This window comes from Flavobacterium sp. (genome assembly GCF_031409475.1).
Classification (GTDB): domain Bacteria; phylum Bacteroidota; class Bacteroidia; order Flavobacteriales; family Flavobacteriaceae; genus Flavobacterium.
The window spans coordinates 1-57,671 of sequence record NZ_JANNXH010000045.1 but is presented as its reverse complement, the minus strand read 5'-3'; the positions used below and the strand labels follow the sequence as shown (position 1 = coordinate 57,671).

The 57,671-nt window shown below is 34.2% G+C and carries 45 protein-coding genes, 1 pseudogene and 2 riboswitches (1 of these 48 running past the window's edge); of the genes and pseudogenes, 34 read left to right on the top strand and 12 right to left on the bottom strand.

Features of this window, described 5'->3' with window-relative positions:
* The 6 genes from RMO53_RS08825 to RMO53_RS08800 all read right to left on the bottom strand — a co-directional run.
* Window positions 1-672: the 5' end (the start) of a TonB-dependent receptor plug domain-containing protein gene (locus RMO53_RS08825; protein ID WP_310379770.1), read on the bottom strand. 1,449 nt of this gene lie to the left of the window's left edge; only the first 672 of its 2,121 coding nucleotides appear in the window; the start codon lies at window positions 670-672; its stop codon lies beyond the left edge, outside the window.
* 39 nt (window positions 673-711) lie between these two features.
* Window positions 712-1,563: a thymidylate synthase gene (locus RMO53_RS08820; RefSeq protein ID WP_310379767.1), complete on the bottom strand. Its 852-nt coding sequence runs from the start codon at window positions 1,561-1,563 to the stop codon at window positions 712-714.
* 21 nt (window positions 1,564-1,584) lie between these two features.
* Window positions 1,585-2,868 (bottom strand): amidohydrolase family protein, encoded by a 1,284-nt coding sequence (locus RMO53_RS08815; RefSeq protein WP_310379765.1) that lies wholly within the window; start codon window positions 2,866-2,868, stop codon window positions 1,585-1,587.
* 36 nt (window positions 2,869-2,904) lie between these two features.
* Window positions 2,905-3,537, bottom strand: coding sequence for a bifunctional nuclease family protein (locus RMO53_RS08810; protein ID WP_310379763.1), 633 nt, complete (start codon window positions 3,535-3,537; stop codon window positions 2,905-2,907).
* A 157-nt stretch (window positions 3,538-3,694) separates the two neighbouring features.
* Entirely contained in the window at window positions 3,695-4,672 is a 978-nt protein-coding gene (locus RMO53_RS08805; protein ID WP_310379761.1) for an electron transfer flavoprotein subunit alpha/FixB family protein, read from the bottom strand.
* 80 nt (window positions 4,673-4,752) lie between these two features.
* Window positions 4,753-5,499: an electron transfer flavoprotein subunit beta/FixA family protein gene (locus RMO53_RS08800; RefSeq protein ID WP_310379759.1), complete on the bottom strand. Its 747-nt coding sequence runs from the start codon at window positions 5,497-5,499 to the stop codon at window positions 4,753-4,755.
* 203 nt (window positions 5,500-5,702) lie between these two features.
* Between RMO53_RS08800 and RMO53_RS08795 the strand changes: the two genes are divergently transcribed.
* The 10 genes from RMO53_RS08795 to RMO53_RS08750 all read left to right on the top strand — a co-directional run bounded on the left by RMO53_RS08795 (window position 5,703) and on the right by RMO53_RS08750 (window position 22,502).
* Entirely contained in the window at window positions 5,703-6,401 is a 699-nt protein-coding gene (locus RMO53_RS08795) for a LytTR family DNA-binding domain-containing protein (protein ID WP_310379757.1), read from the top strand.
* On the top strand, window positions 6,401-9,223 hold the full coding sequence (locus tag RMO53_RS08790) for a histidine kinase (RefSeq protein WP_310379755.1): 2,823 nt from the start codon (window positions 6,401-6,403) through the stop codon (window positions 9,221-9,223). Before RMO53_RS08795 ends, RMO53_RS08790 begins: the two co-directional genes overlap by 1 nt.
* 194 nt (window positions 9,224-9,417) lie before the next feature.
* Window positions 9,418-12,933, top strand: coding sequence for a T9SS type A sorting domain-containing protein (locus RMO53_RS08785; protein ID WP_310379753.1), 3,516 nt, complete (start codon window positions 9,418-9,420; stop codon window positions 12,931-12,933).
* Window positions 12,934-13,157: 224 nt separating this feature from the next.
* Window positions 13,158-13,940 (top strand): prolipoprotein diacylglyceryl transferase, encoded by a 783-nt coding sequence (locus RMO53_RS08780; RefSeq protein ID WP_310379750.1) that lies wholly within the window; start codon window positions 13,158-13,160, stop codon window positions 13,938-13,940.
* A gap of 7 nt (window positions 13,941-13,947) precedes the next feature.
* Window positions 13,948-14,568 carry a hypothetical protein gene (locus tag RMO53_RS08775; protein WP_310379748.1) on the top strand — a complete coding sequence of 207 codons (621 nt, stop codon included), beginning with the start codon at window positions 13,948-13,950 and terminating at the stop codon, window positions 14,566-14,568.
* Window positions 14,569-14,670: 102 nt separating this feature from the next.
* Window positions 14,671-15,480 (top strand): CPBP family intramembrane glutamic endopeptidase, encoded by an 810-nt coding sequence (locus RMO53_RS08770; protein WP_310379746.1) that lies wholly within the window; start codon window positions 14,671-14,673, stop codon window positions 15,478-15,480.
* 165 nt (window positions 15,481-15,645) lie between these two features.
* Window positions 15,646-16,623: a pyruvate dehydrogenase complex E1 component subunit beta gene (locus tag RMO53_RS08765; RefSeq protein WP_310379744.1), complete on the top strand. Its 978-nt coding sequence runs from the start codon at window positions 15,646-15,648 to the stop codon at window positions 16,621-16,623.
* Between the two features lie 147 nt (window positions 16,624-16,770).
* The gene (locus RMO53_RS08760) at window positions 16,771-19,257 is read left to right on the top strand and encodes a DUF5686 family protein (protein WP_310379742.1); all 2,487 of its coding nucleotides are present in this window, start codon (window positions 16,771-16,773) and stop codon (window positions 19,255-19,257) included.
* Between the two features lie 70 nt (window positions 19,258-19,327).
* On the top strand, window positions 19,328-19,930 hold the full coding sequence (locus tag RMO53_RS08755; protein ID WP_310379741.1) for a DNA-3-methyladenine glycosylase 2 family protein: 603 nt from the start codon (window positions 19,328-19,330) through the stop codon (window positions 19,928-19,930).
* A 103-nt stretch (window positions 19,931-20,033) separates the two neighbouring features.
* A complete protein-coding gene (locus RMO53_RS08750; protein ID WP_310379740.1) occupies window positions 20,034-22,502 on the top strand; it encodes a sodium-translocating pyrophosphatase in 2,469 nt (822 codons plus the stop codon).
* Window positions 22,503-22,609: 107 nt separating this feature from the next.
* On the opposite strand, the gene RMO53_RS08745 is transcribed toward RMO53_RS08750, so the two are convergent.
* From RMO53_RS08745 to RMO53_RS08735, 3 genes are read right to left on the bottom strand one after another with little or no spacing between them, the layout of a single operon-like run.
* Entirely contained in the window at window positions 22,610-23,200 is a 591-nt protein-coding gene (locus RMO53_RS08745) for a carboxymuconolactone decarboxylase family protein (protein ID WP_310379738.1), read from the bottom strand.
* Window positions 23,201-23,234: 34 nt separating this feature from the next.
* Entirely contained in the window at window positions 23,235-23,849 is a 615-nt protein-coding gene (locus RMO53_RS08740) for a deoxynucleoside kinase (RefSeq protein WP_310379736.1), read from the bottom strand.
* Window positions 23,849-24,640, bottom strand: coding sequence for a hypothetical protein (locus RMO53_RS08735; RefSeq protein ID WP_310379735.1), 792 nt, complete (start codon window positions 24,638-24,640; stop codon window positions 23,849-23,851). The genes RMO53_RS08740 and RMO53_RS08735 overlap by 1 nt, the downstream gene beginning before the upstream one ends.
* 129 nt (window positions 24,641-24,769) lie before the next feature.
* On the opposite strand from RMO53_RS08735, the gene RMO53_RS08730 reads away from it, so the two are divergent.
* Entirely contained in the window at window positions 24,770-25,675 is a 906-nt protein-coding gene (locus RMO53_RS08730) for a GLPGLI family protein (protein ID WP_310379734.1), read from the top strand.
* 40 nt (window positions 25,676-25,715) lie between these two features.
* Entirely contained in the window at window positions 25,716-28,394 is a 2,679-nt protein-coding gene (locus RMO53_RS08725) for a TonB-dependent receptor (RefSeq protein ID WP_310379732.1), read from the top strand.
* A 19-nt stretch (window positions 28,395-28,413) separates the two neighbouring features.
* Here RMO53_RS08725 and RMO53_RS08720 read toward each other — a convergent pair whose 3' ends face one another.
* Together RMO53_RS08720 and metK are read right to left on the bottom strand one after the other, a co-directional pair.
* Window positions 28,414-30,192 carry a DUF4153 domain-containing protein gene (locus RMO53_RS08720; RefSeq protein WP_310379730.1) on the bottom strand — a complete coding sequence of 593 codons (1,779 nt, stop codon included), beginning with the start codon at window positions 30,190-30,192 and terminating at the stop codon, window positions 28,414-28,416.
* Window positions 30,193-30,341: 149 nt separating this feature from the next.
* The gene (gene metK / locus RMO53_RS08715; protein ID WP_310379729.1) at window positions 30,342-31,592 is read right to left on the bottom strand and encodes a methionine adenosyltransferase; all 1,251 of its coding nucleotides are present in this window, start codon (window positions 31,590-31,592) and stop codon (window positions 30,342-30,344) included.
* Window positions 31,593-32,583: 991 nt separating this feature from the next.
* A riboswitch (SAM riboswitch) is annotated at window positions 32,584-32,688 on the top strand.
* 80 nt (window positions 32,689-32,768) lie between these two features.
* Here metK and thrA point away from each other — a divergent pair.
* From thrA to RMO53_RS08680, 7 genes and pseudogenes are all read left to right on the top strand, one after another.
* Window positions 32,769-36,161 (top strand): bifunctional aspartate kinase/homoserine dehydrogenase I, encoded by a 3,393-nt coding sequence (gene thrA, locus RMO53_RS08710; protein ID WP_310379727.1) that lies wholly within the window; start codon window positions 32,769-32,771, stop codon window positions 36,159-36,161.
* A gap of 116 nt (window positions 36,162-36,277) precedes the next feature.
* Complete coding sequence (locus tag RMO53_RS08705) at window positions 36,278-36,712, top strand: OsmC family protein (RefSeq protein WP_310379725.1); 435 nt, start codon at window positions 36,278-36,280, stop codon at window positions 36,710-36,712.
* 179 nt (window positions 36,713-36,891) lie between these two features.
* Window positions 36,892-38,064, top strand: coding sequence for an aminotransferase class I/II-fold pyridoxal phosphate-dependent enzyme (locus RMO53_RS08700; RefSeq protein ID WP_310379723.1), 1,173 nt, complete (start codon window positions 36,892-36,894; stop codon window positions 38,062-38,064).
* A 105-nt stretch (window positions 38,065-38,169) separates the two neighbouring features.
* Window positions 38,170-38,256, top strand: a pseudogene (locus RMO53_RS08695) (transcriptional regulator); the annotation flags it as partial.
* A gap of 103 nt (window positions 38,257-38,359) precedes the next feature.
* Window positions 38,360-38,572, top strand: coding sequence for a hypothetical protein (locus RMO53_RS08690; protein WP_310379721.1), 213 nt, complete (start codon window positions 38,360-38,362; stop codon window positions 38,570-38,572).
* On the top strand, window positions 38,562-38,981 hold the full coding sequence (locus RMO53_RS08685) for a putative toxin-antitoxin system toxin component, PIN family (protein WP_310379720.1): 420 nt from the start codon (window positions 38,562-38,564) through the stop codon (window positions 38,979-38,981). The genes RMO53_RS08690 and RMO53_RS08685 overlap by 11 nt, the downstream gene beginning before the upstream one ends.
* A gap of 13 nt (window positions 38,982-38,994) precedes the next feature.
* Complete coding sequence (locus RMO53_RS08680) at window positions 38,995-39,405, top strand: Rrf2 family transcriptional regulator (RefSeq protein WP_310379718.1); 411 nt, start codon at window positions 38,995-38,997, stop codon at window positions 39,403-39,405.
* Window positions 39,406-39,510: 105 nt separating this feature from the next.
* Here RMO53_RS08680 and RMO53_RS08675 read toward each other — a convergent pair whose 3' ends face one another.
* Window positions 39,511-40,293, bottom strand: a complete 783-nt coding sequence (locus RMO53_RS08675) for a sulfite exporter TauE/SafE family protein (protein ID WP_310379716.1) — start codon at window positions 40,291-40,293, stop codon at window positions 39,511-39,513.
* A gap of 198 nt (window positions 40,294-40,491) precedes the next feature.
* On the opposite strand from RMO53_RS08675, the gene RMO53_RS08670 reads away from it, so the two are divergent.
* From RMO53_RS08670 to RMO53_RS08600, 15 genes are all read left to right on the top strand, one after another.
* Entirely contained in the window at window positions 40,492-41,193 is a 702-nt protein-coding gene (locus tag RMO53_RS08670) for a phosphoadenylyl-sulfate reductase (protein ID WP_310379714.1), read from the top strand.
* A gap of 121 nt (window positions 41,194-41,314) precedes the next feature.
* The gene (cysD, locus tag RMO53_RS08665) at window positions 41,315-42,214 is read left to right on the top strand and encodes a sulfate adenylyltransferase subunit CysD (protein ID WP_310379712.1); all 900 of its coding nucleotides are present in this window, start codon (window positions 41,315-41,317) and stop codon (window positions 42,212-42,214) included.
* A 3-nt stretch (window positions 42,215-42,217) separates the two neighbouring features.
* Window positions 42,218-42,955, top strand: a complete 738-nt coding sequence (locus RMO53_RS08660) for a DUF2490 domain-containing protein (protein ID WP_310379710.1) — start codon at window positions 42,218-42,220, stop codon at window positions 42,953-42,955.
* Window positions 42,956-43,037: 82 nt separating this feature from the next.
* Window positions 43,038-44,282, top strand: coding sequence for a GTP-binding protein (locus tag RMO53_RS08655; protein WP_310379708.1), 1,245 nt, complete (start codon window positions 43,038-43,040; stop codon window positions 44,280-44,282).
* A gap of 134 nt (window positions 44,283-44,416) precedes the next feature.
* Window positions 44,417-46,507: a HEPN domain-containing protein gene (locus tag RMO53_RS08650; RefSeq protein WP_310379707.1), complete on the top strand. Its 2,091-nt coding sequence runs from the start codon at window positions 44,417-44,419 to the stop codon at window positions 46,505-46,507.
* Window positions 46,500-47,270: a uroporphyrinogen-III C-methyltransferase gene (gene cobA, locus RMO53_RS08645; protein WP_310379705.1), complete on the top strand. Its 771-nt coding sequence runs from the start codon at window positions 46,500-46,502 to the stop codon at window positions 47,268-47,270. Before RMO53_RS08650 ends, cobA begins: the two co-directional genes overlap by 8 nt.
* Complete coding sequence (locus RMO53_RS08640; protein WP_310379703.1) at window positions 47,270-47,848, top strand: bifunctional precorrin-2 dehydrogenase/sirohydrochlorin ferrochelatase; 579 nt, start codon at window positions 47,270-47,272, stop codon at window positions 47,846-47,848. Before cobA ends, RMO53_RS08640 begins: the two co-directional genes overlap by 1 nt.
* 134 nt (window positions 47,849-47,982) lie before the next feature.
* Window positions 47,983-49,035 carry an NAD(P)/FAD-dependent oxidoreductase gene (locus tag RMO53_RS08635; protein ID WP_310379701.1) on the top strand — a complete coding sequence of 351 codons (1,053 nt, stop codon included), beginning with the start codon at window positions 47,983-47,985 and terminating at the stop codon, window positions 49,033-49,035.
* A 166-nt stretch (window positions 49,036-49,201) separates the two neighbouring features.
* Window positions 49,202-49,308, top strand: a riboswitch (SAM riboswitch).
* Window positions 49,309-49,585: 277 nt separating this feature from the next.
* Window positions 49,586-50,587 carry a homocysteine S-methyltransferase family protein gene (locus RMO53_RS08630; protein WP_310379699.1) on the top strand — a complete coding sequence of 334 codons (1,002 nt, stop codon included), beginning with the start codon at window positions 49,586-49,588 and terminating at the stop codon, window positions 50,585-50,587.
* A 120-nt stretch (window positions 50,588-50,707) separates the two neighbouring features.
* Complete coding sequence (locus RMO53_RS08625; RefSeq protein ID WP_310379697.1) at window positions 50,708-51,097, top strand: hypothetical protein; 390 nt, start codon at window positions 50,708-50,710, stop codon at window positions 51,095-51,097.
* A gap of 87 nt (window positions 51,098-51,184) precedes the next feature.
* Window positions 51,185-51,718, top strand: coding sequence for a hypothetical protein (locus RMO53_RS08620; RefSeq protein ID WP_310379696.1), 534 nt, complete (start codon window positions 51,185-51,187; stop codon window positions 51,716-51,718).
* Window positions 51,719-52,122: 404 nt separating this feature from the next.
* Entirely contained in the window at window positions 52,123-52,530 is a 408-nt protein-coding gene (locus RMO53_RS08615; RefSeq protein WP_310379694.1) for a GNAT family N-acetyltransferase, read from the top strand.
* 84 nt (window positions 52,531-52,614) lie between these two features.
* Window positions 52,615-55,296 carry a methionine synthase gene (gene metH, locus RMO53_RS08610; protein WP_409024828.1) on the top strand — a complete coding sequence of 894 codons (2,682 nt, stop codon included), beginning with the start codon at window positions 52,615-52,617 and terminating at the stop codon, window positions 55,294-55,296.
* Between the two features lie 98 nt (window positions 55,297-55,394).
* On the top strand, window positions 55,395-56,351 hold the full coding sequence (gene metF / locus RMO53_RS08605) for a methylenetetrahydrofolate reductase [NAD(P)H] (RefSeq protein ID WP_310379692.1): 957 nt from the start codon (window positions 55,395-55,397) through the stop codon (window positions 56,349-56,351).
* 105 nt (window positions 56,352-56,456) lie between these two features.
* Window positions 56,457-57,671: pyridoxal-dependent decarboxylase (locus RMO53_RS08600; protein ID WP_310379689.1), on the top strand; the 1,215-nt coding region annotated here is incomplete at its 3' end.

Below are 57,671 nucleotides of genomic sequence, written 5' to 3'. Positions count from 1 at the left end.
CCAATCTCTGTATCCATCGCTATGTAATTTGCTAAATCCAATAGTTTGCTGGGTATTACCTTCGCCTATTCTTGCATAAACACTAGTGTTTTGTAATCCAAAAGAACCAAAAGAATAATCAATTCCAACTCCCGCAGCTTGATTTTGTAAATGCGTTTTTAATAGTACAACACCACCACTTCCAGCGCCATATAAACTGCCGCTTGGGCCTTTTAAAACTTCAATAGCTTGTATGTTAAAAAAAGATAGTTGATTAAGATAAGTAGCGCCACCGGGTTCTGTAAATGGAATATCGTTGAGATACACTTTAACATTTCGTACTCCAAACGGAGAACGTAAAGTACTACCACGAATATTAAGACGATAGCTTCCTGGACTTCGCTCTTCCATACGAATACCGGGTTGTGTGTTTACTACGGCGACGATGGAAGTATTAGAAAAACGGAGCAATTGTTTTTGTGAAATTACGCTTACTGCTGTAGGAACATCTAGCAACTTTCGGTTTTGTTCAAATGCTTTTACGAGTATTTCATTCAGTTTAGTGGCGCTAGTGTCCGTTTGGGCAAAAGATTTTCCTCCAAAGCAAATTAGTAAAACAAGAAAAAAAAATGAATTTTTGAACCTGTATCCAATTGAGTTTAAAAATAAAAATAATTTTTGTTCATGAATCATAAACCGATTTTATGAAGAAGTTATTAATTTTTTATAAAACTAAACTGCAACACTTCCTTTAATCAAAGCATGAGGTTCATAGCCTTCGAGTGTGAAATCGTCAAAAGTAAAGTCGAAAATATTTTTTATAGCTGGATTCAAAATCATTTTTGGTAATGGTTTTGGCTCACGAGACAATTGCAATTCAAGTTGTTCAAAATGGTTGTTGTAAATGTGCGCATCGCCAAAAGTATGAATAAATTCTCCTGATTCTAAACCACAAACTTGTGCAATCATCATTGTCAACAAGGCATAAGATGCAATATTAAACGGAACACCTAGAAATATGTCGGCACTTCGCTGGTATAACTGGCAGGACAATTTACCTTTTTCTTCTCCTTTGGAGAGGTCGGGTGAGGATACATAAAACTGAAAAAACGCATGACAAGGTGGCAATGCAGCTTTATTGTTGGCTACATTTTCGTCAAAGGATTTCGATGTATCAGGCAAAACACTAGGATTCCAAGCAGAAACTAGCATTCTACGGCTATTTGGATTGGTTTTGAGCTCTTTAATAAGTTCAGTAATTTGGTCAATTTCTTCGCTATTCCAATTGCGCCATTGATGACCATAAACTGGGCCTAAATCACCGTTTTTATCTGCCCATGCATCCCAAATTTTAACACCGTTTTCTTGAAGATAAGCTATGTTTGTGTCTCCTTTTAGGAACCAAAGCAATTCATAAATAATAGATTTTAGATGTAATTTTTTAGTAGTTACCATAGGAAAACCTTCGGCTAAATCAAAACGCATTTGGTAACCAAATACACTTTTGGTTCCAGTTCCCGTTCGGTCGCCTTTTTGATTTCCGTTTTCTAAAACGTGTTGTACTAAATCTAAGTATTGTTTCATTCGTGGATTTAAATATTATTTTTAATTTTTATAGATTTTGCCATCTTTCATTACAAAAACAACTTTTTCTAATGTTTTAATAACTTGTAATGGGTTGTCATCTACAGCAATAATATCAGCGAAGAAAGATTCCTTAATTTGCCCTACTTCTTTATCTATTCCTAACAACATTGCATTTGTAATTGTTGCAGATTGAATCGCCTCAAGAGCAGACATTCCACCATCAACCATATAGCCAAATTCTTTTGCATTTATTCCATGAGGGAAAACTCCTGCGTCAGTTCCAAAAGCGATTTTAACTCCTTTTTTGTATGCTTTTGCAAAAGTAGCTTTAATTTGAGGGCCAACTTCTTTTGCTTTTGGGACTACAATATCTGGATAAAAACCATTAATTTCTGCGTTTTTTTCTACTTCTTTCCCTGCGGTTAATGTTGGAACTAAATAAGCATCATATTTTTTCATTAATTCCATCGTTTCCTCACTCATAAATGTGCCGTGTTCTATAGTTTTTATACCGCCTAAAATCGCTCTTTGCATTCCTTCATCACCATGTGCATGAGCTGCTGTTAGCATGTTATAATCTTTTGCTGTTGTAGTAATTGCTTTAATTTCATCACTTGAAAATTGAGGGTTTTTACCGCTTTTTGCTACACTTAACACACCGCCAGTTGCAGTGATTTTAATAACATCGGCGCCTTCTTTATAGCGTTCTCTTACTGCTTTTGCTGCTTCATCTGGAGAGTTTATTACACCTTCGTGTGGTCCAGGATCGCCCACTAATTTTCGATTACTACCATTGGTAGGATCAGCATGACCACCAGTTGTAGCAATTGCTTTTCCAGCAGTATAAATTCTTGGACCTTTGACTAGTCCACGATTTATTGCATTTCGTAATGAAATATTTACACCCGTTCCGCCTAAATCACGAACAGTTGTAAATCCTGCCAACAAAGTTACTTCGGCATAACGAGTAGATTCAAAGGCAATGTCAGCTTCGTTGTCAACATATTTAGAAACATAATAATGGGGGTTTCTTTCGCCTTCAATATGAACGTGTAAGTCGATAAGTCCTGGCAAAATAAATTTATTTTTTAAATTTATTTCAATGTCTTGAGGATTTTGTTTTGGAACAAATCCATCGATAATTTTTGAAATTTTATTTTTAGTAACAATTATGGTCTGGTTAGTAGCTATTTTGCCCGATTTAGAATCTAGAATTTTTCCGCAGTGTAAATAATAATCTTGTGAAAAAGTGACTTGTGTGAAGTATATTGATAGTATTAATAAGGTAAATTTTGTTTTCATAGAAATCATATAAAATAAATGGTTGTTGGGTAAAAATTATAAAAACTCTCTTTTTGAAATTTCATCTCTAATTTTAGCAGCTTTTTCGTAATCTTCCTCTGTAACCGCTTGGTCTAACATATCATTTAATTCTTGTAAACTATGTTTGGCATATATTTTTCCGGACTGATTGCTTTCTTCTTGATGTCCAAAATTTTCTGGGTTCGAAAGCACATCATCTATTTCTTGTGAATCTTTGTTGGTTTCTTGGGTGTTCGCTTTAAGGTAGATTCCTGCTTTATCTAAAATATTTTTGTAAGTAAAAATGGGTGCGTTAAATCTCAAGGCTAATGCAATTGCATCCGAAGTTCGAGCATCAATTATTTCTTCAATTTTATCTCTTTCGCAAATAATACTCGAATAAAAAACGCCATCAACTAGTTTGTGTATGATGACTTGTTTGACAACAATATCAAAGCGTTCTGCAAAATTTTTGAATAGATCATGAGTCAATGGGCGAGGAGGTTTTATTTCTTTTTCTAAAGCTATAGCAATAGATTGTGCTTCAAAAGCTCCAATGACTATAGGTAATTTTCTTTCGCCATCTACTTCATTCAAAATCAAAGCATAAGCACCGTTTTGGGTCTGACTGTAGGATATTCCTTTTATGGATAATTTTACTAAACTCATTTTAAGATTTTAGATTGCTGAACTAAATTGTATCAAGCACTATTTTTCTAATTACTTGCAAAGTAACAAAAACTTTTCGCTTGTGGAAACCTTAAACAAAAAAAATGAGCTAGATAATTAGGAATTAAATAGCTCACGGTATTGATGCAAAATTGTTTTATGAATTTTGTGCTTTGAAGGTTTTAAACTTTTCGATTAATTTTGGAACAATATCAAAAGCATCACCTACAACACCATAATCTGCAACTTTGAAGAATGGTGCTTCTGGATCGGTATTGATTACCACTTTTACTTTAGAGGAATTGATACCTGCAATGTGCTGTATTGCTCCGGATATTCCAATGGCAATATATAAATTAGTAGCAACTGGTTTCCCGGTTTGCCCTACGTGTTCTCCGTGTGGTCTCCATCCTAAGTCAGAAACTGGTTTAGAACATGCAGTTGCTGCGCCAAGAACGCCAGCTAATTCTTCAATCATTGCCCAGTTTTCAGGACCTTTTAATCCACGACCAGCGGAGACTACAATGTCAGCATCGGCGATGGTAACTTTTCCTGTAACTTTTTCTACAGCCACTACTTTTACTCCAAAATCATTTTCTCCAATTGTTGGACTAAAATCTTCTGTAGAGACGTGATTAATCGCGTCTTTACTTTCGAAAATTCCGTAAGAATTTTTAGCAAGACCTAATACTTTTATGTTAGTTGTGATTTCGGTAATATTGAATGCTTTGTTCGAAAAAGCATTTCGTTTTACTTGAAAAGGTGAAGTACTTATTGGTAATCCCACAACATTAGACGCAAATCCAGCTTCTAATGCTACTGCTACTAATGAGGAAAGGTAAATACTATCGGTTGTTGAAGAGAGTAAAACTAGTTTGGCATTTTCTTTTTGTGCAGCTTGTTTGATAACGTCAGCATAAGCTTTTGCTGAAAAACTTGATAATTTGTCGTTGTTTACTTTCAAGACTTTATCTACACCATATTTTGATAATTCCGAAACATCACCAGTGTTCACAGTTACTGCTGTAACGGTTGTTCCTAATGATTGTGCTACTTTTTTTGCATAGGAAGCCAATTCGAAAGCGACTTTCTTGAATTTTCCTTCAGTAGATTCTGCGTATATTAATATTGACATAGTAATTTTGGATTTAAATATTAAATAATTGAAAAATTTAAAGATTTCAAAAATTCGTAATTCGTAATTTTAATTCGTAATTAAATAACTTTCGCTTCGTTGTGTAATAAATTAATTAATTCGTCGAGATTATCAGCGCTAACTAATTTCACTGCCGATTTTGGAGCAGGTTTTTCAAATTTTACTGCTTTTGTATTAATTGATGCGGCAATAGGTTCAAGCACCGTTAATACTTTTGTTCTTGCAGTCATGATTCCTCTCATGTTTGGTATACGCAAATCTTTTTCTTCTACCAGTCCTTTTTGACCACCAATAATAATAGGTAATGTTGTAGTAACGGTTTCTTTTCCTCCATCGATTTCACGAACTGCTGTAACGGATGAACCATCAATTGTAAGGCTTGTACAAGAGTTAAGGAAGTTATAACCCAGAATTCCAGCAATCATTCCTGGAACCATTCCACCATTATAATCTAATGATTCTTTTCCGGCAATGATAACATTATAAGCACCGTTTTTGATTACCTCTGCGAGTTGTTTTGCGACAAAAAATCCGTCTGTAGGATTTATGTTTACACGAATGGCTTCGTTTGCACCAATGGCTAATGCTTTTCGCAAAGTGGGTTCGGTTTCTGGTCCGCCAACATTGACAACGGTTACTGTTGCGCCTTGTTGTTCTTGAAACCAAATGGCACGTGTAAGTCCAAATTCGTCGTTTGGATTGATCACAAATTGAACACCATTAGTGTCAAATTCTGCGTCATCATTTGTGAAATTAATTTTTGAAGTAGTATCAGGAACGTGACTGATGCAAACTAATATTTTCATAGTTGTAAAATTTTATTTTCTAAATTCTTGTACAAAATTATAGTATTAATTTGAATAATATACTATGCACGCATAATATTTTTAATAAACATTTTTGTTTTTTTAATTTTCATATAATGTTGAAATAATTTTTGGCTTTTTTATTGCGAAAATAGCTGATATCAATTCACTTTTTCTTATTTTTAAAAAATTATTAATTGTAAATGAGAACAGTAATTGTCGATGATGAAATTCTAAACCTTAAAAATTTAGAAATTATATTGAATGAAAATTTTCCCCAAATTGATGTTTTAGGAATGTTCCAGAACGTTGCAGAAGCAAAATTGTTTATAGAAAAAACTCCAATCGATTTGTTGTTTCTTGATGTTTCAATGCCAATCGAAGATGGTTTTGATCTATTAGCGTATTTTCCGGTGCGGAATTTTCAAACCATTTTTGTTACTGCTCACGAAGAATATGCCATCAAAGCATTACGAGTAGGCGCAACAGATTACATTTTAAAACCTATTTTAATTGCAGAACTCAAATCCGCAATCGAAAGCGTAAAAGTAGTTTTAAATACACATCAAACCCCAAATGAAAACACCCTTGTATTAAATTATGAAGGCGGAAAATCGATTATTGCGATTGATGAAATCCAATATTTGAAAGGTTTAGATAACTTAACGATAGTTTACTTGAGTAGCAATAGAAAAATTATGGTTTCTAAAACCTTAAAACATTTTGAAGAAATTTTGCAAAAAAATTTTTTTAGAATTCACAAATCATTTTTAGTCAATTTGAAATTTGCTTCAAAAATTTTATCTCGCGAAACGTTGTTTCTTGAATTACAAGACGGGACACAATTGCCAATCTCTAGAAGGAATTATAAATTACTGAACGATATAATAAAAAGTAATTGATGAGAAAAACTGTTGCTATTTTATTTTTGGTTTTAATTCATTACGCATCAAATTCTCAAACCCGATATAAATTCAACCATTTCGACACTGATGATGGGTTGCCATCTAACACAATTTACAGCGTCACCGAAGACCAAAAGGGAAACATTGTGTTAGGAACTGATAATGGTTTAACTTTTTTTGACGGAAACGATTTTACAAACTATAATATAAAAGATGGGCTTGTAAATCCATATATAACTGCAGTTTCTACTGACGAAAAAGGGATTATTTGGTTTATAAATTACAACGGAAAGCTGCAAAAATTCGTGAATAATAAAGTTGTAAACACACCTATTTTTACTGAAACGTACAGCCAATTATTCAATCTAAAAGACAAACTGTTTCTGTACACGATGCAAAATAGATTTAGCAATTCGTGTTATTCCTACAACGAAATAAATAAATCCCACTGTAACGTTTTTAAGCCAAAAAGCACCACTAGTTCTCGAAGAATTGCACCGCCTGTATTAGTTCAAGACAATCAGGAAATTCGATTTGAAAATAACTATTTGATTTATAATAATTTGAAAGTTCCACTTCCTGACGAAGTAAAATTTTTGCATAAAGTGATTTTTAGAAAAAATGACGTTTGCATTTTGGATGAGAATTTCCTGTTTTTAGTTGATTTTAAAGGAAAAATAGCAAACAAAATAAAAGTACCACAACCGCTTTCTATAAATCCTACCTATAAATATGATTTTATTGTAGACAAGCAAGAAAATTGTTGGCTGAGTATTCAAAGCAAAGGTCTTTTTGTATTAAAATACAACACTTGGAACTTCATTAGCGAAAATTTAGGATTGAATACTTCTGATAATATTAATTTTTTGTATTGCGACCAATCAGGAAAAATATGGATTGCTACTAACGAAAACGGTTTGTTTTGTATTCCCGAAACGGCTATTTCAAGTATCCGATTTAAAATTCAAGAAAACTACTTTAATGGTTTTGCTAATTCGTTAGATAAAAAATCATTGTTTATTTCTACAAAGTTTAGCCTGTATTCGTATCAAAATAAAGAATTAAGCGTATTAAAAAAATCTAACTTAGAAATTAAAATCGGGAATTATAATACTATTCCAGTTTTTTATACACCCATAAATACTCCAATAAATTGGGACGAAAATAAAAATGTACTGACCGTTCCTGGCAAGCAAATCATAAAAAAGGGAAATGACAAATATTATGTTTTGGCAGGAAATTCATCTATCAATATTTTTGAAAATGGAAAACCAAACTATAAATCTATCAATTCTAAAATACCTAAAAATGAGAAAATAAAGCAAATCGTTTGTTATAAAAATGAATATTATTTTAACAATGCCCAAAAAATAAATATCAGAACTTTTGACAGTGATTTTATATATGAAAAGAGAGAATTAAAATTTAAAATAAACGGTTACATAGAAGATTTTGTTTTTATAAAAGATACGATGTGGATTGCTGCTAACAACGTGATATACAAAATTTTTAACGAAAAAATTGTAGACAGCATCACAGAGGTCAATCATGTCAAACTTTATAATATTCAAAAAATCAAACCAATAGGAAATGCTGTTTTCCTTTGTGCAGGAAACGGACTTTTTAAAATTTCTAAGTACGGAAATCGCGTTTTAAATAAATATAATTTTTTACCCAATAACGATGTGTATAATGTAGCGGTATTTGAAAATGAGTTGTTGGTAGCCACGAAAGATGGTTTAGGGAAAATAAACAACTTTTTAGTTCAAAAAAAATCAGATCAACCCGTTTTTGATGTTTATTACAACTTCAATAAAATCAATAAGTTAACGATAGATTCGCAATTAAATTCAATCAAATTCAGCCTCAAAATACATAATTTTTATTCCCCAAAAAATCAAATAATTCAATACAAAACTGACAATTCGCAGTGGGTAGTTTCGCAAAGCAAAAATCTTTATTTTCAGTCACTTTCCTATGGCAATCACTATATTCATGTTCGCGTTTGTGATGTAAATTCAAACTGGTCTACAAAAATAATTCCTGTTTACAAATCCTTTCCTTTTTATTTGAAGTGGTGGTTTTTCTTGATGGTCTTTATTTGTTTATTTGTGGTGATTCATTGTATTTATCGCAATCAAATAAGAAAGATAAAGTCAAAAAAGCAACAAGAAATTGACACAAGCAATCATGTTTCCGAACTGCGTCAAAGTGCATTGTCTGCAATGATGAATCCGCATTTTGTGTTCAATTCGCTCAACGCTATTCAGTATTTTGTTAACAGCAATCAAAAAGAAAAAAGCAGTGAACATTTGGGCAAGTTATCACGATTGGTTCGTTTATTTTTATCACAATCTGCCGAGCCGTTCATTAGTTTAGATGACGAAATAAATAGGCTCAAATTGTATGTAGAATTGGAACAAACCAGATTTGGAAACTTTGATTTTGCTATTCATCATAATCTAATTATTGACAAACGGAACCTGAAAATTCCAAACATGATTGTGCAACCTTTTATCGAAAACGCCATACTTCATGGTGTTTCGCATTTAATACAAAAAGACGGTAAAATTGATTTAAACTTTAATTTAAACCATGATATTCTAACTATTGAAATCATTGATAACGGTTTTGGATTAGATGAAAACAAACTAAAAAGTAACACGCACATCTCCAAAGGAATAGCTATAATTAATGAACGAATTCAAATTTTGCAACAATCCTATCCTCAAAAAAAATTCAGTATAACCCAAAATTTTGCGTTTCCTGATGCAATTCGTAAGGGTCATAAAGTAGTTATTGTAGTTACAATTTTATAAAAAATGACTGAAATAAATTAATCTGTGTCAATTGTTTGACGAAAATCAATTGAATCACGTCATTAATTTAGATTTTATTCTCTAAAAAACTAACTTTTTTACCGTTCCCTAATTAAAACCTACCGTTCCCTAATTGGTTTTGGTTTGAAGGTACTGTTTCACATAGTTTTACTGGATATATTATTCTTAAAACTATGAAAAAAATTATATTATTACTTTTTTTATTTCTTTTTGCAATAAACGGCAATGCACAATGCTGGAAAATGATTTCGGCTGGTAATGATAATACCTTGGCAATAAAGCAAGATGGTACTTTATGGGGATGGGGTGATAGTGTTTATACAAATGGAACTACGCCAGTTCAAATTGGTACTGCAACAAATTGGGAAACTGTTTCAGCGGGGTATATTCACGCATTAGCTATAAAAACAGATGGTACTTTGTGGGCATGGGGAATAAGTGTTGATGGTGTATTTGGAAGCGGAATTATTAATGATTTTTCTATTTTACCTAAACAAATTGGTACTCAAACAGATTGGTTGAAAATTGCAGCTGGCACCAAAGTATCTTCAGCAATAAAAACAAATGGAACTCTATGGTCTTGGGGTTACAATGCCGTAGGTCAAGTTGGAGATGGTACAACAGCAACTAAACTAATTCCCACACAAATTGGAACTGATACGAACTGGTCTTCTATAGCATTACATACTTCCAATTATACCTACAGTTCTACTCTTGCATTGAAAACGGATGGGACTATGTGGGCTTGGGGTACAAATAATAATGGACAATTGGGAGATGGAACTTATGTGCAAAAAAACGCACCAACACAAGTAGGTACAGATACCAATTGGAGTTCGATTGATACAGGAGAATCACACTCACTAGCAATAAAGACCAACGGAACTCTATGGGCTTGGGGCAGCAATCAGTATGGGGAACTTGGTGTCGGAACTACTGTTCTAAAAAATATTCCAACCCAAATTGGCACGTCAACACTTTGGACTTCTGTTCGTGGAGGCACTGGTTTTTCCGTTGGCACACAAACTGGCAGTTCTTTATTAGTGTGGGGTGTTAATAGTAGCGGGCAATTGGGCAATAATACGTTGGTGTCGCAAACTACACCTTTTTTATTAACTACTTCAGCCCAAAGTGTATCCGTTGGATCAAATCATACTTTTATACAAAACATTACTGGCACTTATTCTTGGGGTTATAACGCAGATGGCGTTCTAGGTGATGGCACTACAATAAATAAAAATATACCAACGCTAATAAGTTGTCCTACATCACGACCTCAAGCTATGGCTCAAACTTTTTGTAGTAGCACAACAGTCGCTAATCTGGTGGCATCTGGAACTGCACTTCAATGGTATGCTACTGCAACATTAGGTACGGCTTTATTGGGAACTACAACATTAGCAACAGGAACGTACTATGTAGCGCAAACTGAAAATGGTGTCGAAAGTTTACGTACAGCTGTAGCCGTTACAGTAAGTACTACACCAGCACCAACAGCGCCCACTTCTGTTGCACAAACATTTTGTAGTGGAGCAACTATTGCAAATTTGACAGCTTCAGGAACTACACTGCAATGGTATACAAGTCTAATTGGAAATACAGCTTTACCTACAACAACAGCTTTGGCAACAGGTACTTATTATGTAAGTGAATCATTAAACGGTTGCGAAAGTACAAGAACAGCGGTTTCGGTTACCATAAATAACACTCTAGCTCCAACAGCTGCTACTCAATCGTTTTGTAACGGTGCTACTGTAGCTAATTTAGTTGCTACAGGAACAAATCTAAAATGGTATACAAATTTTATGGGCGGTACAGATTTGGTTGCAACCTTGACACTAGCCAGCGGAACGTATTATGTTAGTCAAACTCTAAACAGTTGCGAAAGTTCGAGAACAGCGGTTACGGTTATAGTAAGTACCACTCCTGCTCCAACGGTCGCAGCACAAACATTCTGTAATTCGGGAACAGTAGCTAGCTTAACCGTTACAGAAACTCTTGGAGCAACAATTCAATGGTATTCAACTTCAAGAAGCACATCGCCTTTAGTTGCAACAACAGCATTATCCACAGGAACGTATTATGTATCACAAACTATAAACGGTTGCGAAAGTGCTAGAACAGCAGTGTCTGTCATAGTAAATTCAACTCCAGCACCAACAGGTTTAAGTCCTCAAGTTTATTCAGGAACTGCGACCATCGCTGATTTAGTACTAAATGGTATAAGCATAAAATGGTACACCGCAGCAACATCAGGAAGTTTATTGCCTGTCACAACACTTTTAGTTGATGGCACAGTTTATTACGCTTCACAAACATTAGTTTGTGGAGAGAGTCCTATTCGTTTAGCAATTACTGTAACTTCTGCAAGTGTTCCAACTGGATGTTGGAGCACAATTGCAGCTGGAGCACAACATACAATTGCCATCAAAACTGCAGGTTCATTGTGGGGTTGGGGAAGAAATAATAATTCTCAATTAGGTGATGGTACGAATGTTCAAAAAACTATTCCTACACAGATTGGAACTGAAACCAATTGGTTAAAAATAGCTCTAGGAGAATCACATACATTAGCAATAAAAAATAACGGAACACTTTGGGCTTGGGGTGCAAATAATTATGGGCAATTAGGAGACGAAACCATTACAGGTAAAAATGTTCCTACTCAAATAGGAATAGATACTAATTGGAGTCAGATTGCTGCAAATGGCAATTTTTCGTTAGCGATAAAAACTGACGGTACACTTTGGAGTTGGGGTCAAGGAAACAGCGGACAATTGGGTTCGGGTACACTCTTAAATAAAGATGTTCCAACACAAGTAGGTAATTTAAATACTTGGAGCAAAATTGCTGCTGGTTACCTTCACACAATTTCATTAAAAACAGATGGTTCACTATGGGTCTGTGGTGCAAATTTTTACGGACAACTAGGAGATGGAACCAATATTGATAAAACTAATTTTGTTCAGATAGGAACGGCTACTAACTGGAATCAAATTGCAGGAGGTTATCATTCTGTTGCTCTAAAAATAGATGGTTCGTTATGGACTTGGGGCAGAAATACTAACGGGCAATTGGGTGATAACACAACAATTGACAGCTATAATCCAATACAAATTGGAACATCAACTAATTGGAGTAAAATTTCGGCAGGAAATCAATTTACAACCGCTTTAAAAAATGACAATTCACTTTGGTCTTGGGGTTTTAATGGTAATGGCGAGCTGGGTGATGGAACTTTCATTTCTAAAAATAGTCCAACGCAAATTGGGACAGAAACAAATTGGACACAAATCGCATCTGGCAGTAGTCAAAAAACACTCCTAAAATCAGATGATACTATTTGGGCTTGTGGAAATAATACTTTTGGTCAATTAGGAGATGGTACAACAATAAGTAAAAATAGTCCTTCAGTAATAAGTTGTTCTACAATATTATCGACAGCTTTATATGAGATAGAAAACAATCTAAAAATTTACCCAAATCCTACTATGGGCTATGTTACAATCGAGCTCAACAACTTGAACAATGCTAATTTGCAAGTATCAGACAGTAATGGTAGAATACTGTTTGCGCACAAGCTAAACAACACAAATAACATTGATATATCTAACCTGCCAACTGCAACCTACATATTTAAAATAGATTCTGAACAGGGAACTGCTACAAGCAAGGTTATCAAAAAGTAAAAACCTATAACTCAAAGCCACTTAGGTATTGCGTAGTTTTATTTTTTTGGAGTTAGAAATCAGAAATTTTAAAAAGATAATGCTGGTTTTAATTAAAAAAAAGAAAAAATGGACAAATTAAAAAAAACAAGCATCCAGATACTTTATAAAATTTGGGCATTAATCACAAGGTAAAGGGCTTTTGTAAAATATGACAATTAAATAATTTAAAAAACATTATCCAAATGCACCCCGAACTTTTCCATTTTCAACTACCAGATTTTTTAGGTAATAAACAAGTAACCGTGTACACTTATGCGTTTTGCATTGCTCTGGGTTGTTTAGTAACGGGTAGGTATACTAAACGAGCTGCACGAAAAGATTTGGGAATAAAAAATCTTTCTAACAACTTTTTTTACCTCATTTTTATATTTGGTTTTATTGGTGGAAAGCTTTTTTATTATCTCGAAAAACCTGTGTATTATTGGAACAATCCAAGTTTATTGGTAGATAATTTTTCGGGTGGTTTTGTATTTTATGGCTCGTTTGTAACCATTATTCCTATGATTGTTTTGTATTTAAAAAGACAAAATATTCCTGTTTTACCAATGCTCGATATTCTAGCAATTACTACACTAATTGTTCATGCCTTTGGGCGATTTGGTTGTTTTAATGCGGGTTGTTGCTATGGTTTGCCAACAAATAGTTCGTTTGGAATTATTTTCCCAAACACAAATAATGTTGCCGTACATCCAACTCAATTATACGAAGTGTATGTTTTACTAATGCTTTTGGGGTTTTTACTAATTATTAAAAAACACAAAAAATTTGACGGACAAATCTTCCTACTATACCTTGGTTTGTATGCTACTAGTCGAGGTGTTTTAGAATTTTTCAGAGGTGATTCTAGAGGTTTTGTAATCAAAGATATTTTGTCACACTCACAATTCATTGCGATACTCTTATTATTATCAACGCTCTATTTTTATAAAAAATTACAAACAAAAAATAAATTAATCCTTAAATAACTAAAAAATGAAAAACAATTTTTTTAAAATCGTATTACCACTAGGTCTTCTTGTATTTGCAACTTTTATTATTGGTTCCGGTTGTGGTAGTTCAGTTCCTGATCCAGTTACATTTACTTGCAGCACAACTGGAACAGAGTTTCAGCAGTTGTACGATCAGGTTAAAATTGCAAATCCAAAATTTTCAGATATCACCACAATAGATTTGACAACACACGAATATACTTTTTATGTTGATACTGATGAAACTATTTGCTCAATAGGATATCAAGGGAATGCTAATTTGTATACTGCAAATATTCCTTATACAATCGAAATTTATAACAATTCAGCAGGCACATTATTGTATTCCGGAAATCATGTTTTTGGTTCAGTATCTACTAGTTACAAACCAATAACGGGTGTTGCGTTAAGCGGTGGAACTTCCTATACAATTAAAAGAATTGCGAATGATTATCTAGGCGATATTGCTAATACTACAGGCAGAGTGTTAAGTTTTAGTGCCGTAAGTACAGTATTACCAGTTACTTTTGGTGGTTTGTCAATTAAGGCCACTAACTTTTATGGGAAAGGTGGGCCAATACCTAATGCTGGAATTCCATATATTGATATTGTTTTAGAAAAATAAGTTTTGAATAATATAGGTTAGTTCTTTTTTTTAAAGCGATGGTTTTATCATCGCTTTTTTGCATGACTCAATATTGTTGTTTTCTTATAAATTGTTTTAAAAATGTTTAAAAAAACTAAAGAATTAATTCTTAACACTTGGAAAAATGCGAATCAATCCGCTACGGTTCATCAAGTAAAAAATCCGGAAATCGACATAAAAGTAATCCTAATTTTGATTTACACCGCAGTTGGATTAACTGTTGTGAAATATTTTGGTAGTCCAGCATGTTTTTTAAGTGCTATAACTCAAAATTCTAGCGATTTTCAAAAAGGGTTTTATACTTATTTTTTTTCTTCCACAATGGGGAATTTTCACCGTCTGCTATGGTGGATAAGTACTATTGTTATAATTTACTTGGTAATTCCAATAGGTATTATTCGTTTGGGTTTTAAAGAAAAAGTACGGGAATATGGTTTCTGTTTTGCTAATGTCAAGAACGATTATCCTTTGTATTTGACAATGCTCATTATTATGATTCCAATTGTTTTTATAGCATCAAGTACAAAAGGATTTCAAGCTATTTATCCTATTTTCAAACCAGAAAAAAATCATTTATTTCCATTATTTTTTTTGTGGCAAATGGCCTATTTAGTACAATTTATAGCTGTGGAGTTTTTTTTTAGAGGTTTTATGATTCATGGAATCAAGAATAGATTTGGTGCTTATGCGGTTTTTGTATCTACAATTCCTTATTGTATGATCCATTTTGGAAAAACATTTGAAGAAACAATTGCTGCTATAATCGCTGGAATAATTCTTGGAACTTTAAGTTTGAAAAGTAGATCCATCTTTCTGGGTGTAATTATTCATTATTCAGTTGCTATCACAATGGATTTATTTTCTTTATGGCGAAAAGGTTTTTTTAGTTGATTAACAAAGTATTCTAAACTTTAGTAAATAATCAATTGCAACGGTTTCTTTAAAACAATTCACCTTTTTTGATAAAACAAATTATAAAAACCAACTAATAAATACTTTTGTCGTTTTTAATTTTTATTTTTGCTTTTCTAAAAATTACACACACAACACAAAACTATGAGAACGATACAATTTAGAGAGGCAATTTGCGAAGCAATGAGTGAAGAAATGCGTCGCGATGAATCAATATATTTAATGGGAGAAGAAGTGGCAGAATACAATGGAGCATACAAAGCTTCCAAAGGTATGCTCGCTGAATTTGGCGAAAAAAGAGTTATAGATACTCCAATAGCTGAGCTTGGGTTTACCGGAATTGCTGTAGGTTCTGCCATGAACGGTTGCAGACCTATTGTTGAATACATGACTTTTAACTTTTGTCTGGTTGGTATTGACCAAATTATAAATAACGCTGCCAAAATGCGTCAAATGACCGGTGGACAATTTAATGTACCTATTGTTTTTCGTGGGCCAACAGCATCAGCGGGACAATTAGGAGCAACACACTCACAAGCTTTGGAAAATTGGTTTGCAAATACTCCAGGTCTTAAAGTAGTCGTTCCATCGACTGTTTATGATGCAAAAGGATTGTTAAAATCATCCATTCGTGATAATGATCCTGTAATTTTTATGGAATCAGAGCAAATGTATGGCGACAAGGGCGAAGTTCCAGATGGTGAATATACAATCCCAATAGGTGTTGCTGATATTAAACGTGAAGGAACCGATGTTACAATAGTGTCTTTTGGTAAAATTATTAAAGAAGCTTTTATTGCTGCCGATGAATTGGCAAAAGAAGGAATTTCTTGTGAAATTGTTGATTTAAGAACCGTTCGCCCATTGGATTATGAAACGGTTTTAACTTCGGTAAAAAAAACAAATAGATTAGTAATTCTAGAGGAAGCTTGGCCGTTTGCAAGTGTAGCTTCGGAGATTACTTATATCGTTCAAGAACGTGCTTTTGATTTTCTTGATGCTCCTATTCAACGCATCACCACAGCCGATACTCCAGCACCATATTCTCCAGTTTTACTAAAAGAGTGGTTGCCAAATGCTCAGGATGTTGTTAAAGCAGTTAAGAAAGTGATGTATAAATAGATAGAAATTAATAATTGATAATTAGTCAAAAAAGCAGCTTTAGTACTTTAACTGTTAATTGGCAATTATCGATTATCCATTTTCGAATAAATAAATTATATTTGAAACTTCATCATAAACTATTATGATGAAGTTTTTTTTTGAATTATGAAAAAAGTTACACTAATTATTGTGATACTATTGTTTGCAAACGCCACCATTGTTTTTGGTCAAACTAAAGTCAGTGGCATCATTTTAGACAAATCAAATCAACCTGTATCATTTGCTAATGTACTTTTCAAAGGGTCAAACGAAGGTGTTTTGTCAAATGAAGACGGCCGCTTTTATCTGGAGTCTACTAAAAATTACACCACTTTAATTATTACATCTGTTGGGTTTTCTGATAAAGAAATGGAATTAGAAAAATTAGTCAATTATGATTTTAAAATTCAGTTAAATGGGGTTGAGGCTTTGTCTGAAGTAGTCGTCTTTAGAGGCAAAACTTCCAAAAAAAACAATCCAGCACTGGATATTCTTCGAAAAATTTGGGAAAGAAAACGTAAAAACGGATTGAATTTATTTGACCAATACCAAATGGAAAAGTACGAGAAAGTAGAATTTGATATGAATACTATTGACAGTGCTTTTATGAAAAATAAAATCTTCAGAGGAATGGAGTTTATTTTCAAACAAGTTGACACTTCTAAAATTACGGGCAAAACCTATTTACCCATTTTTGTAAACGAAGCCTTGTCAGACGTTTACGGAGACAATAAATTAAAAAAAACAAAAGAGAAACTAAAAGCTAATAAAAATTCGGGTTTTGGTAGCAACCAGCAAATTTTATCTTTTGTAAAAGATTTATATTCTGATTATGACATTTACAACAACTACCTCACTTTTTTTGACAAGAGTTTTACCAGTCCGTTATCAAAAACAGGCATAGATGTTTACAATTATGTTTTGAGAGACAGCGCATACATCGATAAAAAATGGTGTTATAATGTTTTATTCTACCCAAGGCGAAAAAATGAATTGACTTTCAAAGGAGATTTTTGGGTAAACGATACCACTTTTGCAATCAAGAATATAAATATGGCAGTTACTAAAAGTGCCAATATCAACTGGGTAAAAGAAATTTATATCGAGCAAGAATTTGAAGTGCTAAACGACTCTGTTTTTCTTTTAACCAAAGATCACATGATGTCAGATTTTGCTTTAAATAAAAAAGAAAAGTCAAAAGGGGTTTATGGAAAGCGAACTACTTTCTATCAAAATCATCAATTCAACAAAGAAAAACCAGTAGCTTTTTATAAAGAAGAAGTCAATAATAGTGAAGAAGAAATTTATAAAAAATCAGATGAATACTGGCATGAAAACCGTTTCGAGAATTTAAGTAAGGATGAATTAGGCGTTTATAAAATGCTGGACACACTGCAAACCGTCAAAAAATTTAAGCAATTGTATAATTTGGTTTCGATATTGGGAAGTGGTTATGTACAGTTTGGAAATTTCGATTTTGGACCTATTTTTTCATCATTTGGAACCAATGAAGTCGAAGGATTGCGATTGCGAGTTGGTGGAAGAACCTATTTTGGTCCTAATGATGCTTGGCGTTTGCAAGGTTATACTGCTTATGGTTTTGAGGACAATAAATTCAAATACGGATTGTCAGGAAAATGGATGATCGATAAAGTAAACCGAATTATAATCTCCGGTGGAAACCGTCGTGATATAGAACAAATAGGGGCAAGTTTAACCACTACAAATGACGTTTTAGGACGAAGTTTTGCTTCATCAGCTTTATTCACCACAGGCAGCAACGGAAAATTAACCAACATCAATTTGACCAACGTTTCTTTTGAAATCGAACCCATAAAAAATCTAACTTTTCAAACCGGATTCTCCTATAGAACATTAGCCTCTGCATCACCCACTTTCAGTTTAGATTATTACATAGATAGTACAAACACACTCACAAAAAGTGATGTCAAACAATCGGAAGTCAATGTACAAGTCGAATATACACCCAATCGAAAAACCATCGGTTATGGTGTCGAAAGAGATTTAGTTGACAGTCCATACAGTCGCTTTTTTGTTAATTTCAGTCACGGATTCAAAGGATTTTTGAACAGTGATTTTAAATATGAAAAAGTGCAACTGTATTATAAACAACCCCTAATAATTGGGCCATTAGGTCGCTCAAATGTGATTGTTGAACTCGGTAAAACATTTGGCAAAATCCCTCTGGGATTGATGAGTGTAATACCTGGGAATCAAACTTATTTCAGCATTGAAAACACCTTTAATAATTTAAATTTTTACGAATTTGTAACAGACCAATATGCTACTTTGCAATGGAATCACAACTTTGGAGGAAGACTGCTGTCCAGAATACCCTTCATGAAAAAACTCAACTGGAGAGAAATCATAGGTGTGAAAGGAGTTTACGGCACCATAACTGACCAAAACAGAGCCATTAATGCGTCAGGGTTAATTTATAATGCACCCAGCAAACCGTACTGGGAATACAGTGCTGGAATTGGAAATATTTTCAAGGTATTCCGCATAGATTTTGCTTGGCGTGGCAATTATAGAAATCTACCCGAAACCAATAATTTTAGTGTAAAAGGATCGTTTGGTTTTTATTTTTAGGAAAATTCATTGCTACATTTATAGCTTCCAGCCTTCAAAAGGCTGGAAGCTTTTGTTAAAAAAATAAACCATGCAAGAAGCCATCGAATACCTTTCGGCGAAAGATGCCGTTTTCAAACTCATCACAGATAAATATGGTTTGCCCATTATTCCAAAACGTCCTCAAGGTTTTGAAACATTGGTGTTATTAATTTTGGAACAGCAAGTATCAATTGATTCTGCAAAGGCAACTTTTATTAAAATAAAAACGAACGTTTCGGATATACAACCCGAAATACTTATTGAAATCCCAGAGGATAACTATCGAAACTTTGGCGTAAGCCGTCAAAAAACATCCTATATCAAAGCATTAGCGCTAGCAATCCTCAATAAAGACCTTGTTTTAACAAGTTTACCCAATAAATCTCCCCAGCAAGTTCGCGAAGAACTTATTAAAATAAAAGGAATTGGCAACTGGACCATCGATGTGTATTTGATGTTTTCACTTCAAGAGCCAGATTTACTGCCTCTTGGCGATATTGCTGTGATAAATACCATCAAGGAATTACTTGAAATCCATAGCAAAGAAGAAATGGAAGTTTATGCTCAAAAATGGGCACCCTATCGCTCGATGGCTACTTTTTTACTTTGGCATTATTACTTACAAAAACGAAACAGAAAAGTTGAATATTGAAATTTTTTAACAGAAAAACATATTCTCTAGTTAATGTGTTCGTTTTTTAACAACATTTTATTACTTTTGCATCCGATAAAATTTATAACAAATATTTAAATTTATGGAATCAATGATGATTTATGTGCCAATAGTTATGGCAATTATAGGATTGCTTTTTATGGCAGTTAAAAGAAGCTGGGTTTTAAAACAAGACGCTGGAGATGGCAAAATGAAAGAAATTTCAGATTATATCTACGAAGGCGCTTTAGCTTTCTTAAAAGCAGAATACAGATTATTAGCAATATTTGTAGTTTTAGCAAGTATTGTTTTGGCAGGAATTACATTTATTGTTCCTACAACACATATATTAATTGTAGTTGCTTTTGTATTTGGAGCTTTCTTTTCAGCTTTGGCTGGAAACATGGGGATGAAAATTGCAACTAAAACCAATGTTAGAACAACACAAGCTGCTCGTACCAGTTTACCACAAGCCTTAAAAGTTTCTTTTGGTGGTGGAACTGTAATGGGATTGGGAGTTGCTGGTTTGGCAGTTCTTGGTTTAACAGGTTTCTTTATTTTCTTTTTCCACTTTTTTATGGGTGGTGATTGGGCAAATGGCGGAACAGATAAAATGACAATCGTTCTAGAAACATTAGCTGGTTTCTCTCTTGGTGCTGAATCTATAGCATTATTTGCTAGAGTTGGTGGTGGTATTTATACAAAAGCTGCCGATGTTGGTGCCGATTTAGTAGGTAAAGTGGAAGCTGGTATTCCAGAAGACGACCCACGTAATCCAGCAACAATTGCAGATAACGTGGGTGACAACGTGGGTGACGTAGCCGGAATGGGTGCCGATTTATTTGGTTCGTATGTAGCAACTGTTTTAGCAGCCATGGTTTTAGGTAACTACGTTATTAAAGATATGGGCGGAAAAATTGAGGATGCTTTTGGCGGAATTGGGCCAATTTTATTACCAATGGCAATTGCAGGTTTCGGAATTTTATTCTCAATCATCGGAACAATGTTAGTTAAAATTTCAAGTAATGATGCCAAAGAAAAACAAGTTCAAATGGCCTTAAATATTGGAAACTGGGTTTCTATTATATTAACAGCAATAGCTTGTTATTTCTTAGTAGACATGATGTTGCCAAAAGTAATGACAATGTCTTTCTTTGGTGAAGGAATGATTGAAATTAAATCATTAAATGTTTTTTGGGCAACCTTAGTAGGTCTTTTTGTGGGTGGAGCTATTTCATCTGTAACAGAATACTACACCGGATTAGGAACGAAACCCGTTTTGGCAATTGTACAAAAATCGTCAACTGGAGCAGGAACAAACGTAATTGCTGGTTTAGCAACAGGTATGATTTCAACTTTTCCAACCGTATTATTATTCGCAGCAGCTATTTGGTCAACTTATGCTTTAGCAGGGTTTTACGGAGTAGCTTTAGCCGCATCAGCAATGATGGCAACAACTGCTATGCAATTAGCAATTGATGCTTTCGGTCCCATTTCTGATAATGCAGGTGGAATTGCCGAAATGAGTGAATTACCAAAAGAAGTTCGTACTCGTACAGATATTTTAGATTCAGTAGGTAACACTACAGCAGCAACTGGTAAAGGTTTCGCCATTGCTTCGGCAGCGTTAACTTCTTTAGCTTTATTCGCAGCTTATGTAACATTTACTGGAATTGACGGAATTAATATTTTCAAAGCACCAGTATTAGCCATGTTATTTATTGGAGGAATGATTCCTGTAGTGTTTTCAGCATTAGCCATGAATTCTGTTGGAAAAGCAGCCATGGATATGGTGTACGAAGTGCGTCGTCAGTTTAAAGAAATTCCAGGAATTATGGAAGGAACTGGAAAACCAGAATACGCAAAATGTGTTGACATTTCTACAAAAGCAGCGTTACGCGAAATGATGTTACCCGGAATTATGACTATTGGTTTCCCAATTGCAATTGTACTTTTAGGAAAATTAGTTTACGGAGATAACAACCAATTAATTGCTGAAATGTTAGGTGGTTATATGGCTGGAGTTACTGTTTCAGGAGTGCTTTGGGCTGTGTTCCAAAACAACGCTGGTGGTGCATGGGATAATGCTAAAAAATCTTTTGAAGCTGGAGTTATGATTAATGGTGAAATGACTTACAAAGGTTCTGATGCGCACAAAGCAGCAGTAACTGGAGATACTGTTGGAGATCCATTCAAAGATACCTCTGGACCATCAATGAATATTTTAATTAAATTAACGTGTTTGATTGGATTGGTTATCGCTCCGATTTTAGGAAATGGTCATGCAGAAGCTGCGGATAAAGTAGCAACTTGTTGTGTAGCAAATGAAAATTGTTCCTCAATGTCTAAAGAAGAATGTGAAGCGAAAGGCTGTACAAATGCAACTTGCGAATACAGTAATGTTTCAAATACAGAAGAAGTTTCAAGTAAAGAAAGTGTTACTGTTGAAATAAAAAATGATAATGGTAAAGTGATAGGTATTTACACAAAAACAATAGACGGAAAATCTACTACTCAAACTTTTGAAGGAACAGAATCCGAAGTAAAAGCGAAGCTGGATTCATTAAAATAAGATACTTTTTTTAGAAATAAAAAACGGCTTTCAAATTTTGAAAGCCGTTTTTGTTTTTTCTAATATCATTTTTTTTAAATCTTTTAATCTTACATTTTTTTAAAATATTAAGCATGTTTCCCTATTTCCCATCCATTTTTGCCGAGAAATTGTGTTGCACTTTCTATCGCTCCAGTTTCAATTATTGTTCCCATAGAATCGTTCCAACGATTTAAAAAACCAAAAAGCGAAATTACGCCAAGCATCTCAACTATTTCGCCTTCATTCCAATACTTGTACAATTCCGTTTTAATTTCATTGTTTACCCCATTTGGAATTAAAGTTGCAGCTACAGAAAAATCTAATGCAATTCTTTCTGCATCTGAAAATGAAGGATGAGTCTTATACTCCCATATATTATCTAATTGTTCTTGTGCGGCACCGTATCGTTCAGCAGCTCGAATCGTATGGGCTTGACAATAACGACAACCTGCAGCATTACTACTAACCCAACCAATCATTCTTTTAAGCGAAGAGGTAACTCGTCCTTTATTTTCCATTACAGCCATATTCAAATTGATAAAAGCTTTGGAAATTTCAGGGCGATGTTGCATCGTTAATACTGAATTGGGACAAAACCCCAAAGTTTCATTAAAAAACGCGGCTAATTTTTGAGTTTCAGCATCATGGTTCGCAGGAAGTGGATTTACTAGTGGCAAAATAGTTGTATAAATGAAAAATTTAAATAATAGTCTAAAACAATCCGTTAATTTCAGCATCAATTCTATTGATTATAGCTCCCAAATCTTCGGGATTATCAACAAAATTAATATTGTCAACATCAATAATCAATAATTTACCTTTGTCATAAGTATGAATCCAAGCTTCATATCGTTCGTTCAAACGGCTTAAATAGTCAATCGAAATCGAGTTTTCGTATTCCCGTCCACGTTTGTGAATTTGCCCAACCAGATTAGGAATTGAGCTTCTTAAATAAATTAATAAATCGGGTGCTTTAACTAATGACTCCATTAATTCAAACAAGGAAATGTAATTTTGAAAGTCGCGATTGGTCATTAAACCCATAGCGTGTAAGTTAGGAGCAAAAATATGTGCATCTTCATAAATCGTTCTGTCTTGAATGATTTTTTTGCCGCTTTCGCGAATTTGCAACACTTGACGAAAACGACTGTTCAAAAAATAAATTTGTAAATTAAACGACCATCGTTCCATTTGATGATAAAAATCATCGAGATAGGGATTGTCTACAACATCTTCAAAATGTGGTTCCCATTTGAAATGTTTTGCTAATAAGCGTGTCAATGTCGTTTTTCCTGCGCCGATGTTTCCTGCTACTGCTACATGCATTATGGTAAAATGATTTTAAAATTTGTAATTCCTTCTGTTGTAAAAATAGATAAAATTTGGTCTCTGTATTGAAATTTCATAAAGGTTTTTTTATCAAAATCGATTAATGTAGACTTATTATCGTTTAAAGTATAATAAAACAAATTAGTATTGTTTTTGTAAAGGACAGCCTTACTCGAAATTACTTGAAATTGGTCAAAAACGGGAAGTTTTCCCATAGTTGTTATTTTTCCAAAAGCAGTACAAGAATATAAATCATTTTTTTCGTCAATCCAATAAAAAGTATTAAAATCAGTTTCATAATGCATAAAAGTTCCTTGAAACGAAGGCGTTATGGATTGGAAAGTGTTTTTTAAATAATCAAAAAGCCCTATTTCTTGAGTTAAATTATTATAAATCCAAAGTCGGTTTTGGGTAGCAATTCCAGTTGCAGTTGCATTTATGGGGAAATTATTTTCGGAGAAATTTATTTTTTGAGTTTCATTCAACTGATTATCGAGTAAAACAACAGTATTAAAATTTTCATAGAACAACACAATATTCAAAGGATTTTGCAAATCGACACGAGTGATTTTGCCTAAAGAAATGTTTCTATATTGCCACAACTCGGTTGTACTTTGCTTAAATAAAATATCATTTTTAACGAAATGCAGGTTTTCTAAACCATCATAACCAATAAAAGTATCAGCCGCAAGAGATTTGTTAGTCAATACGGTAGCCGTCAAATTTTGGGTCTGACAAAAACTCACAAAGCTAAACGGGAATACTAATAATAAAATTATTTTTTTCATGGTTGGCTAAATTACATTAAACCTTTTAAATTTCCTTTTGTCAAACTATATAATTTTTAACAAAAATTTGGTAACAAAAATATTTTTGAATAACCATATTTGCTTCATCAATCATCTAAATAAAATAGTATGTTCAAAATCATTTTTACTTTAGCATTTATGTTAGCTGCTCATTTTGGACTTAGAGCGCAAGAGTTTCAAGGCATGGCAGTTTACGAATCAAAAACAAGTACTGCCGATTTTAAATCTAGATTTGAAGGAAACAAAGACATTACTCCCGAAATGCAAAAAAATATCGAAGAGCGAATGAAAAAAATGTTCGAAAAAACATTCATCCTTAACTTCGATAAAGCAGCATCTATTTATAAAGAAGAAGAGAAACTCGATGCTCCAGGGCAAAGCGGTGGCGGTATGAGAATGATGTCATCCATGATGGGTGGAGGAGGAACGTATTATAAAAATGTAAAAAACAAAACCTATATTGTTGATAAAGAATTTATGGGTAAGGAGTTTTTAATCAAAGATTCCCTTTCTAATTTTAACTGGAAAATGGAAGGCGAAACCCGATTAATTGGAGGTTACAATTGTTTCAAAGCAACCGCAATTCGTCCAGCGAGTAAAACCGATTTTAGAAATTTTAGACCTAAAAAAGAAGAAACTAAAAAAGCAGATTCTACTGCAACAGCTTCAAAAGAAAAAAAGACCAACTTCATGGACGGAATCGAAATGCCCAAAGAAATAACAGTTACCGCTTGGTATACGCCAGAAATACCAGTAAATCAAGGGCCAGAAGGCTATTGGGGTTTGCCTGGTTTAATCCTCGAGGTAAACGATGGGAAAACTATTATTTTATGTTCTAAAATTGTTTTGAATCCAAAAGATAAAGCAAACATAAAAGCATCTACAAATGGGAAAGAAATTTCACAAACCGATTATGATGAAACCGTAGTAAAAAAAATGAAGGAAATGCAAGAAATGAATCAAGGTCGTGGCAATGGTGGTCATGGAGGAATGCAAATTAGAATAGGCGGATAAAAATTCGGCAAACTATTTACTATTTTTTAAAATTTCTTTCATGAAAAAAATGCTACTTTTTGCTCTACTTTTTATTTCAACTATAAGTTTTTCCCAATCCATAAAATTTGACGGAATTATTTCTGACATCAAAGCTGTTCCGCTAGAAATGGCAAATGTAATGGCGGTCAATCTCGACACCAAAGCGATGGATTCGTATGCAATTACAAACGACAAAGGAAAATTTGTACTCACGCTAAAGCAAAATACCAATTACAGTATTAAATTGAGTTACCTAGGAATGCAAAATAAAGAAATTAGCATTGTTACTACTACTGAAAATATAACCAGAACAATCACTCTTGAAGAAGGTGGAATAGAATTGCAAGGCGTTGAAATTGTTAGAGAAATGCCTGTTTCTATCAAAGGCGATACGATTGTTTACAACGCAGACTCTTTTAAAACTGGAACCGAACGTAAATTGGAAGACATCCTTAAAAAATTACCTGGAGTCGAAGTAAATGCCGATGGTGAAGTCGAAGTGGAAGGCAAGAAAGTGTCAAAATTAATGGTTGAAGGCAAAGATTTTTTTGATGGCGACACAAAACTTGCTTTAAAAAACATTCCTGCGGATGCTATAGATAAAGTGCAAGTATTAAGAAATTACAACGAAGTTGGCGCTTTGAAAGGCTTAGGAAATGACCAAGACAATGTTGCCATGAATATCAAATTAAAATCAGGAAAGAAAAACTTTTGGTTTGGTGATATTACTGCTGGAGCTGGACCTAACGAGCGCTATATTGTAAACCCGAAATTATTTTACTACAGCCCAAAATACAGTGTAAATTTTATTACTAATTTTAACAACATAGGTGAATTACCGCTTACAATTCAAGATTATTTCAAACTAACTGGCGGTTTTAGAAATCCAAATCAAAAAGGCGGTTCTAATTTTAATGTTTCTTCAAACAATTTAGGAATTTCACTTCTGAGAAACAACAGAGCTAAAGAAATCGAAACACAGTTTGGCGCTACAAACTTTGCTTATAATGTTACTAAAGCATGGAGCATTTCTGGTTTTGGAATTCTCTCTTCGTCTCTGAATGATATTGAAACGAAGTCGCAAAGCACCATTTTATCAAGCGGTGTTAAACAAAATAGCCAAGAATCAAATAAACAAAAAAACAATTTAGGATTGTTCAAGTTGAGTTCTTCTTACAAACCCAATGCTAAGTTTCAGTTTGATTACGATGTGTTGTCAAAACTTTCTAAACAAGACGAGAATAATAGTTTGATACGGCAAACCATTATAGGAAATACAGCTGCAACCGAAGACATATTTACTCAAAAAAAGCAAGACCCAACATCAGTAAATCAAAGCCTTAGCTTGTATTATACCCAAAGTGATAAAAATATTTTTGCCTTTGAAATGCAACATTTATATCAAGACGAAAATCCTTTTTATAATGCCAACTTACAAACCCAACCCTTTAATTTATCGGGCTATACTTCAGGTCAAAACCGAAATGATTTAAATCAAAACCGATTTGTAAAAACCAATAAAATTGATAGCAAACTAGATTATTACTATATGGTTACGCCCAAAAGTAATATTAATATCACCATAGGAAATACCAATTCCTTTCAAAATTTCAACTCCCACATTTTCCAGATTTTAGACAATAACACCACTAATGATTTAGACAATCCTGAGAACAACAATCGTGTAAAATATAGTTTTAATGATGTGTTTTTAGGATTGCATTATAAAATATTATCCGGAAAATTTACATTTACACCCGGAGTAAGTGTGCATTCCTATAACACAAACAACCAGCAATTAGGTTCCAATTTTTCTCAAAATTTTTCAAAAATTCTTCCTGATTTTTTCGCCCTTTATCAAATGAAAAAAGCCGAAACATTGACCTATAATTTCTCGTTAACCAATGATTTTACGGACATAAATCAACTGGCTAATGGGTATGTTTTATCCAGCTACAGCAATTTGTTTCGTGGCAATAGATTGTTAGAAAACGCCACTTCGCAAGCACATTCTTTGCGGTATTTTAAATACAACATGTTCAATTTCGAAAATATTTTTGCCAATATAAATTACAATAAAAAAGTTGATGCCATAAAAACTAGAGCTAGTTTTGCGGGAATTAATCAATCATCAACACCTTTTAATTCAAATTTTGCCGATGAGACTTTCTCTGGAATGGGAAGTTATGGCCGTTCTTTTTTAAAGAATTATAAAGCATCAGTAAACGTGAATTTTAATTGGTCAAAGTTTAATAATATTCAAAATAATTTGGACGTAACCACAGAGAGTTTTACAAAGAGTTACACTTTTAAAGCTTCGACAAATTTTAAAAACATGCCTAATATTGAATTAGGTTATAACAAGTCTATAAATGATTATCAAGGCAGAAAATTTTATACTGAGAAGCCCTCGGCTAGACTTGATTATTTCTTTCTAAAAAGCTTTTCATTTGTAACCGAGTACGAATTTTATCATTATACAAACAGCGACAAAACGGTTGATAATGAGTATGATTTTTTGAGCACAAGTTTGATTTATCAAAAGAAAGACAGCAAGTGGGAATATAAAATTGCAGCAACAAACCTATTAAATACTACATCATTAAACGACGATAATTTTTCGCAATTTTCTACAAGAACAACACAATATGTAGTGCAACCAAGGTATTTGATATTCTCTTTAAAGTATAATTTGTAATCTAATTTCTTAAAGATTTTTATTTTTTAATATCCACCAACACTTTAATTTGGTATAGGTCAATTGTTTTTTTCGCGCCTTCCTTTTTGCCACTTACGTTGAGGTAAGTAATAAAAACAGTATATTTTGAAGTTTCAATTTTTTGTGTAACCTTTTCGTTTGTATTATCATTACGACCAAAAACGGAATTTTTATTTACAAAATCAACAATTCGCAACGGAATAATATCTTGATTGATTTGCAAATCTAAACCGTACTCTTTTTCTAAAGATTTGATAGAGTAAGTTTTATCATCTATTTTGATGATTTCATTACCTTCTAAATTATTATTTTTTGAAATTGAAAACGACAAGTCAAAACCATGAATATTTTCTATACTACTTTGGTCATTTTCATAAAAATTATAATTAAAGTCGGTATCATTTTTAGTCTCATAACTTGAGCGATATTCATACCCTAAAGCTTCCATGATTTGGGGTGAATTTGGGTCTTTGTCTTTTTTTAGTAGTGTTTTCAGTTTGTCATTTGTATAAGGTAATAGAATTTTTGCGCCATAATTTTTTTCAAGAAAATCAACAATACTACTCAAATCCTGCTCTTGTTCGAAAGTGAGTTTTTCTTTTTGAGGTTTTTGTAAATAGGTTTCAAATCTAGAAAGTTGACTTTTTTTAGAAACGGCATCCGCACTTTGTGGACCAATAATGGTGAGCAAAGCGGTTAGAGACATGCTGATAGGAATGAATTTTATTTTGGGTTGTTTTTGGATTAAAAAATAGGCTACAACCAGTGTTAACCAGATGGATAATGACAATACATAATAGCGTTCGTGGGTAAATCCATAAAGATGAATTCGATATAAAATTGCCCAAAATAAGAGCCCTAAAAGTGGAATTAACAAATAATAAAACCAACGGTTAAAGGTTCGCATCCAAAGATTTCCAACTTGGTTTGCAATAGGATGAACCAATAAAAAAGAGAGAATTCCAAAAATTGCAAACACCAAAACCAGATACGAAACCCAGCCAACAGGCAAAGAAAGCGTCGCTAAAATTTTGGTTTCATAACAAATCAAAATCACTAAATAGAGACTTATCAATGGTAATAAAACATATTGGGTGAAACTTTTAAGCCCTTTAGGATAATTCAAAGTCAGTGGTATTTCTTCATTATTCGTTTCAGGAACACCACTCAAAAAGAAAATAGTATTAAAAACACCTGCAATAGTAAAAAACAAATGCGCATAAATCATATCATAAAAAGTAACATTAAACAAGTTTGTAACTGCCGAAATGGCAAGTGCTAAGCCTACATAAAGTACACCACTATACAAACCAGAAGTTAGGATGCGTATAAAAAGTTGCTTGTTGAACTCCCAGAATTCTTCTTGCTGATACGTTTTTGGCAAAAAGCCAGCAAATGAAACCAATAAATGCAGCGCAATATTAAGTGCCAAAAACTGCATTATTTCTACTTCTGTAATTTTCTCCGAAAAGCTAAATACAAATGCAGTTACCAAGCCACCAAGCACTAAACAAGTCAAAAACCGAATCCAAATGTTTTTTACTTTGGACTCAAAATACAAACTAACCGATAGAAATAAGACCAAACACAAAGAGCAACTCATGATTGCTTTTGTATACAATTCTCTCAAATCGTCGTTGTCGCTGGTGTATTTTAATTCCGAAAGCAAGATGGCGAAAACAGTCCCAAAAAGAGTGATAATAGTTTCTAGTGGGAATCTAGAGATGGTTTTTTGTGTTGTAATCAACACGCTTTGTATTGAAGGAAATTTAGCCATTTTTTGGGATTTATATTTCTGTTAAAGATAGAAAAATTTGGTATAAAGCCAAAAAAACCTGACTTGTGATTATGTCAGGTTTTTGTATTTTTCTTTGTGTCCCGAGGCTTCGGGATTTGCGAAAACTTCGAACTCGTTACGGTTAAATTTTACAATCCAAAAGCAGTTTTCACTTGATCTACAAAATCTAATTTCTCCCAAGTAAACAATTCAACGGTAACCGTTTTTGTGTTTCCTCCTGGAGCATTAAAAGTTTTAGTAACCATTTCTGATTTACGTCCCATGTGTCCGTATGCTGCAGTTTCACTGTATATTGGGTTTCTTAATTTCAAACGTTGCTCAATAAAGTAAGGACGCATATCAAAAATAGCTTCTACTTTTTTAGCAATTTCACCATTAGTCATATTTACTTTGCTTGTTCCGTAAGTTTCAACAAAAATCCCCATTGGTTTTGCAACTCCAATTGCGTACGAAACTTGTACTAAAATTTCGTCAGCAACACCTGCAGCAACAAGATTTTTAGCAATATGACGTGTAGCATAAGCAGCACTTCTATCCACTTTACTTGGGTCTTTTCCGGAGAAAGCGCCGCCACCATGTGCGCCTTTTCCGCCGTAAGTGTCCACAATAATTTTTCTTCCTGTAAGACCTGTATCTCCATGTGGACCACCAATCACAAATTTACCAGTAGGATTGATATGGTATTGAATTTTATCGTTGAATAAATGGGCGTATTGTGGATTGCTTTTGATGATTCGTGGAATTAAAATCCCAACTAAATCACTTTTGATTTTGGCTAACATCGCAGCTTCTTCATCAAAATCATCGTGCTGTGTAGAGATTACAATAGCATCAATTCGAGACGGTTTGTTGTTATCATCATATTCTAAAGTTACTTGTGATTTTGCATCAGGACGCAAATAAGTGATTTCGTTATTCTCGCGACGCAAAACGGCTAATTCTTGCAATAATTTGTGTGATAAATCAAGTGCAAGTGGCATGTAATCAACGGTTTCATTGGTTGCATAACCAAACATCATTCCTTGATCTCCAGCACCTTGATCTTCTGGATTTTTACGTTCAACACCTTGATTGATATCCCCAGATTGTTCATGAATTGCAGAGAGTACACCACAAGAATTGGCTTCAAACATATATTCACTCTTGGTGTAACCAATTTTTTTGATAACATCACGAGCAATTTGTTGTACATCTAAATACGTTGACGACTTTACTTCGCCAGCCAGAATAACTTGTCCTGTAGTAACTAATGTTTCGCAAGCTACTTTTGAAGTTGGGTCAAATGCCAAAAAATTATCGATTAACGCATCACTAATTTGATCTGCTACTTTGTCTGGATGTCCTTCACTCACCGACTCTGACGTAAATAAATAAGCCATAACTAAAAATATTATTTAATTTAAAAATTAATTGACGAAGAAAAATTAGAATTGCAGTCGAAAAACTAAAGAAGAATACCTGCTTTAGCTTTTTTATAATACTGAGTTTATTTCAGTATCTGAGGTTGCAATCAGTTCAAATTATTCCTCTTGTTTTCGTGTGCAAAGGTATGAAACTGTTTTGAATTGCAAATTAATCTTAACTTTTTTTTATTTGAATTTACAAAATCATAATTCACCTGAAAATCCGAAGGTTAAGTTAATGTTACAACTTTATTAATTTTTTTAAAATGTTTGGATATGTAAATAAAAGGTTGCAAATTTGTACTAACAAAAAAGGGAAAATGAAATTTAATGTGTGTAATATGTCGAAAGCCATTCAGGAAAAATCCTGTGGGTCGTTTATTGCATAATTTTAAATTAAAATTATACAGCAAAAAGCTTCCCAGATAACGGGAAGCTTTTTTTTTGAATACTAACTATACAATAGGGTAATGAAAAATTTAAAATCACAACAAATGAATGCGTTTACTGTCAAATCAATGATTTGTGCAAAAGCCGTGTCATGCATTAAGGTCTGTTGATTCCAAATAAAAAGTATAAGTAAAACACTTAAAACCCTTTTGGAATCGTATCTAAAAGGGTTTTTTTATTCAATGCAAAAACAAAACTAAAACATAATATCATGAAAACACTAAACTTTTTCTCAAAAAAAATACACTTGCTTAAAAATTTTAAAACAAAATTTAAAAAGCAAACAGTACCAAAAACGGAATCAAATACACTGCTTAAACAAATGTATTCTGATGATAATGAAACCCTATTTATTTAAATACAATTGTATTCACAAAAAAAGCGTGATAGGTTGTGTCAATTTCTGACGCAACTTATTACTGTCTTTTACTTTTAAATAAAAAACCAACAAAAGTTAATTTGGTTTTTTAAAATAATAGTAGTTAATTTGTGCCTTTAAGTTCACATCCGTATTGAAATGTTATAAAGAAAGCCCGAGGGAATAGACCCGATGAAAGCTTAGCAACCTACGCCACAATCGAAAGGTGCTACATTCTATTCGCCGCGGCGAAGAAGATAACAATAAGAATTCCTCTAGTTTACTTCTAGTTTTTCTTTCTAATATTTCCAGGTACAAATCAAAAATTACAAAAGATTTGAAAATTGGAAAATAAATTATCCCACATTGCATTGCAAAATTTCACCACCGAAAGCGGTGTAATTTATCCTATAATCCATTTGAGTTATCAATCTTTTGGACCAGAAATAAAAGCGGCTCCAATAGTTTTAGTCAATCATGCCTTGACTGGAAACTCCCAAGTTATTGGCGAAAACGGTTGGTGGAACGACTTAATTGGTAAAAACAAAACCATCGATATTCATAAATATACGATACTATGTTTTAATGTTCCTGGAAATGGTTTCGACGGAAATACCATAAAAAATTATTTAGATTTTAATACCAGAGATATTGCTAGACTTTTTATTGAAGGAATTAAATTTCTTAAAATCAAACAATTATTTGCCATCATTGGCGGTTCGGTTGGTGGCGGAATTGCATGGGAAATGGTCGCAATTGAGCCTAAATTGACCCAAAATTTAATCCCAATTGCATCCGATTGGAAATCGACAGATTGGTTGATTGCCAATTGTTATTTGCAAGAAAAAATATTGAACAATTCCTCAAAACCTATCGAAGATGCGCGTATTCACGCTATGTTGTGTTACCGAACTCCCGAGTCGTTTAAAGAAAAATTTCAGCGCACATCTACGGATTCTTCTGAAACTTTTCAAGTCGAAAGTTGGCTGAATCATCATGGTGAAAAACTCCAAAAACGGTTCCAGCTTTCGGCTTATAAAATGATGAATCAGTTGCTAAAAACGATTGATATTACTAGAAACAATACTTCTTTTGAAGCAGTAATTACCGAAGTAGAAGCTAATATTTATATTATAGGAATTAATTCGGACTTATTTTTTACAGCGAATGAAAACCGAGAAACCTATCACGAAATCAAAAAATTTAAAAATAATGTATTCTATAGCGAAATCGATTCCCAACACGGACACGATGCGTTTTTAATGGAGTACGATCAATTAAACAACCTATTGGATGTTGTTTTTAAAAATAAAAAAGACAAAATGAAAATATTAAAATTTGGCGGAAAATCATTAGCCAACGGCGATGGAATAAATAAAGTTTTCGATATTATTATCGACAAAAAAAACAAAGGCGAAAACATAGCTGTAGTAGTTTCGGCACGAGGAAATGCAACCGATGAGCTAGGTGATATTTTGACAATTGCCGCAAAAAACGGAAATTATAAACCCCTTTTAGAAAGCTTCAAAACCTACCAACAAGATTGTTATACCAATGTAAATCTATCCGAAGAATTCGAAAAATTAGATAAGCTTTTCGAAGGTGTAAGTTTGATTTGTGATTTTAGTGCAAAAATAAAAGATCAAATTCTGGCACAAGGCGAACTGCTTTCGGCAAAATTAATCGCGGCGGTTTTACAGGATAAAGGAATAAATGCGCGTTTTACAGACGCAAGAGAACTTCTTAAAACCGACTCGAAATTTGGAGATGCGCATCCGTTAGAACAAGTTTCTAAGAAAAATGTTATTGCGTATTTCAAACAAAATAACGATGAAGCCATAAATATCATTACGGGTTTTATAGGTTCAAATGCAAATAATGACACCACTACTTTAGGTAGAAATGGCAGTAATTATACAGCTTCGCTTATAGCAAATTATATCGATGCCGAAGAACTTCAGAATTACACGCATGTAGACGGAATTTACACTGCAAACCCAGATTTAGTTCCAGATGCTAAAAAAATTGAGCATTTATCCTTTAATGAAGCCAATGAATTGGCCAATTTTGGAGCAACAATTTTGCATGCCAAAACGATTATTCCGTTGTTAGAAAAAAATATTCCTTTGCGTATTTTAAATACGTTCAACTACGAAAACAAAGGAACTTTAATCACTTCAAATTCAAATGCAGCAGGAATCAAAACACTTTCGGTACTCGAAAACGTATCGCTTGTAAACCTCGAAGGTAGAGGTTTGCTAGGGAAAACTGGTGTTGATGCTCGTATTTTTAAAGTAATGGGCGATAACGATATTAGCGTAAGCATTATTTCGCAAGGTTCGTCAGAACGTGGAATTGGTCTTGTCGTTGCTGCCGAAAAAGCGACCAAAGCAATGATTGCTTTAGAAAAAGAATTCGAAAATGACTTCTATTCCAAAGATGTGAACCGCATTTCCGTAACCGATGATGTATCGGTTATTTCTATCATTGGTCAGGATTTAAGTACGTTTCATAAACCCTATACAGCGCTGATAAAAAACAAAATTGTCCCCATACTTTTCAATAATACAGTGACCGGAAAAAATGTAAGTTTAGTAGTCAAAAAAGCGCAACTTCACAAAGCATTGAATGTAATTCACGGAGAAATTTTTGGGGTTTCCAAGAAAATAAACATTGCCATTTTCGGACACGGATTGGTTGGCGGTACTTTGATTAATCAAATATTAGAATCCGCTGCTGCTATCGAAAAACGTAAAGACATCAAACTGAATGTTTTTGCGATTGCAAATTCTAAAAACGTACTTTTAAACAAAAATGGAGTTTCCCCAAATTGGAAAAACGAAATACAAAACAACGGCAGTTCCTATACCATTAATGATGTTATTGCTTATGCCAATGAGCATCATTTGGAGAATTTGATTGCCATAGATAATACGGCAAGTGTAACATTTGTGGAGAATTATATTCCGTTGGCAGAAAGCAGCTTCGATTTGATTTCTTCGAATAAAGTAGCGAATACCTTGAGTTATAGTTTTTATAAAAAATTACGAAAAGTATTGGCAGACAACCAAAAAAATTATTTGTACGAAACTAATGTTGGTGCAGGTTTACCATTGATTGACACCATAAAATTATTGCATCTTTCGGGTGAAAATATCACCAAAATTAAAGGCGTTTTCTCGGGAACTTTAAGTTATTTATTCAATAATTTTTCTGCAAAAGAGGCACCGTTTAGCGAAATATTGAAAGAAGCAATCGATAACGGTTACACTGAACCCGATCCAAGAGAAGACCTTTGCGGCAATGATGTAGGTCGAAAATTATTAATTTTAGCTAGGGAATTAGATTTGCAAAACGAGTTCGAAGAAATCAATATTCAGAACCTAATCCCAGAACATTTGCGAGAAGGCAGCGTTACAGATTTTTTGACAAAACTAAAAGAATTTGACCCAATTTATGCAAAAATAAAAGAAGATCAAGAACCCAATCATGTCCTGAGATACATAGGCGAATTGTCAGGAGATTTACAAAACGACAAAGGAAATCTCGAAGTAAAATTAGTTTCCGTACCTTCGGATACCGCTTTGGGTGGATTAAAAGGGTCGGATTCGTTCTTCGAAATTTATACGGAATCTTATGGAGACAGACCAATCGTGATTCAAGGCGCAGGAGCAGGTTCAGCAGTTACAGCGAGAGGCGTTTTTGGCGATATATTGCGATTGTCGGATAAAGGGTAAGTCATTGCGAGGAACGAAGCAATCTCATATTGCAAAGTGTTCAGAAAAAAATTCGTTGAAATCTGTGTTTTTGCGACAGCAAATCCGCGTCATCAGCGTCCAAAAAAAATAAAACAATGAAAATAACATTAAATAGAGTAAACGAAAACTTCCACTTTGAACTGAAAAACGATCGTGGGCATATTGTAAATGTAGATGCACGATCTGATTTTGGCGGAAACGATAAAGGTGCAAGCCCAATGGAATTAGTATTAATGGCAGTTGCAGGTTGTAGTGCGATTGATATGATTTCGATTCTAAAAAAGCAACGCCAAGAAATCACATCTTTCAAAGCCGAAGTCGAAGGCGAACGTGTGCAAGTTGGAGAAGCAAAACCATTTAAAGATATTTACTTAGTATTTTATTTAGAAGGAAAAATAATTGCCGAAAAAGCAGCCAGAGCAGCACAACTTTCTTTCGAAAAATATTGCTCTGTTTCAAAAACAGTAGAACCAACAGCAACCATAAATTATAAAGTAGTTTTGAATGGTGAGGAATTATCCAAAAGCTAATTTCAAAATAGCATACCTACAAGGTTAAAAAACCTTGCAGGACAACCGGAATTTCCTGCAAGGTTTTTTAACCTTGTAGGTATCTAAATAACAAAAAATTATAGGTTTAAGAATATAGTGCATTAGACCTGATGTCTAAAACTTGAAACCTTAAACTTGAAACTTTTTAAACAAAAAAAATGAACAAACAAGAATTTGGGTTCGAAACCCAAGCCATACGCACCCAATTAGAACGCACTCAATATTTAGAACATTCTGTGCCTTTGTACTTAACGTCTAGTTTTGTATTTGAAGACGCCGAAGATATGCGGGCTTCATTTGCCGAAGAAAAAGAGCGCAATATTTACAGCCGATACAGCAATCCAAACACCAACGAATTTATAGAGAAAATTTGTAAAATGGAAGGAGCAGAATCGGGTTTTGCTTTTGCCTCTGGAATGGCAGCAGTATATTCTACTCTTGCAGCATTGCTTAATTCTGGGGATCATATTGTATCTGCCGGTAGTGTTTTTGGCGCGACCCATTCCTTGTTTATCAATTATTTTCCAAAGTGGAATATCGAAACAACGTATTTTGATATCAATAAACCCGAAACTATTGAAAGTTGTATAAAACCAAACACTAAAATTCTTTTTGCCGAATCGCCTACAAATCCAGCCGTAGATATAATCGATTTGGAATTATTGGGAAATATCGCCAAAAAGCACAATTTGATTTTGATTATCGACAATTGTTTTGCCACACCTTATTTACAGCAACCCATAAAATGGGGAGCACATTTGGTGGTGCACTCGGCTACAAAATTAATTGATGGACAAGGCAGAGTTTTGGGCGGAATAACTGTTGGAGATATCGAATTGATTCAAAAAATCTATTTGTTTTCTCGACTTACAGGACCATCATTATCTCCATTTAATGCTTGGGTTTTGTCAAAAAGTTTAGAGACTTTGGCCGTACGTTTAGACAGACATTGTGAAAATGCGATGAAAGTAGCCAAATTTTTAGAACAGCATCCCAACGTAAATAAAGTGAAATATCCTTTCTTGAAATCGCATCCGCAATATGAAATTGCAAAAAAACAAATGAGTTTGGGCGGAAATATTGTAGCTTTTGAAATAAAAGGCGGTCTTGAAGCCGGAAGAGCATTTTTAGACAAAATAAGATTGTGTTCACTATCACCAAATTTGGGCGATACCAGAACAATTGTTACGCATCCAGCATCAACAACTCACAGTAAATTAACAGTCGAAGAACGATTGGCAGTAAGCATTACTGATGGTTTGGTTCGTGTTTCTGTAGGATTGGAAACTGTGAAAGATGTTATTGCGGATTTGGAACAGGCTTTGACTTAATCTCATTTAGCTTTGTCAAAGTTTTAAACTTTGACAAAGCTTTGGAAATGAGGACTAAAATTTTACGATATTTGAAGTACAATTTAAAATAGTAAACATCATAAAATGCTCTCAAAAAAAACTAAATACGGAATAAAAGCATTGACTTTCTTGGCGCGCCAAGAAAACCAAACGCCAATACAAATTGCTGAAAATTTAGACTGCACAAAAATAGTTGGTTAACAAACATTGTATCACAAATCTAATTATCTTTACAACTCTTGTGAAATAATTTTACATCATTTAAAACAGTACAATGAACACAATACAAATCGATATTTTGAACCCGAAAGCCACTAAATTATTAAAAGATTTGGCTGACTTAAACCTTATTGCAATACGCAAATCTTCAAAAAATAATTTTGCAGCGGTTCTTAAAAAAATGCGTTCAAATGATGCTACTTCGCCCACTTTAGAAGAAATTGCAAAGGAAGTAGATACAGTTCGAGCAAAACGTCATGCCAAATAAAGTTGACAGAATTATTTTAGACACCAATCTTTGGATAAGTTTTTTAATTTCAAAAGATTTATCCAGACTAGATGCTATTATTTTTGAAAAAAAAGCAGTGCTAGTTTTTAGTAAAGAATTACTCGATGAGTTTTTAGAGGTAACCAAAAGACCTAAATTCAGAAAGTTTTTTTCAAAAATTGACATCGAAAATATCTTGGAAACCATTGATGAATACGCTGATTTTGTAATTATAAAATCAAAAATCACTATTTGTAGAGACCCAAAAGATAATTTCTTACTTTCATTAGCCAAAGATGGAAAAGTAGATTTTCTTTTGACAGGAGATAATGATTTGTTAGATATAAAGTTATTTGAAAAAACTTCGATAACAACAATTTCAGATTTCTTATCTTTTAAAAATCTATAAATCAGCACTCTTTATGCTCTCAAAAAAAACAAAATACGGAATAAAAGCATTGACTTTCTTGGCGCGCCAAGAAAACCAAACGCCAATACAAATTGCTGAAATAGCAAAAAGCGAACACATTTCGATAAAATTTTTAGAAAGTATCTTGTTGCTCTTGCGTCATGCCGGTTTTCTTGGAGCCAAAAAAGGAAAAGGCGGCGGTTATTACCTAATCAAAGAACCCAAAGACATCAACATGGCCATTGTGTACCGTATTCTCGAAGGACCAATTGCTTTGTTGCCTTGCGCCAGCCATAATTTTTATGAAAAATGCGACGATTGCACTGACGAAGCCGCTTGTGCGGTACGCAAACTCATGATCGAGGTTCGAGACAATACCTTGAAGATTCTTGAGAATAATTCCTTAGCAGATATTGCTTTTTAAAAAACAATAATTGCCGCAGATTCATAGATTAAAAAAAAAAAAATTTTAAATCTGCGAATCTGCGAATTTGCGGTTTGTTTTTGGTAATCTGTTTTTAAATTTTTGCTAAAAAACCAATTTATAGCCTACGAAAAATAACATTATTGCTATAGCATTTCGAAGGAATAAATCGGGTACTTTTCCGCTCAACATACTTCCTAAATAAATTCCAGGAAGCGATCCTATTAATAATTGTCCTAAAAGTCCCAAATCTAAATTTCCCATTGTGGCATGTCCTAATCCTGCAACAAGAGTTAAAGGAACAGCATGTGCTATCTCAGTCCCAACCAATCGTGGTGTTGGCAAAAGTGGATATAGAAAAAATAAAGTTACAGTTCCCAAAGCACCAGCTCCAATAGAAGTAAGGGTTACAGTTGCTCCCAGCAATACACCAATAGCGACAGTTAATACATTTTGAGTTTTGCTTTCACTATGAAACTTATCGCCAGCATGTTTCTGAGAAAATAGTAAAAGCCTTTTTTTGAACAAAATAGCCACCGATGTAAAAAGGAGTGCCCAACCCAAACTGTATTTTATTATTGAATTTACAGCTGTAATATCTGTTTTTATGCTATGTAATATCCACAAAGTAAGTACAGCAGCAGGAACACTACCTAGCGAAAGCCAACCTGTAATGGTCCAATTTATATTATTTTTTTTATGATGTACAAATACACCTCCCATTTTTGTAAAAGCAGCATACAATAAATCGGTTCCAACGGCTGTGGTTGGTGGAATTCCAAACCATAATAAAATGGGAGTCATCAATGAACCTCCTCCAACGCCTGTTAATCCCACTATGAAACCAACAGTTAAACCGGCAATAATTAAGCCTAATTGTAAATCCATAATTATAAATTTTTGTCAAAAATAATAAAATTTTATAATTATCCTATAGACATAGTAGACTTTATGAAAAATATTTTAAAACAATTATAAAATTACTATAAAAAAGACTAAAATTATTTTGTTATTTAGAAATATGTAGTATTTTTGCGAAACAATCTACTATTCCGATAGGATAATAGATTTTTACAAAAAAATAAAATGAGCAAATCAATCATAAATACTTTATTAGAAAAAACAGCCGACTTCTCTATCGAGGAAACATTTGCTTTTTTGGCTAATGAATATAAGGATAAAGTGGTTTTTTCGACTTCATTTGGACAAGAAGATCAAGTGATTACAGCTTTAATTGCCAAAAATGATTTGCCAATTACCATTTTTACGTTAGATACAGGAAGGTTATTTCAAGAAACCTACGATGTTTTTCATAAGACTTTAAAAAAATATAAAATAGACATCAAAACCTATTTTCCTGAAACAACAGCTGTTGAAAATTTGTTAAATCAAAAAGGACCAAACAGTTTCTATGAATCTGTAGAGAACAGAAAAGAGTGTTGTTTTATTCGTAAAGTAGTGCCTTTGACCAAAGCATTGAAAGGAAATGCCGTTTGGATTACTGGTTTACGAGCGGAACAATCCGAAAACAGAAACGATTTAGCTGCCTTTGAATACGATGCGCATTTCAATATTATAAAATTCAATCCATTGTTAAAATGGACTTTGAAAGAAGTCGAAGATTATTTAGATAAAAATAATGTGCCGCAAAACGCATTGCACAAGCAAGGATTTGTAAGCATAGGTTGTGCGCCGTGCACCAGAGCAATTGCACCTGGAGAAGATATCAGAGCCGGAAGATGGTCGTGGGAATCGAGTCATAAAGAATGTGGTTTGCATCAGAAATAAGGTTAGAGAGTAGAAGTTAGAAAATACAATAAAGAGTATAGAAAAAATAATAATAGTTTAGAGATTTTAATAAAGGGTGCAACCTTAAACTTTTAAACTTTAAACTTTTAAACTAATAAATATGAGTTCAATATTAAAAACAAATGCTCTCGAAAGCGAAGCAATTTATATATTCAGAGAAGTGATTTCTCAATTTGACAAACCAGTTTTGCTTTTCTCTGGCGGAAAAGATTCCATTACATTAGTACGTTTAGCACAAAAAGCATTTTTTCCAGCAAAGATTCCTTTTCCGTTATTACACGTTGATACGGGACATAATTTTCCGGAAACTATTGAGTTCAGAGACCGATTAGTGGCCGAATTAGGATTAGAATTAATTGTTCGAAATGTACAAGATGCTATTGATGAAGGAAAAGTAGTCGAAGAAACAGGAAGATATTCTAGCAGAAATGTGTTGCAAACAACAACGCTTTTGGACGCAATTGAAGAATTCAAATTTGATGCTTGCATCGGTGGTGCACGTCGCGACGAAGAAAAAGCTAGAGCCAAAGAACGTATTTTCTCGGTTCGGGATGATTTTGGACAATGGGACGAAAAAAACCAACGCCCAGAATTATTTGATTTATTGAATGGAAAAATTGAAAACGGACAAAACGTGCGTGTTTTTCCAATTTCGAATTGGACAGAACTCGATGTTTGGAGTTATATCGAAGAGGAGCAAATCGAAATTCCGTCGATCTATTTTTCGCACAAGCGTAAAACATTTTTGCGTGATGGATTAATATGGTCGCATTCGCCGTTTGTTTATCAAGAAGAAGACGAAGAAATCGAAGAACGAATTGTTCGTTTTAGAACCGTTGGCGATATGAGTTGCACTGCAGCAGTTGAGTCGTATGCAGCAACCATTCAAGAAGTCGTAGGCGAAATTAGAACTTCAACCATTTCTGAAAGAGGCGCAAGAATCGATGACAAACGTTCCGAAGCTGCAATGGAAAAAAGGAAACAACAAGGGTATTTTTAGAAAATGATAAAAAAATTAGTGTTGTTTTTCTTTATAACAAGCAATAGTATTTTAATTGCCCAAACACAGAAAAACATACAACATCAAGAATTGCTCTGGACACGATATTACAATCAGCTAGAAATAGATAAAAAGTGGTCAATACATTCAGAGTTTGATAATAGAGTTTTTACAAATTCAATTGTACAAAACTTGTTTGTGATTCGGGTTCAGGGAAGGTATAAAGTTAACGAGAAAATAGATTTAGGTTCAGGTTTCGCATATTTTTCGGTGGCAACACAAGATCCAAATGTTGAATCAGGGTTTAATAAACCAGAATATCGAATACAGCATGATCTGGTGCTCAAGCAAAATTTTGGTAAAATAAATTTGAATCACAGGTATCAAATTGAAGAACGATTTTTTCAAAAATTTGACACACATGGTTTAATAAGCGGAACCACATTTGCCATGCGATTTCGATATAGAATACAAGGAGATTATATTTTTTGGAAGCATGAAAAGCAATTCTTAAAAACAATCCTATCGGATGAAATAATAATAAATACGGGAAATGGAATTGTTAAAAACACGTTTGATCAAAACCGAATTTATGCTGCTTTTCAATATGGTATTAATGAAAATTTTTCGTTAGAATTGGGTTATTTAAACAGTTTTCAGCAAAGAGCAAGCGGAGTCGATTATTTTGATAGAAATATAATTAGAGTGTCAGTTTTTCATAAAATTAAATTATACAAGTAGCTTTTACTTTTACAAAATAAAATAAAGTAATAAATAAAGTTGATTTCGATTTTTAAAAAAATCAACTACAAACAATAAATAAATGGAAGTTTTAAAAATAGCAACAGCGGGAAGTGTCGACGACGGGAAAAGTACTTTAATAGGAAGATTATTGTATGATACAAAATCGTTAACTACTGATAAAATTGAAGCAATTGAAAAAAGCAGTAAACAAAAAGGATACGATTATCTCGATTTTTCCTTGGCAACGGATGGTTTGGTAGCCGAGCGTGAACAAGGAATTACTATTGATGTGGCGCACATTTATTTTTCGACTGCCAAGAAAAGTTACATCATTGCTGATACTCCAGGTCATGTGGAATATACTCGAAACATGGTAACTGGAGCTTCGACTTCGCAAGTTTCGATTATATTAATCGATGCTCGAAAAGGAGTAATTGAGCAAACGTACCGTCACTTTTTCATCAATAATTTATTGCGTGTAAAAGATGTAATTGTTGCCGTAAACAAAATGGATTTGGTTGATTATTCTGAAGAAGTGTACAACAAAATCAAAACTGATTTTCAGGCATTAAATGCAAAAAGTGCTTTCAAAGAACAAAACGTAAGTTACATTCCGCTAAGTGCAATCAATGGTGGAAATGTCGCGGAAAAATCAGAAAATATGCCTTGGTATACTGGGCAAACAGTTTTGGAACATCTTGAAACATTAGAGCCAAATGATATTTATGAAAACGGAATTGCCCGTTTTCCAGTGCAAACGGTTATCCGTCCAAAAACAGAGGAATACCACGATTTTAGAGGTTACGCTGGAAAATTATATGGAAATACTATTAAAGTAGGAGATTCCGTAACAGTGCTTCCTTCATTAACCGAATCTAAAGTAACAAACATTCACTTTTTCGATAAGCAATTTGACGAAGCCGTTGCAGGTTCTTCAATTACTTTAGAATTAGAAAATGATATCAACGTAACGCGAGGCGATATGATTGTAAAATCTGGCGAACTTCCTAAAATTGAAAAAGACATTACAACAACCGTTTGTTGGATGGATAGTAAAAAATTGGTTCCAGGCGCAAAATATTTTGTGCAACACAACACCAATAGAGTTTTGGCCAAAATCGAAAGTGTAAAAAACGTAATCGCAACCGATTATTCAGGAACTACGCCAGCAACACAATTAGCCATTAACGAAATTGGCGAAGTAACCATAAAATTGAGCAAAGCCTTGTATTTTGATGCCTATACGGACAACAAATCAAACGGTGCTTTTATCTTAATTGATGCTGCAACCAATACAACCTCAGGAGTAGGATTTATAAAATAGTTTCCATCTACAATCGTCCCCAAAAGGAAAGATATAGGATAGAAAATTAGAATTAAATTAAATAAAACATAACATTCCCAGAATCAACTCCCTCTCCTTTGGAGAGGGTTGGGGAGAGGAAAAGCAGAAAAAACATGGAAAGTTTTAGAACCGAAATAGAAGACCCGATTGTCCAAAAAGACATCATCGATTTAGAAAGAAAAATTGCTTTATTCCGTGAGGGAAAAATAGACGACGAACGTTTTCGTAGCCTTCGTTTGGCACGTGGCGTTTACGGTCAGCGTCAAGAAGGCGTACAAATGATTCGTATCAAATTGCCTTTTGGTAAAGTAACCAGCGAACAATTACATCGTATTTGTAAAGTTTCTGATGAATATTCAACAGGTCGATTGCACATTACAACACGTCAGGACATTCAGATTCACTATGTAAGTTTGGACAAAACACCACAACTTTGGGCTGAATTAGAGAAAGATGATGTGACTTTGAGAGAAGCTTGCGGAAATACAGTAAGAAATATTACGGCTAGCGAAACAGCAGGAATCGATGCTGACGAACCTTTTGATGTCTCGCCTTACGCACACGCCTTGTTTCAGTTTTTCTTGAGAAACCCAGTTTGTCAGGAAATGGGGCGTAAATTCAAAATGTCATTCTCTTCATCGGATAAAGATACGGCGTTGAGTTATTTACACGATTTGGGTTTTATTCCAAAAATTGTAAATGGCGAAAGAGGTTTCAAAGTCATGCTCGGTGGCGGATTGGGTTCACAACCACACCACGCTGAATTGTTATCAGAATTTATTCCGGTAAACCAAATTATCCCAACAACCGAAGGTGTTTTGAGAATTTTTGACCGTTTTGGCGAAAGAGCCAAACGATTGAAAGCACGTATGAAATTCCTAATCAAAGATTTGGGTAGAGACGAATTTTTGCGATTAGTTGATGAGGAGAAAAAAGCCTTGGAATACCAAACCGTTGAAATAGATACCACAGCTTTTGAGGGCGAAATTCCAGCTTCAGTATTGGAAGTTCCAAAAGTAATAATCGAAGATACCAAAGCTTTCGAGGCTTGGAAAAAATCGAATGTGATTGCTCAAAAACAAGCCGGTTATTTTGCTATAGGAATTAAAATTCATTTGGGTGATTTTTATACAGACAAAGCCAGATTATTAGCAGATTTAATCAAAAATTACGCTGCCAATGAATTGCGTTTTTCATTACGACAAAACATTCAAATTCGTCATATAAAAGAAGCTGATTTGCCTTTTTTCTACCAAGAATTAGCTAAACTAGATTTTGTAGCTTTAGGGTATGATAGCACGGCTGACATCACCGCATGTCCCGGAACTGACACTTGTAATCTAGGAATTGCAAGCAGCACGGGAATTGCAGTCGAACTCGAACGCGTTTTAGAAACTGAATATCCGCAATACAGCAACAAGCAAGAAATCACGATTAAAATTAGTGGTTGTATGAATGCTTGCGGGCAACACAATATGGCAGAAATTGGTTTTCAAGGAATGTCGATTAATTCAGGAAAATTAGTGGCACCAGCACTTCAGGTATTATTAGGTGGCGGAAATTTAGGAAACGGAGCAGGACGTTTTTCGGATAAAGTGATAAAAATCCCAAGCCGTCGTGGACCAGATGCGTTGCGTTTTATCTTAAATGATTTTGATGCTAATGCAAACGGACAATCCTTTTTGGAGTATTACGATGCCAAAGGAGAAAAATATTTTTACGAATTTTTGAAACCATTAGCCGATTTGACCAACCTTACTGAAGCTGATTTTATCGATTGGGGAAATGCCGATAACTATGTAAAAGCAGTTGGAGTAGGAGAATGTGCAGGTGTTGTAATTGATTTGGTGGCGACTTTAATTCTAGAAGCCAAAGACAAATTGACTTTCGCCCAAGAAGCTTTTGAAGAAGGAAAATGGTCGGATGCCATTTACTTGGCGTATGCTGGATATGTTAATGGTGCCAAAGCTTTATTATTAGCCGAAAACCAAAAAACAAATCACCACGCAGGAATCATCGATTTGTTTGATACTGTTTTTATCCAAAGCAATAAAATCGAATTAAATTCAACCTTTGCCGCTTTGGTATACCAAATTAGAGCAAACGAACCATCGGAAGCATTTGCGCAAAAATACATTCAAGAAGCAGTTTCGTTTTTCGAAAATATAGAAGCATACAGAGAAAAAGATTTAGCAAATGCCTAATACAATTCAACCCAAAGTAACCCTAGTTGGTGCTGGTCCAGGCGATCCAGATTTGCTTACGCTTAAAGGTGTAAAAGCACTTGCAGAGGCGAATGTGGTTTTGTACGATGCTTTGGCAAACGAAGAACTATTGATTCATGCGCCAAAAAATGCTATAAAAATATTTGTTGGCAAACGAAAAGGCTGTCATGAATATTCGCAAGACCAAATCAATCAGTTAATTGTAGATAATGCGCTGACTTATGGCAATGTAGTTCGGTTAAAAGGTGGCGATTCGTTTATTTTTGGTCGTGGAAGCGAAGAAATAGAATTCGTAGAAAGTTTTGGAATCCCTACCTTTGTAGTGCCCGGAATTTCATCGGCAATTGCAGTTCCTGCTTATCAAGGAATTTCATTGACAAAAAGAGGCGTTTCTGAAAGTTTTTGGGTAATCACAGGCACAACTTCCGATAGAAAATTGTCGGCGGATATTGCTCTCGCAGCACAATCATCTGCAACAATTGTGATTTTGATGGGAATGAGTAAGCTTTCACAAATAGTTGCATTATTCCAAAAAGAATCCAAAGGAGAAACTCCAGTAGCGATTATTCAAAACGGAACAACGGTTAACGAAAAGTTTGGCGTTGGAACAATAAATACCATTCAAGAAGTGGTTACGGAAAATAAATTAAGTTCTCCAGCCATAATTGTAATTGGAGAAGTGGTTAGAGAAAGCAATACATTAAAACAGTTTTACGAAGAATTCGCATACAGCAAATTATAATGGAGAGGAACGAATTATACCCAATTTTTTTAAAATTACACCACCTCAATGTACTCATTGTAGGCGGTGGAAATGTGGGTTTAGAAAAGTTATCGTTTATGTTGAAATCCAGTCCAAACGCAAATGTTGAGGTTGTGGCACCAAAGTTTTTACCCGAGTTGGAAACCTTGTCTCAAAAACATCCTTCGGTAAAATTGACCTATAAAAAATTCAATCGCTGGATGCTTCGCAAACGCAACATGGTCATAGCTTGCACCGATGATTTAAAAGTAAATAAACGAGTGTATGATTTGTCTCGAAAGAGGTATTTGATTTGTAATATTGCCGATACGCCAGATTTATGTGATTATTATTTGGGTGGAATTGTAACCAAAGGAAATGTAAAAATTGCCATTTCAACCAATGGAAAATCACCCACAACCGCCAAGAGATTACGGGAATTTTTCGAGGAAATAATCCCAGAAGATATTAATACAATGGTCGAAAATCTTCAAGAATACCGCAAAACTCTAAAAGGAAATTTTGAAGAAAAAGTTCAAAAAATGAATGAAATAACTCAAACATTAAAAAATAATTAAACAACAATTTATGTAACAGTTGTTACATACAGTATAAAAAATAATTCGTGAATTCGTGGCTGAACAACAGTTGAGTTTAAATCTGTGAATCTGTGGTTATTTTTTAAATTTTCAAATCTTTCAATAAAAACAATATGATTAAAACAGATATACTTATAATTGGAGCCGGACCAACAGGTCTTTTTACCGTTTTCGAAGCAGGATTATTAAAACTCAAATGCCATATTCTGGATGCACTGCCACAAGCTGGCGGACAACTTTCGGAGTTGTATCCCAAAAAACCTATTTATGATATACCGGGTTTTCCCGAAGTTCTAGCAGGAGATTTGGTTGATAATTTAATGGAACAAATCAAGCAATTCGAACCCGGTTTTACACTTGGAGAACGTGCCGAAACCATCGCAAAACAAGAAGACGGAAGCTTTATTGTAACCTCAAACAAAGGAAAAAAATTCCATGCATCGGTGGTAGCAATTGCTGGCGGATTAGGAAGTTTTGAACCTCGAAAACCACTTATTGAAGATATTGAGTTTTACGAAGACAAAGGAATCAAGTACTTTATCAAAAACCCAGAAAAATTCCGAGACAAAAGAGTGGTCATTGCTGGCGGTGGAGATTCCGCATTAGATTGGAGTATTTTCTTGTCGAATATAGCTTCCGAAGTAACCTTAATTCACCGCCGAAACGAATTTCGTGGCGCATTAGATTCTGTCGAAAAAGTACAAGAATTAAAAAACTCAGGCAAAATAAAACTAATCACACCAGCCGAAGTTATAGGATTAAACGGTGCAGAACATTTAGAGTCCATAGATATTGAAGAGGACGGAGCACATAGAAATATCCCAACAGATTATTTCATTCCACTTTTTGGATTAACACCAAAATTAGGACCAATTGGACATTGGGGATTAGAAATCGAAAAAAACGCCATCAAAGTAAACAATGCGTTAGATTATCAAACGAACATTCCTGGAATCTTTGCCATTGGCGATGTAAACACCTATCCAGGAAAATTAAAATTGATTTTGTGTGGTTTCCACGAAGCCACCATGATGTGTCAAGCTGCCTACCAAATCATCAATCCAGGCAAAAAATATGTCATGAAATACACCACCGTTTCAGGTGTCGACGGATTTGACGGAACTAGAAAAGAAGCACCAAAAGCAGTTGTCAAAGCCATAGTGTAATAAGGTTTGGTTTAGTTTAAAGGTTTAAAAGTTTAAGTATTGAGTCGGTTATTCGACAAGCTTAAACTTTTAAACCTTTAAACTTTTTAAACAATTTTAAACTTTTAAAAAAACTTGCAAATGTTCTCGCTATGTCTTTACTTTGCAGTGTTCATAAACATATTGATTGTTATCACGAAAGCCCGAGGGATTAGACCCGATGAAAGCTTAGCAACCCTTTAAACTTAAAGAAGGTGCTACATTCTATTCCGATTTATCGGAAACAGATAACCACGAGAATTCTCTCACTTTCCACGATAACATTTAATAATTTCAAAGAACTAATTCCTGCCATACTGAGCTTGTCGAAGTATTAGGAGCTATTTCCTGCTGTACGTTGCAATCTGTCATTGCGAGGAACGAAGCAATCTTACGATTGATATATCGTTTCGCAATAACAGGATTTCCACTGCTATCAGGGCTAGGGCATATGTGTCCAAATCAATATTTAATAAAAAACTTTGTAAACCTTGCGAAAAAACCTTGCGAGCTTTGCGGTTAAAAAATACTTATGTCAACAATACAACAAGAAATAAAAAAACGAATTCTCGTACTCGATGGAGCAATGGGAACCATGTTACAACGCTACAATTTCTCCGAAGAAGATTTTCGTGGCGAGCAATTCAAGGATTTTCCACATTCACTCAAAGGGAACAATGATTTATTGTCCTTAACACAGCCACAAGCCATAAAAGAAGTGCACGCCGCTTATTTCGATGCTGGAGCCGATATTGTAGAAACCAATACTTTTTCTGGAACCACAATAGGAATGGCGGATTATCATCTGGAAGAATACGTTTATCAACTCAACTACGAATCGGCAAAAATTGCCCGTGAAGTAGCCGATGAATTCACTGCCAAAAATCCAAACCAACCTCGTTTTGTAGCCGGTTCAATTGGGCCAACAAACAGAACAGCATCGATGTCTCCAGATGTAAATGATCCCGGTTACCGAGCCGTAACTTTTGATGATTTGCGCATCGCTTACAAACAACAAGTAGAAGCATTGCTAGATGGCGGTTGCGATTTACTTTTGGTAGAAACCATTTTCGATACTTTAAATGCCAAAGCCGCACTTTTCGCCATCGAAGAAGTAAAGGAAGAACGAAATATTGATATTCCAATCATGGTTTCTGGAACAATTACCGATGCATCGGGAAGAACACTTTCGGGACAAACGGTCGAAGCTTTCTTGGTTTCAGTTTCGCATATTCCGTTGTTGAGCGTAGGATTCAATTGTGCTTTGGGTGCGGATTTATTGAAACCCTATTTGCAAACTTTGTCTCAAAACACGTCGTTCAATGTGTCAGCGCATCCCAATGCAGGATTGCCAAACGCCTTTGGAGAATACGACGAAACACCAGAGCAAATGCAAGCTTTCATCAAAGAATATTTAGATGATAATTTAATAAACATCATAGGCGGTTGTTGCGGAACAACACCACAACACATCAAGTTGATTGCAGATATTGCCAAGGATTATAAGCCGAGGGTTTCGGAGGCGGTGATGTAATTCGTAGAGACGCGATTTATCGCGTCTGACTATTGGAATGGACACGGATTGCAAATTTGCTCTACTGAATCATAATTGATTTTAAAAGAGTTACGGTTGTAAAAAGTAAAATTATGAGGTATGGAAGTAGAAAAATTTGAAAAGAAAATTGAAAAAATAAAAGAAGATGCTGGAAGAAATATCCTGAACCATTTTAATAGAATTCACGATAGATTGTTTACTTCTAATAATATTTTTATTGCGGGATATTTTGCGCTTTCTAGAATTGAGCCTAACATAAATATTTTGATAATAATAATTCCGTTACTGAATTTAATTTTTTTAATTTTTATCGAATATCTAATGATGGAAAAAAGCAGGAAAGAATATGGAATTGAAAATTTCGATATTGAAGAATTGATTGATTTTGTAGAGAAAAAAGATAGAAATACTAGTCTTTATTCTTTGCTATCTATTTTGTCAACTTTTATAGTTTTTATTTGTTTTTTGTATTTACTGATTTTTAAATAAAAACTATTTTTAGCACAAGCCTTCAACCTATGAATTCAAATGAAAACTAGAGGTTTGATATAATATGAGGCTATTAAAAAATGAATTATGAAAAAAACAATGTTATTAATGGTTTTGTTTTCTATTTTATGTCATTCACAAAATAGGACTAATGATGAATTGCCTATAATTTCCAAAAATAATGGGCTATTACTAAATGCAATTGGCTGGCAAAAAAATAGCTCTGGACAATGGATAAATAGTAAAAATAAAATTCCAAATGATTTAGGACAAAATCAAAAATTGCTTGGAGACTATGAAAAATATTCAGTTGGGGTTGATAATTTTAAATCATTTGAAATTAAAAATATTAAAATCAAAGACAGTACATTTATTCTTTTGGTAAAAAAATATAAAGATGGGTTTTATACATATTCCTCAATAGAAGAGGGATGGAATAACCAAACTAGTTGTAAATATTATATTTTATCAAATACGGAGTTTAATAAAATTAATGAAATTAAAAAAGACACATTGAATAATGTGTTTATGGATGTAAAATATCAAGGAGATATAAAATATATTAATGTAAAGTCATTTAATGACAATGCTCTTACTAAAGAGATTTTAAAAAAAAATTAAAGAAGAAACAATTGCAGATGATTATGGCTCGCATAGTTTGGCATTAAATATATCATATTTCACAAAAAAGAGTATTGTTCAGTTTTATTTTTATGACATCTATTTATACAAAGAGAATTATATAAAAATGTATGGTTTTAGTGTTTCTAAACCTGAAGAAAATGATAAATATTATGAAACTGACTTTTTAAGCTTTATAAAATTTATAGATATAAAATAAAATATTTCCATCTCGCTCCGCAAAGTCTCTGACTTTGAGGAAGCGACAATCGGTTTTTAACCGATAAATTCAAGGTCAAAGACCTTGAATCACATCCTCAAAGTCAGAGACTTTGCGGAGCAAGGAATTGCTGATACAATTAAATAAAAAAATATTGAAATAAAACAAGTTTAAAAAAACAAAAATGATTCAATATCAAATAGAAGAAAATGTAACTTTAGAGGAATTCAGAGCCGTTTTGCTGAACTCCACATTAGGAGAACGCAGACCAGTTGATGAACCAGAAAGACTTTTGGCAATGCTCCAACACGGCAATTTAATAGTTACCGCAAGAGACAACGGCAAACTCATTGGCGTTTCGCGTTCCTTAACTGATTATTCATTTTGCACTTATTTGTCTGATTTGGCAGTAAATCAAGACTATCAAAAAATGGGAATTGGAACAGAACTCATAAGACAAACAAAGTTAGCAACGCCAAAAGCAAAACTAATTTTATTGTCAGCACCACAAGCTGTGGGTTATTATCCAAAAATTGGCATGACCAAATGGGAACAATGCTATGTGTTAGATGATGTAAATAATTTAAAATAATAGTGTCTACAGTATAGCCACGAATTTACTAATTAAAAATTTTATTTAAAAAAAATTAGCGAATTAGCGGTAAAAAAAACAAAAATGTCAAAAAAAGAAAAAAGAAGAAACCTAGTATTATCGGGATTAGAACCCTTAATTATTACGCCCAAAAGCGTATTTGTGAATATTGGGGAACGAACCAATGTAACAGGTTCGAGAAAATTCCTTCGATTAATCAAGGAAGAAAAATACGAAGAAGCACTCAGCATTGCCAAAGAGCAAGTAGAAGGCGGCGCACAAATCATCGATATTAATATGGATGAAGGAATGCTGGATGGCGAATATGCTATGACAAAATTTCTGAATCTTATCGCTGCCGAACCTGATATTTCGAGAGTTCCTATTATGATTGATAGTTCCAAATGGGATATTATTGAAGCAGGATTAAAAGTGGTGCAAGGAAAATGTGTGGTCAATTCGATCTCGTTAAAGGAAGGCGAAGAACAATTTATTCATCATGCTAAATTGATTAAGCGTTATGGCGCAGCAGCAATTATTATGGCTTTTGATGAGGTGGGACAAGCCGATAATTATGAAAGGAGAGTAGAAATTTGCCAACGTTCGTATGATATTTTGGTGAATAAAGTTGGTTTTTCACCGCAAGATATTATTTTCGATTTGAATATTTTTCCGGTTGCCACTGGAATGGAAGAACACCGCTTGAACGCTTTGGATTTTTTTAGAGGAACCAAATGGGTTCGGGAAAACTTGCCACACGCACACATCAGCGGTGGCGTGAGTAATGTTTCGTTTTCGTTTAGAGGAAATGATACCGTTCGCGAAGCGATGCACTCGGTTTTCCTGTATCACGCCATTCAAAACGGAATGACAATGGGAATCGTAAATCCAGAAATGTTGTCGATTTATGACGAAATTCCAAAAGATTTATTAGAACATGTTGAAGATGTAATTCTAAACCGTCGTGATGATGCTACAGAAAGGCTATTGGATTTTGCCGAAAATGTAAAAGGTGATGTCAAAAGCAACGAGAAAGCGATTCAAGAATGGCGTTCAGGAACAGTCCAGGAAAGAATTACTCATTCACTTGTAAAAGGAGTTGATGAATTTATAGAAATTGATGTCGAAGAAGCAAGATTAGCAGCTACAAAACCAATCGAAGTTATCGAAATCAACCTGATGACAGGAATGAATGTCGTAGGAGATTTGTTTGGATCGGGTAAAATGTTCTTGCCACAAGTGGTAAAATCGGCACGTGTGATGAAAAAAGCAGTGGCGTATTTATTGCCATTTATCGAAGCCAGCAAACAAGCTGGAGACAAACAAGGAAACGGAAAAATATTGATGGCAACCGTAAAAGGCGACGTACACGACATTGGCAAAAATATCGTTTCGGTGGTATTGGCTTGTAATAATTATGAGATTGTAGATTTGGGCGTTATGGTTCCACCCGAAAAAATTATTGCAGCAGCTATCGAACACGAAGTGGATATTATTGGATTGAGCGGATTAATCACGCCTTCGCTTGACGAAATGGTGTATCTCGCCAAAGAATTGGATAAACGAGGTATGAAAATTCCGGTAATGATTGGTGGAGCAACGACTTCGCGAGCGCATACCGCTGTGAAAATTGCACCTCAATATAGAGAAACTGTCATTCATGTAAACGATGCTTCGAGAGCGGTAACAGTTGCTGGAAGTTTATTGAATAAGGATAAAAAAATATATGCCAGCGATATTCGCGCCGAATATGATGCGTTTAGAGAAACATTTTTGAACCGTTCACGGGATAAGAATTTCTTGACGATTGAACAAGCGCGTAAAAATAAATTGCAATTGGATTGGGATAATTTTACACCAGTAAAACCAAATATAATTGGCGAACAAGTAATCGAAGTCGATTTGGATGTTTTGGTTCCGTATATCGATTGGACGCCGTTTTTTAGAACTTGGGAATTGTTCGGAAAATATCCTGCGATTTTGACTGATGATGTCGTTGGCGAACAAGCGACTTCTGTTTTTGCGGATGCGCAAGAAATGTTAGAAATAATTTTGAAAGAAAAGAAACTAACTGCCAAAGGAATTTACGGCATTTTCCCTGCCAATCAAGTCAACGATGATGATATCGAATTGAGCGATGAAAACGGAAAAGTATTGGAGACATTCTTGACGTTGCGCCAGCAATCACAAAAAACAAAAGGAGCTCCAAATATAGCCTTGTCGGATTTTATAGCTCCAAAAGACAGCGGAAAAATAGATTACATGGGCGCATTTTGTGTAACCACCGGTTTTGGTGTCGATGAATGGGCAGCAGAATTCGAAAAGGATTTGGACGATTACAATTCGATTATGGTCAAAGCATTGGCAGATCGATTCGCAGAGGCATTCGCCGAATATTTACACGAAAAAATCCGTAAAGAAATTTGGGGTTATGCATCAGATGAAAATATGAGTACCGAGGCAATGATTGCCGAAGAGTACAAAGGAATTCGTCCTGCGCCAGGTTATCCGGCTTGTCCAGATCATTTAGAAAAACCAACCATCTGGAAATTATTAAATGTAGAGCAAGAAATAGGAGTAACGCTGACCGAAAGTATGGCGATGTGGCCAGCATCATCTGTTTCGGGTTATTATTTTGGAAATCCCGAAAGCAAGTATTTTGGACTCGGAAAAATAAAAGAAGACCAAGTTATTGATTACGCCAAACGTAGAAGTATTTCAACCGATAAAGCCACAAAATGGTTGAGTCCGAATATTGCAGATTAATTTTCTGTATATTGTAAATCGTATAATGTAAATTGAAAAAAATACAGTTATAAATACAATATACAATTTACAACATACATTATACAATTTTTTTTAAAATGAAAGTAACACAACACATAGAAAAAGCACAAGGGGAAACCTTATTTTCTTTCGAGATTATTCCGCCAAAAAAGGGAAAAAGCATTCAAGAATTATACGACAATATTGATCCGTTGATGGAGTTCAATCCGCCATTTATAGATGTAACCACTTCTCGTGAAGAGTACATTTATATTGATAAAGGCAACGGGTTATTAGATAAAAAGTTAACGAGAATGCGTCCGGGAACTCTTGGGATTTGCGCTTCTATAAAACACAAATACAGCGTAGATACGATTCCGCATGTGCTTTGTGGTGGTTTTACCAAAGAAGAAACAGAGTATTTATTAGTTGATTGTCATTATTTAGGATTAGACAATGTGATGGCGTTGCGTGGCGATGCCATGAAAGACGAACAGTATTTTATCCCGAAACAGGGCGGAAACGATTATGCAGTGGATTTAGTAAAACAAATCAAACAACTCAATGACGGGAAATATTTGCACGAAGTTTTGGATGTTGACAACAAAGCCGATTTTTGCATAGGAATTGCAGGTTATCCAGAGAAACATTTAGAATCACCTTCGTTGCAATCCGACCTAAAAAGATTGAAAGAAAAAGTAGATGCTGGTGCAGATTATGTGGTAACCCAAATGTTTTTTGACAACGCAAAGTATTTTGAGTTTGTAAAAAAAGCAAGAGAAATGGGAATTGCCGTTCCAATTATTCCGGGCATTAAACCGCTAGCTGTACAAAGACATTTACAAGTTTTACCTCAAATTTTCCGTATCGATTTACCCGAAGATTTAATTCACGCAGTTGAAAAATGCAAAACTTCGGCGGATATTCGCCAAGTTGGAATTGAATGGGCAATTCAGCAATCGTTAGAATTAAAAGCGGCGGGCGTTCCGGTTTTACATTATTATTCGATGGGAAAATCAGAGAATATTCGTCAAATCGCAAGTCAGGTTTTTTAAAAAATTCATACACGTAGAGACGTTGCATTGCAACGTCTCTGCATTGCAACGTCTCTACATTGCAACGTCTCTACATTGCAACGTAATAAATAATTGATAAAAAAAATGAATCCAATCCTTCAACAAGATTTAATCGATATAGAAATTATCCTTGAAAAAGTAAAACAACAAGGAATAGATTTTCTAAATTCAATTGATAGTATTCCTACGACAACTAATAATTCTATGACTACCAATAGAATTTTAAACGATTCTGGTTTGGGAGCATTGTCTGCTTTGGAAGAATTTAAATCGCGATTAGCACCTATTTTGGTTTCACAACCTGGACCAAGATATTGGGGTTTTGTAACTGGTGGTGCAACTCCAGCTGCTATTGCAGGTGATTGGTTGACTGCAATTTACGATACAAATACACAAGCAACAAAAGCACAAGGTGACGTTTCGGCATTGATAGAAATAGAAACGATTAATTTATTGATACAATTATTGGATTTACCAAAATCATTTCTTGGAGGATTTGTAACTGGTGCAACAATGTCAAATTTTACTTGTTTAGCAGTGGCGAGACAATGGTTAGGGAAACAACTGGGTAAAGATTTTGCCAAAAACGGAATTTCAGCACCAATAAACATTTTATCAGCAACCCCACATTCTTCCTCGGTAAAATGTTTGGCGATGTTAGGCATTGGAAGTCAAAATTTCACCAAAATAAACACAATTGAAGGAAATCGAGAAGCTATTGACATAGCCGATTTAGAAAAAAATATAGAAAGCCTAAACGGACAACCTTTTATTTTAATTTCCAGCGCAGGAACAGTCAACACTGCTGATTTTGACGATTTCATAGCCATTACAAACCTCAAAGCTAAATATAATTTTTGGTGGCATATTGATGCCGCTTTTGGTGGTTTTGCAGCTTGTTCGCCCAAATACAAACATTTAGTTACTGGTTGGGAATACTCCGATAGCATTACCATTGATTGTCATAAATGGTTGAATGTTCCTTACGAAAGCGCTTTTTATTTGGTAAAGGACCAACATCAAAACCTGCAAATCGAAACTTTTCAGAACTCAAATGCGCCGTATTTGGGGAATCCATTGGAGAATTTTAGTTATCTGAATTTCTTGCCCGAGAATTCAAGACGCTTAAAAGCCTTACCCGTTTGGTTTTCGCTTTTGGCGTATGGCAAACAAGGATTTCAAGATATTGTAGAAAATAGCGTTGCGATGGCATTGCAATTTGATGCTTTCATTGCAGAAAACGAAAACTTTGAATTATTGGCGCCAACTCGCCTCAACAATGTTTGTTTTACTTTGGCG

Coding starts and splice junctions, on each gene's coding strand:
- RMO53_RS08820 (WP_310379767.1), bottom strand. CDS start 1,563: ATGAAACAATACTTAGATTTAGTACAACACGTTTTAGAAAACGGAAAT.
- RMO53_RS08815 (WP_310379765.1), bottom strand. CDS start 2,868: ATGAAAACAAAATTTACCTTATTAATACTATCAATATACTTCACACAA.
- RMO53_RS08810 (WP_310379763.1), bottom strand. CDS start 3,537: ATGAGTTTAGTAAAATTATCCATAAAAGGAATATCCTACAGTCAGACC.
- RMO53_RS08805 (WP_310379761.1), bottom strand. CDS start 4,672: ATGTCAATATTAATATACGCAGAATCTACTGAAGGAAAATTCAAGAAA.
- RMO53_RS08800 (WP_310379759.1), bottom strand. CDS start 5,499: ATGAAAATATTAGTTTGCATCAGTCACGTTCCTGATACTACTTCAAAA.
- RMO53_RS08795 (WP_310379757.1), top strand. CDS start 5,703: ATGAGAACAGTAATTGTCGATGATGAAATTCTAAACCTTAAAAATTTA.
- RMO53_RS08790 (WP_310379755.1), top strand. CDS start 6,401: ATGAGAAAAACTGTTGCTATTTTATTTTTGGTTTTAATTCATTACGCA.
- RMO53_RS08785 (WP_310379753.1), top strand. CDS start 9,418: ATGAAAAAAATTATATTATTACTTTTTTTATTTCTTTTTGCAATAAAC.
- RMO53_RS08780 (WP_310379750.1), top strand. CDS start 13,158: ATGCACCCCGAACTTTTCCATTTTCAACTACCAGATTTTTTAGGTAAT.
- RMO53_RS08775 (WP_310379748.1), top strand. CDS start 13,948: ATGAAAAACAATTTTTTTAAAATCGTATTACCACTAGGTCTTCTTGTA.
- RMO53_RS08770 (WP_310379746.1), top strand. CDS start 14,671: ATGTTTAAAAAAACTAAAGAATTAATTCTTAACACTTGGAAAAATGCG.
- RMO53_RS08765 (WP_310379744.1), top strand. CDS start 15,646: ATGAGAACGATACAATTTAGAGAGGCAATTTGCGAAGCAATGAGTGAA.
- RMO53_RS08760 (WP_310379742.1), top strand. CDS start 16,771: ATGAAAAAAGTTACACTAATTATTGTGATACTATTGTTTGCAAACGCC.
- RMO53_RS08755 (WP_310379741.1), top strand. CDS start 19,328: ATGCAAGAAGCCATCGAATACCTTTCGGCGAAAGATGCCGTTTTCAAA.
- RMO53_RS08750 (WP_310379740.1), top strand. CDS start 20,034: ATGGAATCAATGATGATTTATGTGCCAATAGTTATGGCAATTATAGGA.
- RMO53_RS08740 (WP_310379736.1), bottom strand. CDS start 23,849: ATGCATGTAGCAGTAGCAGGAAACATCGGCGCAGGAAAAACGACATTG.
- RMO53_RS08735 (WP_310379735.1), bottom strand. CDS start 24,640: ATGAAAAAAATAATTTTATTATTAGTATTCCCGTTTAGCTTTGTGAGT.
- RMO53_RS08730 (WP_310379734.1), top strand. CDS start 24,770: ATGTTCAAAATCATTTTTACTTTAGCATTTATGTTAGCTGCTCATTTT.
- RMO53_RS08725 (WP_310379732.1), top strand. CDS start 25,716: ATGAAAAAAATGCTACTTTTTGCTCTACTTTTTATTTCAACTATAAGT.
- RMO53_RS08720 (WP_310379730.1), bottom strand. CDS start 30,192: ATGGCTAAATTTCCTTCAATACAAAGCGTGTTGATTACAACACAAAAA.
- metK (WP_310379729.1), bottom strand. CDS start 31,592: ATGGCTTATTTATTTACGTCAGAGTCGGTGAGTGAAGGACATCCAGAC.
- RMO53_RS08705 (WP_310379725.1), top strand. CDS start 36,278: ATGAAAATAACATTAAATAGAGTAAACGAAAACTTCCACTTTGAACTG.
- RMO53_RS08700 (WP_310379723.1), top strand. CDS start 36,892: ATGAACAAACAAGAATTTGGGTTCGAAACCCAAGCCATACGCACCCAA.
- RMO53_RS08690 (WP_310379721.1), top strand. CDS start 38,360: ATGAACACAATACAAATCGATATTTTGAACCCGAAAGCCACTAAATTA.
- RMO53_RS08685 (WP_310379720.1), top strand. CDS start 38,562: ATGCCAAATAAAGTTGACAGAATTATTTTAGACACCAATCTTTGGATA.
- RMO53_RS08680 (WP_310379718.1), top strand. CDS start 38,995: ATGCTCTCAAAAAAAACAAAATACGGAATAAAAGCATTGACTTTCTTG.
- RMO53_RS08675 (WP_310379716.1), bottom strand. CDS start 40,293: ATGGATTTACAATTAGGCTTAATTATTGCCGGTTTAACTGTTGGTTTC.
- RMO53_RS08670 (WP_310379714.1), top strand. CDS start 40,492: ATGAGCAAATCAATCATAAATACTTTATTAGAAAAAACAGCCGACTTC.
- cysD (WP_310379712.1), top strand. CDS start 41,315: ATGAGTTCAATATTAAAAACAAATGCTCTCGAAAGCGAAGCAATTTAT.
- RMO53_RS08660 (WP_310379710.1), top strand. CDS start 42,218: ATGATAAAAAAATTAGTGTTGTTTTTCTTTATAACAAGCAATAGTATT.
- RMO53_RS08655 (WP_310379708.1), top strand. CDS start 43,038: ATGGAAGTTTTAAAAATAGCAACAGCGGGAAGTGTCGACGACGGGAAA.
- RMO53_RS08650 (WP_310379707.1), top strand. CDS start 44,417: ATGGAAAGTTTTAGAACCGAAATAGAAGACCCGATTGTCCAAAAAGAC.
- cobA (WP_310379705.1), top strand. CDS start 46,500: ATGCCTAATACAATTCAACCCAAAGTAACCCTAGTTGGTGCTGGTCCA.
- RMO53_RS08640 (WP_310379703.1), top strand. CDS start 47,270: ATGGAGAGGAACGAATTATACCCAATTTTTTTAAAATTACACCACCTC.
- RMO53_RS08635 (WP_310379701.1), top strand. CDS start 47,983: ATGATTAAAACAGATATACTTATAATTGGAGCCGGACCAACAGGTCTT.
- RMO53_RS08630 (WP_310379699.1), top strand. CDS start 49,586: ATGTCAACAATACAACAAGAAATAAAAAAACGAATTCTCGTACTCGAT.
- RMO53_RS08625 (WP_310379697.1), top strand. CDS start 50,708: ATGGAAGTAGAAAAATTTGAAAAGAAAATTGAAAAAATAAAAGAAGAT.
- RMO53_RS08620 (WP_310379696.1), top strand. CDS start 51,185: ATGAAAAAAACAATGTTATTAATGGTTTTGTTTTCTATTTTATGTCAT.
- RMO53_RS08615 (WP_310379694.1), top strand. CDS start 52,123: ATGATTCAATATCAAATAGAAGAAAATGTAACTTTAGAGGAATTCAGA.
- metH (WP_409024828.1), top strand. CDS start 52,615: ATGTCAAAAAAAGAAAAAAGAAGAAACCTAGTATTATCGGGATTAGAA.
- metF (WP_310379692.1), top strand. CDS start 55,395: ATGAAAGTAACACAACACATAGAAAAAGCACAAGGGGAAACCTTATTT.